The organism is Streptosporangium sp. OZ121 (genome assembly GCF_051918885.1).
Taxonomy (GTDB): Bacteria; Actinomycetota; Actinomycetes; order Streptosporangiales; family Streptosporangiaceae; genus Streptosporangium.
The window spans coordinates 113802-170726 of the sequence record NZ_JBPXMC010000014.1; the positions used below are offsets into that span (position 1 = coordinate 113802).

At 69.9% G+C, this 56925-nt stretch carries 50 protein-coding genes, 3 pseudogenes and 1 riboswitch (1 of these 54 cut by a window edge); of the genes and pseudogenes, 29 read left to right on the plus strand and 24 right to left on the minus strand.

Features of this window, described 5'->3' with window-relative positions:
- The 6 genes and pseudogenes from ACTOQ1_RS24195 to ACTOQ1_RS24220 form a co-directional block, all read left to right on the plus strand.
- Positions 1–1330, plus strand: partial view of an amino acid adenylation domain-containing protein gene (locus tag ACTOQ1_RS24195; protein WP_440070306.1) — the 3' portion only. 1805 nt of this gene lie to the left of the window's left edge; only the last 1330 of its 3135 coding nucleotides appear in the window; its start codon lies beyond the left edge, outside the window; its stop codon occupies positions 1328–1330.
- A gap of 13 nt (positions 1331–1343) precedes the next feature.
- A complete protein-coding gene (panD, locus tag ACTOQ1_RS24200; RefSeq protein WP_440070382.1) occupies positions 1344–1772 on the plus strand; it encodes an aspartate 1-decarboxylase in 429 nt (142 codons plus the stop codon).
- On the plus strand, positions 1769–2077 hold the full coding sequence (locus ACTOQ1_RS24205) for an acyl carrier protein (RefSeq protein ID WP_440070307.1): 309 nt from the start codon (positions 1769–1771) through the stop codon (positions 2075–2077). Before panD ends, ACTOQ1_RS24205 begins: the two co-directional genes overlap by 4 nt.
- Positions 2058–6308, plus strand: coding sequence for a non-ribosomal peptide synthetase (locus ACTOQ1_RS24210; RefSeq protein ID WP_440070308.1), 4251 nt, complete (start codon positions 2058–2060; stop codon positions 6306–6308). The genes ACTOQ1_RS24205 and ACTOQ1_RS24210 overlap by 20 nt, the downstream gene beginning before the upstream one ends.
- Positions 6309–6455: 147 nt before the next feature.
- Positions 6456–7757, plus strand: a pseudogene (gene tnpB, locus ACTOQ1_RS24215) (IS607 family element RNA-guided endonuclease TnpB); the annotation flags it as partial.
- A 182-nt stretch (positions 7758–7939) separates the two neighbouring features.
- Positions 7940–8791, plus strand: coding sequence for an alpha/beta fold hydrolase (locus ACTOQ1_RS24220; protein ID WP_440070309.1), 852 nt, complete (start codon positions 7940–7942; stop codon positions 8789–8791).
- 244 nt (positions 8792–9035) lie between these two features.
- Here ACTOQ1_RS24220 and ACTOQ1_RS24225 read toward each other — a convergent pair whose 3' ends face one another.
- The gene (locus ACTOQ1_RS24225) at positions 9036–10421 is read right to left on the minus strand and encodes a WD40 repeat domain-containing protein (protein ID WP_440070310.1); all 1386 of its coding nucleotides are present in this window, start codon (positions 10419–10421) and stop codon (positions 9036–9038) included.
- A 154-nt stretch (positions 10422–10575) separates the two neighbouring features.
- Positions 10576–11274, minus strand: coding sequence for a cytidine deaminase (locus ACTOQ1_RS24230; protein WP_440070311.1), 699 nt, complete (start codon positions 11272–11274; stop codon positions 10576–10578).
- Positions 11275–12057: 783 nt separating this feature from the next.
- Between ACTOQ1_RS24230 and ACTOQ1_RS24235 the strand changes: the two genes are divergently transcribed.
- From ACTOQ1_RS24235 to ACTOQ1_RS24255, 5 genes are all read left to right on the plus strand, one after another.
- Complete coding sequence (locus ACTOQ1_RS24235; protein WP_440070312.1) at positions 12058–14079, plus strand: nucleic acid/nucleotide deaminase domain-containing protein; 2022 nt, start codon at positions 12058–12060, stop codon at positions 14077–14079.
- Positions 14080–14284: 205 nt separating this feature from the next.
- A riboswitch (S-adenosyl-L-homocysteine riboswitch) is annotated at positions 14285–14360 on the plus strand.
- Positions 14361–14464: 104 nt separating this feature from the next.
- Positions 14465–18061, plus strand: a complete 3597-nt coding sequence (metH, locus tag ACTOQ1_RS24240) for a methionine synthase (protein ID WP_440070313.1) — start codon at positions 14465–14467, stop codon at positions 18059–18061.
- Positions 18062–18368: 307 nt separating this feature from the next.
- Positions 18369–18593: a FitA-like ribbon-helix-helix domain-containing protein gene (locus tag ACTOQ1_RS24245; RefSeq protein WP_440070314.1), complete on the plus strand. Its 225-nt coding sequence runs from the start codon at positions 18369–18371 to the stop codon at positions 18591–18593.
- On the plus strand, positions 18590–19003 hold the full coding sequence (locus tag ACTOQ1_RS24250; protein WP_440070315.1) for a type II toxin-antitoxin system VapC family toxin: 414 nt from the start codon (positions 18590–18592) through the stop codon (positions 19001–19003). Before ACTOQ1_RS24245 ends, ACTOQ1_RS24250 begins: the two co-directional genes overlap by 4 nt.
- Positions 19004–19211: 208 nt before the next feature.
- Positions 19212–19433 (plus strand): vitamin B12 dependent-methionine synthase activation domain-containing protein, encoded by a 222-nt coding sequence (locus ACTOQ1_RS24255; protein WP_440070383.1) that lies wholly within the window; start codon positions 19212–19214, stop codon positions 19431–19433.
- A 485-nt stretch (positions 19434–19918) separates the two neighbouring features.
- Here the strand turns inward: ACTOQ1_RS24255 and ACTOQ1_RS24260 are convergent, their stop codons facing one another.
- Together ACTOQ1_RS24260 and ACTOQ1_RS24265 are read right to left on the minus strand one after the other, a co-directional pair.
- A complete protein-coding gene (locus ACTOQ1_RS24260; protein ID WP_440070316.1) occupies positions 19919–20785 on the minus strand; it encodes a hypothetical protein in 867 nt (288 codons plus the stop codon).
- Positions 20786–20847: 62 nt separating this feature from the next.
- On the minus strand, positions 20848–22608 hold the full coding sequence (locus tag ACTOQ1_RS24265; protein WP_440070317.1) for a DUF262 domain-containing protein: 1761 nt from the start codon (positions 22606–22608) through the stop codon (positions 20848–20850).
- 287 nt (positions 22609–22895) lie between these two features.
- On the opposite strand from ACTOQ1_RS24265, the gene ACTOQ1_RS24270 reads away from it, so the two are divergent.
- Complete coding sequence (locus tag ACTOQ1_RS24270; RefSeq protein WP_440070387.1) at positions 22896–23036, plus strand: hypothetical protein; 141 nt, start codon at positions 22896–22898, stop codon at positions 23034–23036.
- Positions 23037–23194: 158 nt separating this feature from the next.
- Here ACTOQ1_RS24270 and ACTOQ1_RS24275 read toward each other — a convergent pair whose 3' ends face one another.
- Positions 23195–23611, minus strand: a complete 417-nt coding sequence (locus ACTOQ1_RS24275) for a transposase (protein WP_440070384.1) — start codon at positions 23609–23611, stop codon at positions 23195–23197.
- 79 nt (positions 23612–23690) lie between these two features.
- On the opposite strand from ACTOQ1_RS24275, the gene ACTOQ1_RS24280 reads away from it, so the two are divergent.
- Positions 23691–23936 carry a hypothetical protein gene (locus tag ACTOQ1_RS24280; RefSeq protein ID WP_440070388.1) on the plus strand — a complete coding sequence of 82 codons (246 nt, stop codon included), beginning with the start codon at positions 23691–23693 and terminating at the stop codon, positions 23934–23936.
- A 59-nt stretch (positions 23937–23995) separates the two neighbouring features.
- On the opposite strand, the pseudogene ACTOQ1_RS24285 reads toward ACTOQ1_RS24280, so the two are convergent.
- Positions 23996–24130: pseudogene (locus ACTOQ1_RS24285) on the minus strand (IS1380 family transposase); the annotation flags it as partial.
- Between ACTOQ1_RS24285 and ACTOQ1_RS24290 the strand changes: the two are divergent.
- Positions 24129–24623: a hypothetical protein gene (locus ACTOQ1_RS24290; protein WP_440070389.1), complete on the plus strand. Its 495-nt coding sequence runs from the start codon at positions 24129–24131 to the stop codon at positions 24621–24623. The pseudogene ACTOQ1_RS24285 and the gene ACTOQ1_RS24290 overlap by 2 nt on opposite strands.
- Positions 24624–25431: 808 nt before the next feature.
- Positions 25432–27423, plus strand: coding sequence for a DUF6571 family protein (locus ACTOQ1_RS24295; protein ID WP_440070318.1), 1992 nt, complete (start codon positions 25432–25434; stop codon positions 27421–27423).
- Between the two features lies 1 nt (position 27424).
- On the opposite strand, the gene ACTOQ1_RS24300 is transcribed toward ACTOQ1_RS24295, so the two are convergent.
- The 3 genes from ACTOQ1_RS24300 to ACTOQ1_RS24310 form a co-directional block, all read right to left on the minus strand.
- On the minus strand, positions 27425–27868 hold the full coding sequence (locus tag ACTOQ1_RS24300) for a hypothetical protein (RefSeq protein ID WP_440070319.1): 444 nt from the start codon (positions 27866–27868) through the stop codon (positions 27425–27427).
- Between the two features lie 321 nt (positions 27869–28189).
- Complete coding sequence (locus tag ACTOQ1_RS24305) at positions 28190–28597, minus strand: ATP-binding protein (protein WP_440070320.1); 408 nt, start codon at positions 28595–28597, stop codon at positions 28190–28192.
- Positions 28594–28872: a hypothetical protein gene (locus ACTOQ1_RS24310; protein WP_440070321.1), complete on the minus strand. Its 279-nt coding sequence runs from the start codon at positions 28870–28872 to the stop codon at positions 28594–28596. The genes ACTOQ1_RS24305 and ACTOQ1_RS24310 overlap by 4 nt, the downstream gene beginning before the upstream one ends.
- A 216-nt stretch (positions 28873–29088) precedes the next feature.
- Here ACTOQ1_RS24310 and ACTOQ1_RS24315 point away from each other — a divergent pair, with 216 nt between their 5' ends.
- From ACTOQ1_RS24315 to ACTOQ1_RS24335, 5 genes are read left to right on the plus strand one after another with little or no spacing between them, the layout of a single operon-like run.
- Complete coding sequence (locus ACTOQ1_RS24315; RefSeq protein WP_440070322.1) at positions 29089–29946, plus strand: helix-turn-helix domain-containing protein; 858 nt, start codon at positions 29089–29091, stop codon at positions 29944–29946.
- Positions 29947–29963: 17 nt separating this feature from the next.
- On the plus strand, positions 29964–30182 hold the full coding sequence (locus tag ACTOQ1_RS24320; RefSeq protein ID WP_440070323.1) for a DUF397 domain-containing protein: 219 nt from the start codon (positions 29964–29966) through the stop codon (positions 30180–30182).
- Entirely contained in the window at positions 30179–30400 is a 222-nt protein-coding gene (locus tag ACTOQ1_RS24325; protein ID WP_440070324.1) for a hypothetical protein, read from the plus strand. Before ACTOQ1_RS24320 ends, ACTOQ1_RS24325 begins: the two co-directional genes overlap by 4 nt.
- 9 nt (positions 30401–30409) lie before the next feature.
- On the plus strand, positions 30410–31141 hold the full coding sequence (locus tag ACTOQ1_RS24330; RefSeq protein ID WP_440070325.1) for a DUF433 domain-containing protein: 732 nt from the start codon (positions 30410–30412) through the stop codon (positions 31139–31141).
- Positions 31122–31574, plus strand: a complete 453-nt coding sequence (locus ACTOQ1_RS24335; RefSeq protein WP_440070326.1) for a hypothetical protein — start codon at positions 31122–31124, stop codon at positions 31572–31574. Before ACTOQ1_RS24330 ends, ACTOQ1_RS24335 begins: the two co-directional genes overlap by 20 nt.
- On the opposite strand, the pseudogene ACTOQ1_RS24340 reads toward ACTOQ1_RS24335, so the two are convergent.
- A pseudogene (locus ACTOQ1_RS24340) lies at positions 31482–32090 on the minus strand (type I restriction enzyme endonuclease domain-containing protein); the annotation flags it as partial. The gene ACTOQ1_RS24335 and the pseudogene ACTOQ1_RS24340 sit on opposite strands and share 93 nt — an antisense overlap.
- A 164-nt stretch (positions 32091–32254) precedes the next feature.
- Complete coding sequence (locus tag ACTOQ1_RS24345; RefSeq protein ID WP_440070327.1) at positions 32255–34447, minus strand: MMPL family transporter; 2193 nt, start codon at positions 34445–34447, stop codon at positions 32255–32257.
- A 96-nt stretch (positions 34448–34543) separates the two neighbouring features.
- Between ACTOQ1_RS24345 and ACTOQ1_RS24350 the strand changes: the two genes are divergently transcribed.
- Positions 34544–35158 (plus strand): TetR/AcrR family transcriptional regulator, encoded by a 615-nt coding sequence (locus ACTOQ1_RS24350; RefSeq protein ID WP_440070328.1) that lies wholly within the window; start codon positions 34544–34546, stop codon positions 35156–35158.
- 118 nt (positions 35159–35276) lie between these two features.
- Here the strand turns inward: ACTOQ1_RS24350 and ACTOQ1_RS24355 are convergent, their stop codons facing one another.
- On the minus strand, positions 35277–35582 hold the full coding sequence (locus tag ACTOQ1_RS24355) for a hypothetical protein (protein WP_440070329.1): 306 nt from the start codon (positions 35580–35582) through the stop codon (positions 35277–35279).
- Between the two features lie 517 nt (positions 35583–36099).
- Positions 36100–36225: a hypothetical protein gene (locus ACTOQ1_RS24360; protein WP_440070330.1), complete on the minus strand. Its 126-nt coding sequence runs from the start codon at positions 36223–36225 to the stop codon at positions 36100–36102.
- A gap of 104 nt (positions 36226–36329) precedes the next feature.
- Between ACTOQ1_RS24360 and ACTOQ1_RS24365 the strand changes: the two genes are divergently transcribed.
- From ACTOQ1_RS24365 to ACTOQ1_RS24375, 3 genes are all read left to right on the plus strand, one after another.
- Positions 36330–38633, plus strand: a complete 2304-nt coding sequence (locus ACTOQ1_RS24365; RefSeq protein WP_440070331.1) for a polysaccharide lyase 8 family protein — start codon at positions 36330–36332, stop codon at positions 38631–38633.
- Positions 38634–39109: 476 nt separating this feature from the next.
- Positions 39110–39583 (plus strand): hypothetical protein, encoded by a 474-nt coding sequence (locus tag ACTOQ1_RS24370; protein ID WP_440070332.1) that lies wholly within the window; start codon positions 39110–39112, stop codon positions 39581–39583.
- A gap of 327 nt (positions 39584–39910) precedes the next feature.
- Complete coding sequence (locus ACTOQ1_RS24375; RefSeq protein ID WP_440070333.1) at positions 39911–41014, plus strand: lytic polysaccharide monooxygenase auxiliary activity family 9 protein; 1104 nt, start codon at positions 39911–39913, stop codon at positions 41012–41014.
- 120 nt (positions 41015–41134) lie between these two features.
- Here the strand turns inward: ACTOQ1_RS24375 and ACTOQ1_RS24380 are convergent, their stop codons facing one another.
- The 6 genes from ACTOQ1_RS24380 to ACTOQ1_RS24405 form a co-directional block, all read right to left on the minus strand.
- Positions 41135–42562, minus strand: a complete 1428-nt coding sequence (locus ACTOQ1_RS24380; RefSeq protein WP_440070334.1) for an MFS transporter — start codon at positions 42560–42562, stop codon at positions 41135–41137.
- Positions 42563–42585: 23 nt separating this feature from the next.
- The gene (locus tag ACTOQ1_RS24385) at positions 42586–43680 is read right to left on the minus strand and encodes a GntG family PLP-dependent aldolase (protein ID WP_440070335.1); all 1095 of its coding nucleotides are present in this window, start codon (positions 43678–43680) and stop codon (positions 42586–42588) included.
- A gap of 139 nt (positions 43681–43819) precedes the next feature.
- A complete protein-coding gene (locus tag ACTOQ1_RS24390) occupies positions 43820–45127 on the minus strand; it encodes an ATP-grasp domain-containing protein (RefSeq protein ID WP_440070336.1) in 1308 nt (435 codons plus the stop codon).
- Positions 45128–45246: 119 nt separating this feature from the next.
- On the minus strand, positions 45247–46278 hold the full coding sequence (locus ACTOQ1_RS24395) for a PLP-dependent cysteine synthase family protein (protein ID WP_440070337.1): 1032 nt from the start codon (positions 46276–46278) through the stop codon (positions 45247–45249).
- The gene (locus ACTOQ1_RS24400) at positions 46275–47183 is read right to left on the minus strand and encodes a GHMP family kinase ATP-binding protein (RefSeq protein WP_440070338.1); all 909 of its coding nucleotides are present in this window, start codon (positions 47181–47183) and stop codon (positions 46275–46277) included. Before ACTOQ1_RS24400 ends, ACTOQ1_RS24395 begins: the two co-directional genes overlap by 4 nt.
- Positions 47180–48679 (minus strand): lyase family protein, encoded by a 1500-nt coding sequence (locus ACTOQ1_RS24405; protein WP_440070339.1) that lies wholly within the window; start codon positions 48677–48679, stop codon positions 47180–47182. The genes ACTOQ1_RS24400 and ACTOQ1_RS24405 overlap by 4 nt, the downstream gene beginning before the upstream one ends.
- A gap of 126 nt (positions 48680–48805) precedes the next feature.
- Here ACTOQ1_RS24405 and ACTOQ1_RS24410 point away from each other — a divergent pair, with 126 nt between their 5' ends.
- Together ACTOQ1_RS24410 and ACTOQ1_RS24415 are read left to right on the plus strand one after the other, a co-directional pair.
- Positions 48806–49546, plus strand: a complete 741-nt coding sequence (locus tag ACTOQ1_RS24410) for a helix-turn-helix domain-containing protein (protein WP_440070340.1) — start codon at positions 48806–48808, stop codon at positions 49544–49546.
- Between the two features lie 7 nt (positions 49547–49553).
- Positions 49554–50213 (plus strand): LuxR C-terminal-related transcriptional regulator, encoded by a 660-nt coding sequence (locus tag ACTOQ1_RS24415; RefSeq protein ID WP_440070341.1) that lies wholly within the window; start codon positions 49554–49556, stop codon positions 50211–50213.
- A 199-nt stretch (positions 50214–50412) separates the two neighbouring features.
- On the opposite strand, the gene ACTOQ1_RS24420 is transcribed toward ACTOQ1_RS24415, so the two are convergent.
- The 3 genes from ACTOQ1_RS24420 to ACTOQ1_RS24430 form a co-directional block, all read right to left on the minus strand.
- A complete protein-coding gene (locus ACTOQ1_RS24420; RefSeq protein ID WP_440070342.1) occupies positions 50413–50985 on the minus strand; it encodes a peroxiredoxin in 573 nt (190 codons plus the stop codon).
- A 161-nt stretch (positions 50986–51146) separates the two neighbouring features.
- Positions 51147–51797 carry a 4'-phosphopantetheinyl transferase family protein gene (locus ACTOQ1_RS24425; protein ID WP_440070343.1) on the minus strand — a complete coding sequence of 217 codons (651 nt, stop codon included), beginning with the start codon at positions 51795–51797 and terminating at the stop codon, positions 51147–51149.
- Positions 51794–52633 carry a metallophosphoesterase family protein gene (locus ACTOQ1_RS24430; protein WP_440070344.1) on the minus strand — a complete coding sequence of 280 codons (840 nt, stop codon included), beginning with the start codon at positions 52631–52633 and terminating at the stop codon, positions 51794–51796. The genes ACTOQ1_RS24425 and ACTOQ1_RS24430 overlap by 4 nt, the downstream gene beginning before the upstream one ends.
- A 273-nt stretch (positions 52634–52906) precedes the next feature.
- Here ACTOQ1_RS24430 and ACTOQ1_RS24435 point away from each other — a divergent pair, with 273 nt between their 5' ends.
- Positions 52907–53998 carry a M4 family metallopeptidase gene (locus ACTOQ1_RS24435; protein ID WP_440070345.1) on the plus strand — a complete coding sequence of 364 codons (1092 nt, stop codon included), beginning with the start codon at positions 52907–52909 and terminating at the stop codon, positions 53996–53998.
- A gap of 49 nt (positions 53999–54047) precedes the next feature.
- On the opposite strand, the gene ACTOQ1_RS24440 is transcribed toward ACTOQ1_RS24435, so the two are convergent.
- Positions 54048–54644, minus strand: coding sequence for a hypothetical protein (locus ACTOQ1_RS24440; RefSeq protein ID WP_440070346.1), 597 nt, complete (start codon positions 54642–54644; stop codon positions 54048–54050).
- Positions 54602–56248, minus strand: a complete 1647-nt coding sequence (locus ACTOQ1_RS24445; protein ID WP_440070347.1) for a PHP domain-containing protein — start codon at positions 56246–56248, stop codon at positions 54602–54604. Before ACTOQ1_RS24445 ends, ACTOQ1_RS24440 begins: the two co-directional genes overlap by 43 nt.
- 254 nt (positions 56249–56502) lie before the next feature.
- Here ACTOQ1_RS24445 and ACTOQ1_RS24450 point away from each other — a divergent pair, with 254 nt between their 5' ends.
- Together ACTOQ1_RS24450 and ACTOQ1_RS24455 are read left to right on the plus strand one after the other, a co-directional pair.
- The gene (locus ACTOQ1_RS24450) at positions 56503–56658 is read left to right on the plus strand and encodes a hypothetical protein (RefSeq protein ID WP_440070348.1); all 156 of its coding nucleotides are present in this window, start codon (positions 56503–56505) and stop codon (positions 56656–56658) included.
- Positions 56655–56789: a hypothetical protein gene (locus ACTOQ1_RS24455; protein ID WP_440070385.1), complete on the plus strand. Its 135-nt coding sequence runs from the start codon at positions 56655–56657 to the stop codon at positions 56787–56789. Before ACTOQ1_RS24450 ends, ACTOQ1_RS24455 begins: the two co-directional genes overlap by 4 nt.
- The last annotated feature ends 136 nt before the right edge of the window (positions 56790–56925 follow it).

Sequence of the window (56925 nt, forward strand, 5' to 3'; positions counted from 1 at the left end):
CCGCGAGGGGCCGCTGCCGCTCTCCTACGGCCAGGAACGCCTGTGGTTCCTGCACCGGCTGGCGCCCGGCTCGACCGCGTACAACGTGCCGACCGCCTGCCGCCTGCACGGCCGCCTCGACGTGGCGGCGTTCCGCCAGGCGTTCGACGAGCTGGTCGCACGGCACGAGATCCTGCGCACCCGCTACGTCGAGAGCCCCGAGGGGATCCCCGAGGTGCGCATCGACGCCAGGGGACCCCGGCTGGCGGTGGGCAGCGCGCCCGGCGAGACCCGCATCGCCCGTGAGAGCGCCGCCTCCGACGCCCTGCAGGCCGACTGGGACGAGCCGTTCGACCTCGCCGCCGCCGCGCCGGTGCGGGCCAGGCTGACCAGGCTGGACGACTACGAGCACGTCTTCTCCATGGTCGTCCACCACATCGGCTACGACGCGGGCTCCGAGCAGCTGTTCTGGCAGGAACTGGCCACCCTGTACGAGGCCGCGCTGTCCGGCCGGCCCGCCGTGCTGCCCGAGCCGGCCGCCCAGTACGCCGACTACGCCGCCTGGCAGCGCGGCCAGGCCGCCGACGGCGAGCAGCTCGACTACTGGCGCGGCCGGCTGGCCGGGCTCGTCCCGGCGGAGCTGCCCATAGACCGGCCCCGGCCGCCCGTGCAGACCTACGCGGGCGCCAGGACCTCCTTCATGATCGAGGAACGGGTCACCGAGGAGCTGCGCGGGCTCAGCCGGGAGGCGGGCACGACGCTCTTCGCCGCCCTGCTCGGCGCGTTCCAGGCCACGCTCTCCCAGGCCTGCGGCGGCGACGTCGCGGTGGGCTCCCCGGTGCCCGGCCGCACCCGCCCGGAGACCGAGCAGATGATCGGCTTCTTCGCCAACACGCTGGTGCTGCGCACCCCCTGCGGCGGCGACCCGACCTTCGCCGAGCTGCTGGAGCGTGTCCGCGAGGTCGTCCACGGCGCCTACGCCCACCAGGACGTCCCGTTCGAGCGGCTGGTCCAGGCGCTGCGCCCGCCGCGCCGCCCCGGCCGCACCCCGTTCTTCGACGTCATCTTCAACGGCGTCCCGCTCAGCGCGCTCACCGGCGCCGAGAGCGTGCGCCTGCCCCAGCTGACGGTGACCCCCATCGACCTGGCGACGCGTACCACGGTCGCCGACCTCGTCTGCTCGGTCGCGGAGACCCCGGACTCGATCATCGGCGAGGTCGCCTACAACACCGGCCTGTTCGACGGACCCACCGTCGAGGGCCTGGTGGATGCATGGCTGCATCTGCTGGGAGCGGCGGTGCGCGAACCGCACGCGCCGCTCTCGGCACTGTCACCGGTCCCCCATGCGTGAACGGAAGTCCGAGATGCTGCGCACGATGTTCAAATCCAAGATCCACCGAGCCACGGTCACCCACGCCGACCTGCACTACGTCGGCTCGGTGACGATCGACGAGAACCTGATGGACGCCGCCGACCTGCTGGAGGGCGAGCAGGTGGCGATCGTCGACATCACCAACGGCGCCCGCCTGGAGACGTATGTCATCACCGGCGAGCGCGGCAGCGGGGTGATCGGCATCAACGGCGCCGCCGCCCACCTGGTCTCGCCGGGGGACATGGTGATCCTGATCTCCTACGGCCAGTACTCGGGCGGCGAGCTGCCGGGCTACCGGCCCCGGGTCGTCCACGTGGACGGCACCAACCGGATCGTCGACGTCGACCACGACCCGTCCCGCCCGGTACCGGGCGCGGAGGACCAGCTCGTGCCCGCGGGCGCGGCGAGGAGATCACGATGAGCACGCCCACGCACACCTCCGTCCAGTCCGTCCAGCGGGCCCTGGCCGACGACTGGGCGCTGCTGCTCGGCCTGGACGACGTCGGCCCCGACGACGACTTCTTCGAGGCCGGAGGGCACTCGCTGGTCGCCGTCCAGATCGTCGCCAGGATCCGGGCGCGGCACGGCGTCGAGGTCCCGGTCGCCGACGTGTTCACCTACCCGACGGTGGGCGAGCTCGCCCAGGTGGTCGTCGGGATGCTGGAGGCCGGGACGTCACCCTCGTTGTCGCCACTGGGGGTGGAAGGTGCCGGTCGCAGCGCCTGAGACGCCCCTGACCGGGGCGCCGCTGTCGTACGCCCAGGAACGCATGTGGCTCGGCCACCAGCTCGACCCGGCGGGCACGGAGTACAACGTGTGCCTGGCACTGCGCCTGCGCGGCACGCCGGACGTCCCGGCGCTCGCCGGGGCGCTCGGCGACCTCGTCGCCCGCCACCAGGTCCTGCGCACCGTCTACGCGAGCGCAGGCGGGCTGCCGGTGGCGTCGGTGCTGCCACCGGCCCCCGTCGAGCTGCCCGTGTGCCCCGCGGAGTCGGAGGAGGCGGTCCGCGAGACGGCCGCCGCCGAGGCACGGCGGCCGTTCGACCTGACGGCGGGGCCGGTGCTGCGCGCCCGCCTCGCCCGCCTGGCCGGCGACGACCACGTCCTGGTGCTCACCGTGCACCACATCGCCTTCGACGAGTGGTCGATGGGCGTGTTCCTCCGCGAGCTCGACGCCCTCTACCGGGCCCGCGCCGAGGGCCTGCCGGACCCGCTGCCCCCGCTGCCCGCCTCCTACGACGAGGTCGTGGCGGCCGAGCGGGCGGCCGACCTCGCGCCCGCCCTGCGACACTGGCGGGCCGCCCTGGCCGGGCTCCCCGTGCTCGACCTGCCCGCCGACCACGTACCCGTCTCCGAAACCTCCGCGCGGGGCGCCGTCGTCACCTTCACCGTCCCCGCGGCGACGGCCGCCGCGCTCGGCGCCGTCGCCCGGCGCTGCCGGGCCACCCCCTACATGGCCGGGCTCGCCGCGTTCGCCGCCCTGCTGTCGCGCCACTGCGGCCAGGACGACGTCGCGATCGGCAGCACCGTCGCCAACCGCGCCACGCCGCACTCCGAGCACCTGGTCGGGGCCTTCTTCAACACCGTCGTGATGCGCGCCGACCTGTCGGGCGACCCGAGCCTCACCGAACTGCTGCGCCGCACCCGCGCCTACTGCCTGGACGCCCTCACCCACCAGCACCTGCCGTACCCGATGCAGGTCGAGGGCCGCACCCCGCCGTTCCGCGTCCTGTACGAGATGCACGCCGGCCTGGGAGGCGCCACGGCGCTCGGGGACCTGGCCGTGGAGCCGTTCGCGTTCCCCGACACCGCCGCCAAGTACGACCTCGCCCTGTCCCTGACGCCCGGGGACGGGGACGGGGGCCTGGTGGGGCACCTCACCTACCGCACCGACCTGTTCGAGCCGGGCACCGCGCGGCGGCTCGCCGAGTCCTTCGTCCACCTGCTCGCCCAGGCCGCGGCCTCGCCCGACGCGCCGCTCGCCACCCTGGAGATCCTCCCGCCCGGCCGGCGCGAGGCGCTGCTCGCGGCCTGCCGGGGGCCGGAACCGCTGGGCCCGCTCGACGCCCGCGCCCACGAGCTCTTCGAACGGCAGGCCCGGCTCACGCCCCAAGCCCTCGCGCTGACCTTCGGCGCCGTCCGGCTGAGCTACCGGGAGCTGAACGCCAGGGCCAACCGGATCGCGCACTGGCTGCGCGGCCGGGGCATGGGCACCGAGAGCGTCGTCGCCGTCCGCCTCGAACGCTCCGACTGGCTCGTCGCCGCCTTCCTCGGCGTGTGGAAGGCCGGGGCCGCCTACCTGCCGCTCGATCCCGGGCTGCCCGCCGAGCGGCTGGCCTCCATGGTCGCCGACTCCGGCGCCCGCCTGGTCCTGGACGACGCGGCGGCCCTGGAGGCCGAGACCGCCGGGTACCCCTCCGACGACCCCGGGACGACCGGCACGCCGGAGAGCATGGCGTACCTCATCTACACCTCGGGCTCCACGGGCAGGCCCAAGGGCGTCATGGTCCCGCACCGGGGCCTGGTGAACTTCCTGCGCTGGTGCGTGGCCGCCTACGCCGTCGGCGGGGTGGGGGGCGCCCCGCTGTTCTCCTCCGTCGCCTACGACATGGTCGTGCCCAACGTCTACACGCCGCTGGTGGTCGGCCAGTGCCTGCACGTCGCGGCCGAGGACACCGCGCTGGACGAGCTGGGCGCCGCCCTGTCTGAGCGGCCGTACGGGTTCGTCAAGCTCACCCCCGGACACCTGGAGGTCCTGGCGGGGCAGCTCTCCGCCGAGCAGGCCGCGGGCCTGGCCGGGGTCCTGGTGGTGGGCGCCGACGCCTTCCCCAGCCGGGCGCTGGCGTTCTGGCAGGCGCTGGACCCGGCGCCGGTGCTGCTCAACGAGTACGGCCCGACCGAGGCGTCCGTCGCCAACTGCGTGCACACCGTGACCGGCCCGATCGGCGGCGAGCTGGTCCCCATCGGCAGGCCCATCCCCGGCACCACGATGTACGTGCTGGACGACGCGATGCGGCCGCTCCCGATGGGGGTGCCCGGCGAGCTGTACATCGGCGGCGAGTGCGTGGTGCGCGGCTACCACGGCAGGCCCGCGCTGACCGCCGAGCGCTTCCTGCCCGACCCGTTCGGCGCGCCGGGCTCACGGCTCTACCGTACGGGCGACCTGGGCAGGCTCCGGGCCGACGGGGAGTTCGAGTTCCTCGGCAGGATCGACGACCAGGTGAAGATAAGGGGGTTCCGTGTCGAACCGGGAGAGGTCGAGGCCGCCCTGGACGAACTGCCGGGGGTCGAGCAGTCGGTGGTCGTCGCAGTTCCCTGGCCAGGGGCCGACTCCGGGCCTGGAACGGGATCCGGATCCGCGGGACCTGGAACCGGACCCGTACGGGAGGGCGGACCCGGCGGCGGGTTCGGTGAGGGATCCGGCGCCAGACCCGGTGGCGGACGCAGGCTCGTCGCCTACGTCGTCGGTACCGCCACGGCGGCCGAGATGCGCGCGGGCCTGGCCCGGAGCCTGCCCGAGTACATGGTGCCCTCGGTCTTCGTGCCGCTGCCCGCGATCCCGCTCAACCGCAACGGCAAGGTGGACCGATCCGCGCTGCCGGAGGTGAGCGCCGCCACCGCGCGGGACCCGTCGGGGAGCACGGCGGGGAGCACGGCGGGGAGCACGGCGGAGGCGCCCGTTCCGCCCCGGCCGCGCACCGCCGTCGAGGGGCAGATCGCCGACCTCATCGCGGGACTGCTCGGGATCGGCTCCGACGACGTCGGCGCGGACGAGGACCTGTTCGCCCGGGGCATCGACTCGCTCGGCGCGGTACGGCTGATGGCCGGGGTGGAGCAGCGGCTGGGCGTGAAGGTCAAGCTCCGCAAGTTCCTCGCCAACGCCACCGTCAGCGGCCTCGCCACCCTCGTGTCGGCCGCCGTTCCCGACCGGCTCTCCGGGCACCGCCCCGATCCCGGCCAGGATCCCGGCCGGGCCCCTGAACAGGATCGTGGCCCTGGCCCCGGCGACGACCCTGCTCACGACCGCGACCCTGACCGCGGTCCGGGTCACGGTTCCGGCTCCGGTCCCGCTCACGGCTTCGGTCCCGCTCACGGCTTCGGTCCCGGGTCCGCCTCCGGCGACGTTCGCGGACGGTCCGAGGGACGCACCGGCGAGCGGGAGGCCGACGCCTCTCCCGCCGCCCGGCTTCCCGCGATCACCCCGCTGGCCGTGTCCTCGCCCGCCGGCGACCCGCTCTACTGCTTCCACCCCCTCGGCGGCTCCGCGCTCTGCTACGCGGGGCTGGCGGCCAGGCTCGCCGCGCACCGGCCCGTCTACGCGCTGCAGGCGCTGGAGTCGGGGGTGAGCGCCGGTTCGCTGCCGGACATGGCCGCCACGTACGCGGGGGAGCTGGCCGGGTCCGGGCTGGACCTGGCGCGTCCGTACACGCTCGCGGGCTGGTCGGCGGGCGGGGTGCTGGCCTTCGAGACGGCCAGGAGGCTCCAGGCGCTCGGCCACCGCGTCGACCACGTGGTGCTGATCGACTCGGTGCTGCCCGAGGTGTTCGTGACCGACCTCCTGGGCGAGCTGGCGGAGCTGGAGGCGCTGATCGACCGGCTGGCCCCGCTGGGGGCGGCCGAGGCCGGGCAGGCCCTGCTCGACTCGCAGGTGGGATTCTTCGCGGGCCTGGGCATGACGCCCTCCCAGGTGGCCGCCTACCACGAGGCGTACGGGCCGGGGCTGCTGCGGCTGTGGCGCGACAGCCTGCGCGGGCTGGCCGACTACCGCGCCGGCTGGTTCCACGGGCGGGTGACGCTGCTGACCAGCGGGCTCCACCCGCCCAAGCTGCGGGCCGTCCAGGAGGCCGGATGGCGGCAGACCGTCTCCGACCTGACCGTCCACGAGATCCGAGGTGAGCACCACGAACTCCTGCGCGCCCCGCACGTCGACCAGATCAGCCGCTTCCTCATCCCCTGAGCCTCGCCTCCTGAGCGGAGCACGGTCCCCCCGGACGACCGGCGGCTTCGTCCCCCTACGCCGCCATGGGGCGGCGGGTTCTCAGCAGGCCGCGGGCGAGGGCTGCGCCGCGTCTCACGTCCGCGGTCGGGGCGGGTCTCCCGCTCCGTGCGGTGCCGCCGCACCGAGAGCACACGCCGGGGGACGTCACCGGGCGCCCGCACTCGTCGCACTCGGCGCGGGTCACCGGCCTCGGAACCGTCGGGACAACGGCGGGAGCGGGCATCTTGCTCCGCAGCCGGTGAACGATCAGCTTCGCGGGGGAGCGGACCTCGTCGGGCAGCCCGACGGTCAGGACCGTCCGGATCTGCGCCTCGGTGCCGCATCGCCGACGAGGCGCTGACCGAAGTGCCGTGGTCGCTGTATTCCTTGCGACGCGCCTGGAACGCCGCCAAGGACATCGCTGCCCCGTGGTGGGCCGACAACTCCAAAGAGGCCTACGATACCGGCCTGGACGGCGTTGCCCGTGCGTTGAAGAACTGGGCCGCCTCCCGCAGGGGTACGCGGGCAGGCAAGAAGATCGGGTTCCCCCGCTTCAAGTCCAAGCACCGCACCGTCCTCTCGTGCCGGTTCACCACCGGTGCGATCCGGGTGGAGGCCGATCGCCGTCATGTGACGCTGCCCCGGCTGGGCACCCTCCGCACCCACGAATCCACCCGTAAGCTCGCTCGCCACCTCCAGCGCCGGGCCGGGCGCATCCTGTCGGCCACCGTCCGCCATCAGGGGGGCCGCTGGTTCGTGGCGTTCACCTGCGAGATCGACCGCACCGACCGCACCCCGGCCACACCGGACACTGTCGTCGGCGTCGACCTCGGGGTCAAAAACCTCGCGGTGCTGTCCACCGGAGAGGTTATCGCCGACTCCCAACATCACCGCTCAGCGCTCAAACGGCTGCGCAGGCTGAACAAGCAACTCGCCCGCCGTATCGGCCCACGCACACCAGGCGGCGCCAGGCGTGAGGCCTCCGCCCGGTGGGCCAAAGCCAAGGCGGCGCTCGGCAAGGCACACGCGCGCGTCGCCAACCAGCACCGTGACGGTCTGCACAAGCTGACCACCCGGTTGGCGAGCACGTACGGCACGGTGGTGGTCGAGGACCTGAACGTCTCCGGGATGCTCGCCAACCGCACGCTTGCCCGCGCGGTCGCGGATGTCGGTATGGCCGAGGTACGGCGGCAGCCGTCCTACAAGACCGGGTGGAGCGGCGGGCGGCTTGTAGTGGCCGACCGCTGGTTTCCCTCCAGTAAGACGTGTTCGGGATGCGGCGCGGTGAAAGCCAAACTCGCCCTGCCTGAACGCGGCTACGTCTGCACCGAGTGTGGTCTGATCCTGGAGCGGGATCTCAACGCCGCGCTCAATCTGGCCGCGCTCGCGGCCGGCGTCGCCCAGAGTCGCGGGGAGACGGTAAACGTCCGTGGAGGAGCGGTAAGACCCGGCGTCCGCGCCAGGCACGCACCGGTGAAACGGGAACTCCACGTAGACCAGTCAACGGCCCGAGAACCCCGCTGTCCACCCGTCCTCGCCGGTTGGCTCTGGACCGGAGATCGGGATCGTGGCGTGACGGCTTTCGGGGGCTGCGATGCGAGGATGGAGGGATGGCCAGTTTTACGTCATATGACGGGACCTTGCTCGTCTGTCATGAGCGCGGAGAAGGGCCGGCGCTGGTCTGCCTGCCGGGCGGGCCGGGGCGGTCCTCGCGATATCTGGGAGATCTCGGCGGTCTGGCGGCTCGGCGCCGGCTCCTCCTGCTGGACAATCGAGGAACCGGCGAATCCGCGGCGCCACTGGATCCGGACACGTATGCGATGGACCGCATGGTCGCGGATGTCGAGGCGCTGCGGGTGCGTCTGGGGTTCGAGCGGATGGACCTGCTCGGGCATTCGGCGGCCGGAGGGCTGGCGTTGCTCTACGCGGCCCGGTATCCCGAACGGACAGGGCACCTGGTGCTGGTCACACCGAGCGTGCACCCGGTGGGGATCGAGATAACCGATGAGCAGTGGTACGCCCAGATCGAGCGCCGAGCCGATGAGAGCTGGTACGAGAGCAGGCTGCCGGACCTCAAGGCGTGGGACGCGGGCGATGAGAGCCGGCGCCTGAGGGCGCAGCCGTTCTTCTACAGTCCTTGGAACGAGACCGCAGAAGCGCACGCCACACGGTTCGCCGAACGCTCGGCCGAGGCGGCGAAACGCTTCCACACCGACCTGCCCGCCGCCGAGAAGACCCGGGCGAGCCTGGCGAAGGTCACCACGCCGGTCCTGGTGATCGCGGGAGAGCGGGATCCAGGACCGTTGCCCGCGCACGCGGCCGAGCTGGCCGGGATCTTCCCGCGCGGGACCAGCATCGTGCTGCCCGGGGCTCACTACCCCTGGGTCACCGCTCCGGAAACCTTCGCCGAGGCGATCGAGAAATTCCTCGGCAGCCGGCCGACCGGCAGCGGCCGTCCATGAGATCCGGACGAGGAAATGAATCTACATCGTAAAGGCGTGGGGGTCGCACAACCCTTGCACCCCTCGGGCCGCTGTGACCGGACGCGGTACGGGGCCGAGTGACAACGTCACGTCGCAGCAGGCCAGGGGCGGGTTCGTTGGATTCCGCTCCGTCGCCACCGGCCCCCCGGAGCGCGGACGTCATCGGTGATCGATACGGCACCGCGCCGAGCTCGCGGAGCCGGGCGACCGCTTTGGCCGGTGGTCACCAGGCTGCTCGCAGCGAGCCGCCCTTCCCCGGATGCTCGTCGACCGTGATCGGCACCGAGGTGATCGCGCCGTCGGTGAGGCCGGCCCGGTAGGCGCGCCACTTGTGCACGTACAGCAGGTGCTCGCCGGTCCCGTCGACGCTGAAGCGCAGGGTCAGCGAGGCGCCGGGCGGCAATTCCGGCCGGGCCAGGACCTGCGCGGGCCCGCCCGCCAGGGGGACGCGTTCGACGGTGTGCCCGGACGAGTAGATCAGCGCGCTGCCGTCAGGGGTGTGGGCGACCGACTCGAGTGCGGACGGCGGGGCGCCCGTGGCGTTCATGACGATCCGGGACACGGCGTCGTCCGGGTCGGTGCCCAGGCGGGCGAGGTCGAGCAGGGCGATGGACCGGTGCCCCAGCACGTAGGCGAGCGAGCGGCCGTCCGGAGCCCAGGACAGGCCACTCACCCCCGGGTGCGTCGACGTCTTCCAGTCCAGGCGCCGGCCGGTGGCGACGTCGAGCACGGAGATCTTGGCGCCGCCGCCGATGAGCGGCGTGGCGTAGGCCAGCCGGGTGCCGTCGGGGCTGAGGGCGAGGTCATGGACAAGATCCAGGTAGTCGGGGTCGGTCTGCGTGATGGCCACCGGCTTCCCCGGTCGCCCGTCCTCACCGAGGCGTACCACGAAGAAGCGAATGCCGGAGTTCGTCGGCTCGGTCCAGCCGGCGATGGCGAACGTGCGGTTGTCCGGGGCGGCGTCCACGAGGTGCCAGGAACTCTCGATGCCGGGCGGCAGCGGGATGTTCGCGATGAACGCCCCGGTCTCGGCGTTGTGCACGGCGGGCGGCACCGGGGTGAGGACAGCGGTCTTGGACCTGCCGGGGAAGCGGGCGAGCGGGGTGCGCGCGGAGACGAAGAACCGCGGCGGGCCCGTCGCGGTCAGGGGTGCTCCGGTCGCCATGGGCTCGGCCAAGGAGGTCGCCATCGGGAACGGGTGCTCTGGAGCCGAGGTCAGCATGGGTGAGGGCGGTGAGACCGCGGTGAGTGACGGCAGTGGCGAGGGCGGCGGGACCGCGGTGAGTGACGGCAGTGGCGAGGGCGGCGGGACCGCGGTGAGTGACGGCAGTGGCGAGGGCGGCGGGACCGCGGTGAGTGACGGCAGTGGCGAGGGCGGCGGGACCGCGGTGAGTGACGGCAGTGGCGAGGGCGGCGGGACCGCGGTGAGTGACGGCAGTGGCGAGGGCGGCGGGACCGCGGTGAGCGACGGCGGTGGCGAGGACGCCGGGGGCCGGGTCGCGCTGACAGGCGGCACCCGGTCGGCGGCCGGATCGGCGCATCCGGCGGCCAGGACGGCGAGGGCAGCCAGGGCCATGCCCGCCAGCGCGGCGGACGTACGGGGAGACATACAGAGATCATCATACGGAGCGGCCTTCACGACCAGCGCGAGACATGATCGGTTGAGAACCGTGAGGGGTGACGGGGTGATCAGGCGGGCGGCCGGCGATCGGGCGAGGTGGGCCCTGGTCGTGCCGCACACGGCGGTGGCGTGGGCGCGCCGGTCAGGAGAAGTGGACCTCGGGGGCCGGCCAGGTCCCGTCCTCGGTGAACTGCGATCCCCAGTAGAACGGGTTCACCTCGCGAAGCGTGCGAGCGCTCCATCCCGTCACGCTGGAGTCGTCGGGCACACCGACCTGGACATCAGGCCCCCACAGGGCCAGACGCTCCTGGCAGATGCCACACGGAGGAAGGACGAGGACGCGCCCACGTCCGGGGTCCCGATATACGCACACAGAGGCGGTGACCTTCTTGTCGAGCGTATAAGCCTGGCAGATGGCGCCGGTCTCATGGCACAGGGACACTCCGCCGTTGAGGTTGTCCAGGCCGACGCTGGTGAGAATCCGCCCGTCCTCCAAGAAGACGGCCGCGGCACCACCGTGCTCCCCGGGGGGCCATCGCCGATCCATTTGCGCGATGGCCGCGTCGACAAGGGTCTGATCAAGCTGCATGGAGGAATGGTGGCAGATCAACCCGGTTCCGCCCATTGCCATGCCGCTCCCGATGAAGGTGCGCCTGCCGTTGCTCAGTTGCACCTCCTTGGACAGGTCTGTGGAGAACTGACCGTAGAACTCGGTCGTCGCGCCGGCGCCGCGGGCGAGCAGCGAGCGCAGGACCGCCACCGGGTCGGGTTCGGCCGTTCGGGCGTGGGCGGTGGTGGGAGCGGCGGTGACGAGGGCCAAGGCGATGACGAGGGGGTGCACGCCGTACATCCTGGTGGTGAGTGAAGATCACGTTCGGGTGGAGTGAACTTAGCGTGTGATCACGCCAATGGGCGCAAAGAGGCCCTTGCCGCCCGGCGCGGTGACCAACTCGTCGATGGGGATGCGCCGACGCCTGCTGCGGCGCCGAGACGCCGCTGTCAGCGCCGGGAACCTTGACGTGTTGCTCTGGGCGGGGTCCTGGGTGCGGGCCTTCAGCGTGCGGAAGAATGACGGCGAATCCTGAGCGTCGCGCCCGCGTATGAGGCTACGGGGTCGTAGGCGCCATCTGGATCGCCGATTTCTACAACATCCAACGACGCCACAGCGCCGCCGACGGGCTACCCCCGGTCGTCTACGAGCAGCGGATCACCGCCGCCGGAGCGGTCAGCACGGAGAGGCGTCAGCAACTCATCGCCGCATAGAAAAGTCTCCACGCTTTCAGGGATTGCCCGGCGCCGCGTCTTTCGTGCGGCGCTTCGGCATGGAGCCCCCGACGGGGCGCCGTTGATTCCGCTTCGTGCTTTCATGCTTTTTGCGCAATGCCTGCTCCCAGCAGGCAGGTCGCCGCCCCCGCGGAAGGATCCCGTCGTAAGACGGCGGGTGGCACGAGAACGGTCCGATGGGAAAGGGTCACATCCGGAGCAGGCCGCTCCCGTTATCGGATTAATGGGGTTAATTTCCACAAAAGAGCCGCCGAGGCTCTCCTGGCCTCCCCGGGAATGCCTATGTAAAATATCGATCATGCGCCTGGCGAGGACACGTTTTCTGGCAGGGATCGCATTCTTGACGATTTCGCTCACCGGGGTGACGGGGCCCGCCGCGCCGGCGGCGTCGAAGACGCGGACGGCCGATCCGTGTCCGCCCGGATACGTGCCGCCCCGTCTCGCCCAGCCCGGCGCCCCGGCCGCGCACATCCCTTACAGCAACCCCATCGCCCAGGTCGGCTTCTCCTACCGCGACATCATGGACCGCGACCCGGATCTCGGCCGTGACGTCGAACCGGATCTCGGCGACCACCGCAACGGCGCGTTCAACCCCTACCTCAACGTCGCGGTGGGATTCGTCGACGTGACCGGATGCGTCACCGACGAGTTCGACCGGAGATTCCTCCGGACGGTCGACGAGCTGCGCCGGGAGAACCCCGCCCTGCTCAAGGCGCTGAGGTTACCGCCCGAGGTCAAGGCGCTCCTCGTGGTGCCCCGGTTCAACGCCAACAAGACGCGCAAGGGCAAGAAGGGGCAGGTCGAGTGGATCGCGACCGCGATCGAGCACTCCGAGCAGCGCATCCTCAAGAGCCTCGCCCAGCGGGGCATCGACGAGGAACGACTGCTGGCCCTCTACACCGACCTCGCCCCGTGCAGCCCGAGGAGCGCGGACTGCAGGGCACGCCTGCTCCGCACGAACGCCGCCGTCTACCATTCCTTCGCCTCCCCCTTCGGTGATCTGCTGCCCGCGTTGAGAGAGGCTCTGGCCAACATGACGCGGGCCGACGTGCTCGCCACCGACCCGGACGCCCTGGCCGATGAGATCGCGGCGGGCCGGCGGTCGGTCCCGTCGATCTTCCAGCCACGTGACGACGCCTTCGGCGCCCCGCCGACCGGCGACGCGGATGACGCCGGCCTCGCCCGGGCCGCCGCCGACCCGAACGGCGGCATCGATTTCTCCTCCCTGGAGCTGCGCTACCTCGCCGACGCGGGCACCGACCGTCCCGACGGCGTCCGGTACGGCTTCACCAGGAAGACCGCGAAGGAAGCGGGGGACGGCGACCCGGACGCCGATCCGGCGACCGCGCTGCGGGTCACCCGGCAGGCGTCCGACGCCTTCTTCGTCTGGCTCGCGCTGCGGCCGTCGACGTTCACGGTGAACCTCAACCCCTCCGAGCCCGACCGGATCATCGACGCGGACCTGGGCAGGACCGACGCCGGCCGGATCCTGCTGGAGGCCGACTTCCGGATGAAGAAGACCGTGGCCAGGCTCATCCACCCGGACAGCGCGACCGGTAGACGGTACTGGAGGGCCAGCGACGGCACATGCCTGGTGTTCCGGCAGTGGATCGTGCCGGGCCCGGCCACCGTGCACGAGCACGGCGACGAGCTGTACATCCTCGACGCGCCGCTGCGGGTCAAGCTGGAGAACGAGTATCTCGCGGGCCGCGACCCCGGCCTGACCCTCCCCGAGGGTTGCGCGGGGCAGTCCGAGCGGCAGAGCAGGCAGTCGGAGCGGGTCTTCCGCGAGATGATCCTGTCCCGGGTGGAGAAGGCGGTCAACACCGCTCCCGAGTACGCGGCGCTGCGGCGCGTCTACCTCAGCCGCGTGGCCGCCGAGTGGTACCGCAAGCGCAGCCGTACGGCGAGCACGACCTTCACGCCCCTGATCGACAGCGGCGACATCGGCCCCTGGACCTCCCGCCAGGCGTGGAAACCGGTCGACGTCTTCGACGCCTACGTGCGCTCGTACAAGAACGGCGAGTTCAAGGTGACCCGTGACGTCGGTAGCTTCCGCTACTCCTACTTCTACGGCGGCATCGACTTCACCACCGTCTCCTACGGCACCGCGACCGAGGCGGACCTGCGCCGGAGATGGAGCACGTTGCCCGGCGCCCAGGGCGCCCGGTCGACGTGGCTGACCGGGGCGTCCCGGAGCGCGGAGAACCCGGCACGGGAGACGACACCGTTACGCGCGATGACCGTCATCGCCATGTGGGTGGGCTCGTTCGGTCTGGCCGTGGTCGTGGTGCTGGCCTACCACCGGCGCCGCCACCGTCCGCGCCCGCCCGTGCCCTACGGCCCGCCGAGAGGCGGATGACGACGACCGACCGGCGCTCGGCGCGACCCCGCGAGCGCCGAACCGATGTACCCCGGGTCCGGTGGAACCGGGGCGGTTCAGCCCGGGACGGGGAAAACGGCGATCTTCGCGCGAGGAGGGTCTCATGACGGTATTTGGACAGGATCTTTCCGGATTGTGGACCGTTGTTTGGCGTCTCGTTCCAACCCTCGGTATTCTCGATCTCAAGGCCGAGAGGCGCTGCAACGGGCTCAGGCCCGCCACGCTCGGCCTGGATCTTCCGGTAAGGGCGCCTCCCACGACGGGAGGCTGACCGGTGAACGGATCTTTGAAGCACGACGGGCACGACCTCGTACCCGGCGGTGATACGCGTCCCGGAAACGGCGCGCGAGAGGCAAAGGTCCGCGTGGAAGCCCTACGGGAGCTGCTGGGGCAGCGGATCCTGGTGCTCGACGGAGCCTGGGGCACGATGCTGCAGGGAGCCTCGCTCACCCCGGCCGACTACCGCGGCGACCGGTTCCTCGACCACCCGCGCGACGTGACCGGCGACCCCGACCTGCTGAACCTGACGCGTCCCGACGTCATCCTGGACATCCATCGGCAGTACCTCGCGGCCGGCGCGGACATCACCACCACCAACACCTTCACCGCCACGAGCATCGGCCAGGCCGACTACGGGACGGAGTCCCTGGTTCGGGAGATGAACGTGCGGGCCGCGCAGCTCGCGCGCCAGGCCGCCGACGAGGCGGGCGGGCGTTTCGTGGCCGGTTCGATCGGCCCGCTGAACGTCACGCTGTCGCTGTCCCCGCGCGTCGAGGACCCCGCCTACCGGGCGGTGTCGTTCGACGAGGTCCGCGCCACGTACGCCGAGCAGATCAGCGCGCTGGCCGAGGGCGGGGTCGACCTGCTGCTGATCGAGACGATCTTCGACACGCTCAACGCGAAGGCCGCGATCGCCGCCGCGCGCGAGGTCGCCCCGCACCTGCCGCTGTGGATCTCGGTGACGATCGTCGACCTGAGCGGGCGCACGCTGTCGGGACAGACCGTCGAGGCGTTCTGGAGCGCGATCCGCCACGCCGAGCCGCTCGTGGTCGGCGTGAACTGCGCGCTGGGCGCCAAGGAGGCGCGCCCGCACGTCGCCGAGCTGTCGCGCCTGGCCGGCACCTACGTCGCCTGCCACCCCAACGCGGGCCTGCCCAACGCGTTCGGCGGCTACGACGAGACCCCCGAGGAGACGGCGGCGCTGCTCGACGAGTTCGCCAGGTCGGGGATGGTCAACGTCGTCGGCGGGTGCTGCGGGACCTCGCCGGCGCACATCGAGCGGATCGCGGCCGCCGTGTCCGGCCAGCCGCCCCGCCAGATCCCGGCACCGGCCGCCCGCACCCGATTCAGCGGCCTGGAGCCCTTCGAGATCGGCCCGGACACCGGCTTCGTCATGATCGGCGAGCGCACCAACGTCACCGGCTCGGCGCGCTTCCGCCGCCTGATCGAGGGCGGCGACCACCAGGCGGCCGTCGACGTCGCGCTGGAGCAGGTACGCGGCGGCGCCAACCTGCTCGACGTCAACATGGACGCCGACCTGCTCGACAGCGTGCAGGCGATGACCACCTTCCTGAACCTGATCGCGACCGAGCCCGAGGTCGCCCGCATCCCGGTCATGATCGACAGCTCGCGGTGGAGCGTGCTGGAGGCCGGGCTCAAGTGCGTGCAGGGCAAGGGCGTCGTCAACTCGATCAGCCTCAAGGAGGGCGAGGACGCCTTCCTGGAGCAGGCCCGGATCATCCGCGACTACGGCGCGGGCGTGGTGGTGATGGCCTTCGACGAGCAGGGCCAGGCCGACACCGTCGAGCGCAAGGTGTCGATCTGCGCCCGCGCCTACGACCTGCTGACCCAGCGGGCCGGGTTCGCCCCCGAGGACATCGTGTTCGACCCCAACGTGCTCGCGGTCGCCACCGGCATCAGCGAGCACAACGGCTACGCCAAGGCGTTCATCGAGGCGCTGCCGCTCATCAAGGAGCGCTGCCCGGGGGCGCTGACCAGCGGCGGCATCTCCAACCTGTCGTTCTCCTTCCGCGGCAACGACGTCGTGCGCGAGGCGATGCACTCGGCGTTCCTGCTGCACGCGGTGCGCGCCGGGCTGGACATGGGCATCGTCAACGCCGGGCAGCTCGCGGTCTACCAGGACATCCCCGCCGACCTGCTCGAACTCGTCGAGGACGTCATCTTCGACCGGCGCGACGACGCCACCGACCGGCTCGTCGCCTTCGCGGAGACGGTGAGCGGATCGGGCACGCGCCGTGTCGTGGACCTGGCCTGGCGCGACGCCCCGGTGGAGGAGCGCCTGTCGTACGCGCTCGTGCACGGCATCGTCGACTTCATCGAGGCCGACACCGAGGAGGCCCGGCAGCAGAAGGCGCGCCCCCTGGAGGTGATCGAGGGGCCGCTCATGGACGGGATGAAGGTCGTGGGCGACCTGTTCGGGTCGGGGAAGATGTTCCTGCCGCAGGTGGTCAAGAGCGCGCGGGTGATGAAGCGCTCGGTCGCCTACCTGGAGCCCTACATGGAGGCCGAGAAGGAGCAGGCGCGGCTGGAGGGGCGCGTCGACACCGGCCGCGGCCAGGGCAAGGTGGTGCTCGCCACCGTCAAGGGCGACGTGCACGACATCGGCAAGAACATCGTGGGCGTCGTTCTCGGCTGCAACAACTACGAGGTCGTCGACCTGGGGGTGATGGTCCCCGCCTCGGTCATCCTGGACACCGCGGTCGCCGAGGGCGCCGACGTCATCGGGCTCTCCGGGCTGATCACCCCGTCGCTGGACGAGATGGTCACCGTCGCCGCCGAGATGCAGCGCCGCGGGCTGAAGCTGCCCCTGCTGGTCGGCGGCGCCACCACGTCGCGCCAGCACACCGCGGTCCGCATCGCCCCCGCCTACGACAACCCCACGGTCCACGTGCTCGACGCCTCCCGCGTCGTCGGCGTGGTCTCCGACCTGCTGGACGCCGACCGGGCCGAGGCGCTGGCCGTGAGCAACAGCGCCGACCAGGAGCGGCTGCGCGAGCAGTACGCGAACAAGCAGCGCACCCCGCTGCTCACCGTCGACCAGGCCCGCGCCAACCCCGAGAAGGTCTCCTTCGAGGACCTGCCGGTCCCCGCCTTCACCGGCGTCCGCGTCGTGGAGCCGGACCTGGAGACCCTCCGGGCGATGATCGACTGGCAGTTCCTCTTCCTGGCCTGGGAGCTGAAGGGCAAGTATCCGGCCATCCTCGACCAGCCGGTGGCCCGCGAGCTCTTCGACGACGCCAACACCATGCTCGACCAGATCATCGCCGAGGGGAGCTTCCAGGCCAAGGGCGCCTACGCGTACTGGCCCGCCCACTCCGAGGGCGACGACATCGTGCTTGAGCACGGTCTTCGGCTGCCGATGCTGCGCCAGCAGACGGCCAAGCCCGACGGCCGGCCCAACCGGTGCCTGGCGGACTACATCGCCCCGGCCGGGGACCACCTGGGCGGGTTCGCCGTGGCCGTGCACGGTGCCGAGGAGCTCGCGGCCCGCTACGAGGCCCAGAACGACGACTACCGGTCGATCATGGTGAAGGCCCTCGCCGACCGCCTGGCCGAGGCGTTCGCCGAGCACATCCACCTACAGGCGCGGCGCGGCTGGTTCGAGCCGGACGCCGATCCCCTCATCGAGGACCTGCACGCCGAGCGCTTCCGCGGCATCCGTCCCGCGCTCGGCTACCCCGCGAGCCCGGACCACAGCGAGAAGCGGGAGCTGTTCGAGCTGCTCGGCGCCGACAAGCTCGGGATGGGCCTGACCGAGTCCTTCGCGATGACCCCGGCCGCGAGCGTCAGCGGGCTGATCTTCGCCCACGAGTCGTCGAGGTACTTCACGGTGGGACGCCTCGGCAGGGACCAGGTCGAGGACTACGCCGTGCGCCGGGGCATGGACCTCGCCGAGGTCGAGCGCTGGCTGCGGCCCAACCTCGCCTACGACCCCAGCTGACCCTCCTACGGTACGGGGCCGCCTCCCGCCGGTGGCCCGACCGGCGGGAACACGGTTCGAACCGTTGACCGGCGGCGAAGGCCGGGGAGGGAAGCGGAGCGGGCGGTTACGTCGAGCGTTTGTCCGGCCGAGGGGGTGGTGGCCTGGCCTGCGATCATCGCTAAAAGTAATGAATTGACTACCAGGGGAGCGTGGTTGCGGGAAGATGAGCGCCGGAAAGGGCGTCCGGATCTCTTGAGAAACACGTCAAGGGTGTGACGGTAGTCGGCGCCGAAGTTGCATGCAGGCTGCATGCTAGCGTGGAAGGGTGGGAATCATTCAGATTCGAGATGTCCCGGAAGCGACCGAGCGGACGCTGAAGGCGCGAGCCGAACGCGAAGGGAAATCACTGACGGCCTACCTACGTGATCTGCTGAACGAGGAGGCGGCCACCCCGTCGTTGGACGAGGTGATGGCCAAGATCGCCGCTGACGAGCCGGCGCCGTACGACCCTGATTTCGTACGCGAGACGCTGCGTGAGGGCCGCCGGTGAGCCTGGTCGTGGACGCCTCGATCGTTTTCCGCCTGCTGGCCAATGTGAAGGGCGATGCCCTTCTCCGCCGGAGGCTGGCGCGCAAGGTGCACGCCCCGGCGTTGATCGATGTGGAGATCGCCTCGGTGGTGCGCGGACATGTGATCACCAGTAAGCCGGAAGTGCGGATCTCCGAGGCGCGAGGTCGGATCATGCTGGAGCGTTACGCCGAGCTCAGGATCGTCCGGCACCCGATGCTGCCTCTGCAGTCGCGGGTGCTGGAACTGCGCAACAATCTCACCGCCTACGACGGTATGTACGTGGCCCTCGCCGAACTGCTGGGAATACCGCTGCTGACCGACGACGCCAAGTTCGCCGGTGCCACGGGGCATCGGGCGGAGATCCACTGCTACGTGCCCCCGCTGCCGTGACCACGAAACGCCGTGACCACGAAACGCCGTGACCACGACCGGAGAAACTGCGAACGCGGGGCTTCCGATTGGAGGTTCTTGGCGCCACTCGCTCCTGCACCAGAGGACTCGCTCATCGCACTATGAAGCGATCCGGGTTCGGTGGAGGCTCTAGTCTGCCCTGGGCACCACCGGACAACTGCTTCCTGTATCGCTCAAGCTGTTCGGGCTGCTGGACGCCGACCGGCTCGGGATGGGCCTGACCGAGTCCTTCGCGATGACCCCGGCCGCGAGCGTGAGCGGGCTGATCTTCGCCCACGAGTCGTCGCGCTACTTCACCGTGGGGCGCCTCGGCAGGGACCAGGTCGAGGACTACGCCCTGCGCCGGGGCCTCGACCTCGCGGAGGTCGAGCGCTGGCTGCGCCCCAATCCGGCTTACGACCCCAGCTGATCCGAACCGGCTCTCCCGCATCGTGCGTGGGCGATGCGGGAGAGACAGTCTTATCCGGCCAGCCTGGTCAACGAATCCGTCTGGGATGTCGTGATCTTCTCGTTCTTGATCGGTCGGCTTCGGCACTTCGGTGGCGGTTACGGCGAGGTCGGCCGGGCTGTTGCGGAGATACGAGATGGGTGCGTCCCGGCGTCACCTGCCGGCCTCGTCGCCGTTCGTGCCGTCGGTGCTGGGCGAGCACGGGAGGCGTGGGGACGGCCTTGCAGACCAGACCGGCTCATTGGCCGGCTCGGCCGCTCTGGTCGCGGGCTACCGGCTCAGGCGTGGGGTGACCATGCGCCGGTTCAACCGCGAGTACATCGCGCCGACACTGGCGGCCCTTGCGCCGACAATGGGTCTACGACCGGCCTGCCGAAGTAATCAACGTTCACCGGAAGTCACGTCCGATCCCGTCCGAGCTTCTTCGGGGCAGGGGTCTCATCGTCCTACTGCTGCTCGTAGTTCGGGGACGTGTGGTCGGGTGGCGGCGACGGTGAGGTGGCTGTCGGCTGAGTTTTCTGGGGGGCATCCCATGACTCGGGTGGCGGGCCGAGGATCTTCCTCGCCGCCTTGATCACGAACCGTCCGAACAGGTGGTTCCCGCCTGCACCGATGCCGACCCCAATGAACAGAGGGACCTGCTTGCCGAGGACGAGCATGCCTTGCTTCACACCGTACTTGGTCACGAATCGCGGGCCGAGGATCCTGTTGGCCGCGTTGATCGTCGACATGGGAATCGACTGCACGATCTTCTTCCCCCAATAGGGCGCTGTGCGACCGATCAACGGTTCCAAGGCGGTGGTCGCGGCGGTGTTCCCCACGAGGACCGAAGTCACCAGAAACCTGCGTCGCTCGATGTCTTCGATATCCAAACCGTGGATCTCGGCGACTGACAGCGTGTACAGGACCGAGGACTCCAGGAACGTGAGCAGGTCGGCGAAGGCGACGGGAATCTGAGCCCATCCGTTCGGAACAATCGCCGCCGCGCCTGCGCCTGCGCCTGTGGTCGTGACAGCACCGAGATAGACCTTGTTGAGATAAGAGATGAGCTCTTCGGGAGACTTGCCAGGATGGACGCGACGGAGACGCGCGACGTTCTCGGCCGCCAACGAGTACTGAGCCTCCAGCGCCTTGCCGAGGCCCGCTTTCACAACGGCTTGGGGATCGAACTTCTTCTCTCCTTCCACGAGTCGAGTATGGCAGCGGGCTCCTTCCCGGTCTTCTGGTTGCTCAACTTTCCGACGGTCGCATGGATCGACCGGCCCGACCGCGACGACGCCACCGATGTCGACCCTGACCGAGAGGAACAGCATTTACGTTCCGTAATGAGTCACCGGCTCGAACCTGGCGGATCTGGGCTGGATGGCGGCGGAGATCACGACACTTCCGCCCCCAGAAGGGAGCTCAAACGGTCAGCCAGGCGCTGTTTGCGCTGGTCGTAGAAGACGAGGAAACCTGACAGGTCAGGCGGGAGAAGATCGAGGTCGTTCTGCGTCTTGTACTGCTCGCGGAACGGCTCGGACGGGAAGTGAGGTCCCGCCAGCCACTCCCAGGGCCACATGGCGCCCTTCTCGGTGTTGGGCAGGCCGAGGAGGAGCTGGAGGTTGGGCAGAGCATTGACACGGGAACAGTAAGCGTCCACCTGGTTGATGGGGACACCATGCTTGATCAAGGAGGTCTTGGTGAAGCGGGACTTGGGGAAGATGTGGTCCTCATGTATTTGCTGGGCCAGGTCGAGGCCGGGATAGAGCAGGGCAAGGGTGGGAAAAGTGCGGGGCTTGCCGTACTGCTGTTCGAGCAATTCGTCGATTTCTTCAGGGCTGAACGTGAGTGCTTTTCCGCGGGCGGCCATTGCGGACTCGACAGCGGTGACGGGGAAGGAGCCCGTCGAATCGCGGAGCACGACCTGGATGCCGCGAAGGAGGGTGTCGAGGCCGGAGCCCCAAACACCACGCTTGAGGAGGCTGCGGAACACCCAGCTGTGGATCGCCTTACGGTCGGCGGCGTGGGCCGACGCCGTGAGGTACCCGTCGGAGTGGTCTCGGGTGTGCAGGTAGTAGGCGATCGGGATGACGACGCTGTCGGCGGTCAGGTTCCGGGCGGAAAGGCCGAACGAGGCGAGTAGCCGCGCGGCCAGGAGCAGGCTCGTGCGGATGTCCTCCCAGCTATTCTCCAGGCGGCTCATGTTCTCCTGGGTGAAATTGGAGATCTTGAACTGGAAGTCCGGTGCCTCGGTGAGAAGGAGACCAGTTTTTAGTACGAGGTCCTTGCTGAACCCGAACTGGCCGGGACTATCGGCGAGATCGGCGACGAGCTCCCGCACTTCTTCGCGGGCGTCGCGTTCCGCCCACTGGTTGGTCGCCATGGACAGCAGCAGGTCCGAGTTGGATAGCTTGGTCCCGCCGCTGTTTACCCGCACGAAGATGTCGAGGACCCTGTCGGCATCCTGGGAAACCTCCTGGTAGGCGCTGATGGGGGTCTTGACCCGAACCGCGTCGTAAAGCGTGTAGAGGCACTTGAATGCTTTGATCGCGGATGTGCCGATGAGTCCTCGCTCGGTGAGTAAATTCATGATGGCCGGTCCGCCGTCCTCGAGATCGAGCACTTTGGAGACCCTGAACCAGGGACGTGCGCCGTCCGTCTCTTGGTCGGCTTCTTCGTCGGTGAGGAACCGGAGATCAAAGCGCAGGCCGAGTTCCTCGTCTCTCGGCTCGTTCAGCAGATTCAGATAGAGCCGCTTCTTTGGGTAGGCGTTCGGGTTGTCGGCCCGCTTACGCGGCATGCGTTCCGCGTGGCTGCCGTACAGCCCAATGTTAAGCGCGGTCAACCGCTGCTGCCCGTCCAGGACGGCCACCGCCTCGCTGTCCTTTGGCAGGTTCGCCTTGGATGCGTACGGGTTGTTCTTCTCGTGGTAGTTGGTCAGGAAGTCGTAGAAGGTGAACTCGCTGGCCTTTTCCTTCTCCAACTTCCACAGCAAGAGGGAGCCCAGCGGGTACCCCCGCATGAGGCTGTCGAACAGCGCCCGGATCTGATCGGTGCCCCAGACGAACTCCCTCTGAATCGCAGGAAGCACCCAAGCCTTCTTGTGGATGTTCGTCAGCGCGTCAGCGACGGTGATCTCGGGCAAGAAACCCATCTGGGTGTCCTTTGCTTTTGGGAGGTGACACAGTAAGGGCAACTCTAGATCTGTCCACCGACAGAACTCAAAGAACCGTCAGCCGTCAGGTTGAGTTTAAATCTGGGGAAAGCCAGATGTCCGCTAGAGGACCACTGAAGATATTGACGTGATGTCCCCCGGCTGGGCGGGGGCATAGCCGGGGTGTTCCTATACCGGGTCGCGTCCGAGATGCGTTGCAAAAGAGGACAAACGTAGGTTGCCGCGCTGAACCGACCACAGTTCGCACTGCGCAAGGACCTGCGCTCGTGGCACGCACACTACTGCTCGTTCAGGCGCTCCGCGCCGAGATCGATGCCTTGTTCATCGCGGGCCGTGACCTGATCGAGGTCATCGAGGACGTCGCCCGTCTCGGCCTCGATGACTCACGAGATGGCCGTCCCTCCTGATCGGCTTTGGCTGACGGAGGTTTCCGCCTGATCGTCCTGTTCTCTGCTGGCGGTCGGTACGGCAAGCCATCCGAGACGCTCGGGCAGGCGGCGATTCCACGGGCCGCGACAGGACTGCGGTTACTCCTCTCAGGATCGGCGGGGCACGTTCATGCTGGTCAGGTAGGTTCCGATAGGGCACACAGCCGCGTCCAGCAGGTCAGGAACGCCTCTTTCCATGGCCAGGTGGCGCTGATCCTCAGGATGCGTCGGCGGGCGTGTGAGACGAGCCGGGCGGGCAGGTGCCACAGGCAGTACCGCATCGTCTGCGGCTCGGCCCGGGCCAGCTCGGCGTCGTCGTGCAACCCCAGCAGGCGTGTCCAGGCGTCCAGGTCGGCGGCGAGGTTGGCGGCCAAGACCCAGCCGACGTTGACATTCCAGGTCGCCGACGGCAGGTTGCGCAGGCCCATGGCCGTGTTGGTGCGTACCCGGTCTTCGACATCGGCGTGGTCGCGGTGGACGGCGTCGATGAAGGCGAGCTGGTGGCTGCCGGCAATGCCGCGCAGGCCGCGGGGGCCGAGGTTGGTGGCGATGATCGCGTATTTCTAGCCGGTCTGTTTCTCCAGCGCGGTGAGCCGGGCCGCGTCGCGGGCGCAGGGTGGCCCGCTCGTCCAGGTGCGTCAGTTCGGCGACCTGGGCGTGCGCGTGGATCTCGCCGTCCTGGCGCAGTGCCGCCTGCCAGGCCGTTTCGGGGAGCTTGGCGATGGCGGTCTCGTCGACCTCGGTGATCTTCCAGCCCACGGTGAAGCGGACGGTGCGCCGGGCGGTGTCCAGCCCTTGCATGTGGCCGACCAGGTCATGCGTGGCGCCCGCGCCGTCGAGACGGATCCACAGCTTGGACCGGAAGGCCGCGGAATCTGAGCGATCGCTTCGGTCAGGACCCGCACGTGGTCGCGGGTAGTGTTGGAGCCAGCCGATCCGGTGCGCAGCAGCATCGCCAGGCATTCGCCGGTGTTGGCGCACCAGGCGGCCAGCGGATGGAACCCGTAGCCCTTCTTGAACGTGGCCGAGGCGCCTTCTTTGTCCGAATGCGCGGTGATCAGCGTGGCGTCCATGTCGATCACGATCCAGCCGCACAGCGTCTTTTTGGCCACGCGCAGCCAGGGGAAACCGGTGGCGGTGGCGGTGATCAGGTCCCATACGTGCCGTCGGATCCGGGCGCGCGCCCGGGCGATCCAGATCTGCAGCGGTTCAAAGGCGCCGACCGGTTCCAGCGCGCCGGATGGCGGAGTCCGACGGCGGTTTGCCGAACAGGTGCTCGTGGTGGGGCAGCAGGGCGATCTGCCGCATGCTTCTCGCTCCCAGCGCGATCGCGACCGCGAGTTGGACGAGCGCCACGCCCCGGTCCCATACCGTGGAGGGCGTCTGTCGGGCGAACACTGCGCCCAGCGCCGTGGTCAGTCCCGTCTGATCAGCGCATTTACGCAGGAGTATGGCTCCGGCGTGTCCGATGAGCCCTTTGCCGTCCCCGCGGACAGACAAGCGGCGGTCCCATGGCGTAGCGTTCACCCGAAAGGTGCATCCGTTCTCTGCGATCTCGTGATCTAGGCAATCCGATCATCGCAGGTCGGAGGCATTTTTCTCTATTAACGATCTTCATGACGAAATTCCGGCTGAATAGCCGAGGGTCATTCTGGACAGCAGAATCTGCGGCTGCGAACTACGCGATCGACTGAAGCGCTGGGATGTGCTCGACAGAGACCGTGCGGTGTGAGACACCGGTGAAGACGCCGCTGTCGAGGATAGGCATGGCTCATGCTCTGGACGTTGGTGAACATACTGTTCAATCGAGATCTGGCGGGCGACCCAGAACACGTGCGGTGCGCTCGCTGCGGGTACACTGCCGATCAGTTCGAGGCGCCGATGCGGACCAGGTCCTACTTCACCGTGTCGCGGGAACAACCTCCGGATGGCTACCGGATGCCACCGGAGTGGACGTGCCCGTCCTGCGGCCGGGCCGGTCCGCTGGAGGCCGGAGAGCTGCTGAGCAACGACACCGCTGTGCACTGCCGCCGTGCGTTCCTGTGCCGGTACTCCTGGGCGGTGCCGAGCACGGCGACCGTCGTGACCTGCCCGCGCTGCTACACGCGCCAATCCGGCCCTGCCAGATGACACCTCCGTTGACAGCAGCGACCCGTCTGGAAACGGAAACGAACCATGCGGCCGTACTGAGGATGAAATCTCGTCGTAACGGTGTTCTTGGGGCCGATTTTGGAGGGAGAGGGAGGGTGTTGCGCTTACAGCCTTCCGGGTTGCGTCGAAGCTCGATCGAGAAATTTGGTCCTTGATGTCGGTAATTACTAATTGATGAGAATTGTATAAGATTACATTTGTCTATAGTTGGATAATAGGGGATGTGATCAGGGGGATCATGGAGTCCACACCGCCGGGCACGGGGCCGCTGTCGCCGGACTTCGCCGGGCTCGATCCGGACCTGATGCAGGATTTCGTCTCCTCGCTGGAACGCAGCCGTGACGTGATCGACGAACAGTCCGAGCGGATCCGCCAGTTGCTGGTGAGAGCCGAGGTGTCGATGTCGGGACTGCAGCCGATCAGGCAGATCGCGGGCTGGATCGATGACGAGTTGCCAGGGCTGAGACGGCGCATGGAGATCGCCCGAGCGACCAATGCGTTGCCCTCATGGGGGAGGGGATCCCCGCTGATCGCCTTCGACGAGAATGCCTATCGTCCCCCTGGGGAGTCGCGGAGGCAGGGCACGGAGTTGGCCGCGCGGTTGATGGACATCGGCCCCGTCGGCTTCTGGACCCATCACGCCGACTCCGACGACTACGCCAAGGTTCTCAGGGAGTTGGAGGGCAACAAGAACGACGCCGACTTCACCGCGGCCTTCTTCGCCGCCCTCGGAACGGAGGGAGCCCTGAAGCTTCCCACGCTGTTTCGGGAGAACCTGCACACGGCGGACCTTCGGGCGACCGCCGCTCCGCCCGACCCCGACGACCCGCTCACCCGCACGCTGAGTCAAGCCTTTGGCAGCGCGGTCACCGGCGGGTCGCAGGTCCCGGGGTTCGCGAAGATCAAGGCCGCGGTGCAGAGCCCGGAGCCGGCGGATCGGCTCGGCGCCGAGCTCCTGCTGTCGGCGGGGGAGTTCCCCGCCGAGTGGCTGGCGGGGGTGGCGTCGGCATGGGGGATGGCGAACCCGCGCAAGGTCTCCACCGGGCTGATGTATGCGCTGGGGAACAACCCGTCAGCCGCACGGCTGGCGGTCGAGAAGGTGACCGGGCCGTACACGAAGGACCAGCAGAAACTGAAGGAGTACCTGAAGAAGCTCAACGAGCACGCCGGTGGCCTCTATATGAGCGACGACGGCAGGAGTGACGCCTTCGGGCGCATGCTCGCCGCGGCCTCCGGCGCCTATGACGAGCAGGACGGTGAGCACAGCAAGGAGGCGGCGGCGTTCGCCTTCGCGGTGATGACGACGATGGGGGACATCAAGCTGGGGGAGAAGGCGCGGGTACACATGGCGGAGATCGCCGGCGCCTACACCACGGAGATCACCGAAGGTGCCACCCTCGGCGACGGCAACATGACCGAGGCCAGCATGCTGAAACCGACGACCTCGGCACTGGGCCTGACGTCGGCGTTCACCCTGAGCCCGAAGGACACCTACGAGTTCTTCAAGACCTTCGCCGACACGGATGAGAACCTCACCCCGTTCCAGGAGGCGATGGGACGGTTCTCCCAGCGTTTGATTAATGACACCCTGGCGACGACCAAGCGGACCGGGAACATCGAGCCGCTGGAGCAGGCACTCAACGCCCTGGGCAACGTCCGGGGCTTTGAGGTGGCCGCAGCCGAGAAGGTCCGGGGCACCATGGACGTGGCCGATACGCAGGCCCAGAAGCTCCAAAGCTTTGTCATCGGCTCGACGCTGGGGGTGACCGGTCTTGGCGTGCCGGGCATGGCCGGTCAACTGACATGGCTGGCACTGAGCACGGGTTTCTCCGGTAAGGATGCCTTCCTGCCGGAGGGCCAGAAGCGGGTGGACAAGCTCGACAAGGCCGACGGGAACGCGACGCTCGGCCGCCAGCACGCCCTCGCGCAGGCGCTCATCGCCAACGGCTTCGCACCGAAGGTGACTCCCGCCGAGTATCAGGCGATCTGTCCGCCGGGCGTTGCCATCGCCGACGCCGAGGGCAACCTCAGGCCGTTCCCCGACCTGCTCAAACAGGGTGACAAGGGCCTGGTGGCCTTTGAGAAGTGGGCCGACGCCAACGGCATGGGCGGTGAGGACAAACTCTCGGTGGGAAGACTGTCCAACAGGATGACGAACTGGTTCGAGGGTGGGAACGGGCGAGGAAGGGAGCGCGCCGCCGTGTTTGACAGTTGAGTTACGAGACTGAAAGACACTCGGTCTCGCCTCGAACTTTGAACTGTCCGCTACCCGGTGACTCCAGGTGGATCACTGTGCCGAATTCCTTGTTGGTGAGTCGGATGGGAGCGTTGCCGGGATCTTCGACAATCCGGTAAGGGGCGATCGAGGAGAGCGCCCCCACCAGAAGCGTGTTGAGCCCATCCCCATCGATCTCTGTCGCGGGATCCTCACCGGTAACCGCGAAGGTCTGTTTCGCCCTGCCCTCGCCGCAGGGAATATTCCGCCCGCCTGGATCGGTGACCTTCACGTCCAGGGCGTGACTCTTTTTCATCAACTCGGTGACGTGGAGCTTCAGGGTCTCTCCGGCTTCGGCTGCGGTGGGCTCCTTTTCGGCGCAACCGGAAATCGACAATAAAACCACCGCACAAATCATGACGCCCTGCCGTACGAGACGTGCCATGAAGTCCTCCAGAGGCTGATCGATTTCCTGCTGGTTTCATGATGTCCAACGGATCGGCCCGGCGCCTCCACCTGAGTAGATGGATGCTCGCCGGGACGGTTCCTGGCTGGAGCGGAATCCCCAGTGCACGGGGAGCGGACTTAGATGGGAATCAAGTGCTCCGGCTGCTGTTGGAGCACGTGGAGACCGGGCGAGAGGAGGGGAATCCTGGTCGTCCTTCCAGGTATGTCGCTCGCCGCCGAGAGCATCTGGGGCATCGTGGTCGCCTGCCCATGTTGGTTTCGAACCACCATGAACCGGGAGGTCTGACCTTCGCAGTGGTCAGGTCTCGGAGAGTTGGAACCAGACCACCCGGCCGGTCGGAGTCTCGTACCAACCCCAGGAGGTGGACAGTTCCTGGACCAGCCAGAGACCGCGTCCACCGCCGCTGTCGGGGTCGAGGTCGAGGCAGATTCGGGGCGCCTGTCCGGTTGATCCGGCGTCGATGACGTCGATATGGAGCGTTCCATCATGGTTGGCGACGGCGACGGAGATCCGGCCGTCGGGGTGGCGGCCGGAGTCGGAGTGGCGTACCGCGTTGGTGAAGAGTTCGGTGACCAGCAGTAGTGCGTCGTCGGTCTGCTTGTGGTCGATGCGATCGAGCAGGTCGCGGATATAGCGGCGGGCCAGTGGGACGGACTCGACCTCGGCAGGGAGATCGGCCCGGCCCAGCGGCTCCGGCATCCTCATCGCGCCACCTCCAGGAGTCGCTCCGCCGCCATCCGCATCTTGCTCTGGCCCTGCCGGTCGTGGTTCGCACGGGTGGAGGTCCGCTCCCAGGTGAACACCGAGGTACGGCCCCGCTGCGCGGTGACGACTCTCGACCGCCCCGACGGCACGAAGATCTCTACGCTCGGCCGACGGCCGGGCGAGAGCCGGACCACGGAGTCGAACCCAAGATCATTTAACTCCCAGGCCAACTCCAGCAACTCACCACCCCACCCTTGAAGGTCACGAATCTTCATCTTCCTGCCATCCCTCCGTCGGTCCTGAAGTTGCTCGGCGTTGGACGTGATGGGTTTGCGGCTTACGCGGATTGAGCTGCAAAGCCTGCGACTGCGACGTACCATCACTCTCGGTGAGCGAGCACGTGCTAAATCTGCACCTGCAAGCGCTTTCGCACAACCAGTTAAAGATTCATTACGATGTGTGATCGAACAGGTGTCTTGGGAGGGAGACGCATGGCCAGCTTCTCGCCGACCGTCCGCCATCGACGATTGCTGCAAGAGTTGCGACAGCTCCGCACCGCGGCCAGCCTCAAGCAGGAGGAAGTGGCTGATCATCTGAACTGGTCGACGTCGAGGATGACCAAAGTGGAAGGCGGGACGCTGCGGATCTCCGTCAACGACGTCCGAGTCATGTTGCAGCTCTACGGACTCCGTGAGGGCGCTGAATATGACGCGCTCGTCCAACTGGCGAAACAAGCGAAGGAGCGAGGGTGGTGGCATGCCTACAGCGATGTGATCCCGCAGTGGTTCCAGGTCTACGTAGGGCTGGAAGCGGAGGCGTCGTCACTTCGTAACTACGAACCCGAACTCGTTCACGGGCTCTTCCAGACCGAAGATTACGCTCGCGCGATCTACCGGGCGGCACGGGTGACCGACGCACCCGACGAGATAGAGCGGCACGTCAGTTTGCGTATGGCCCGACAGGATGTCATCACCCGATCCGAGCAGCCCATGAACTTCTGGGCGATCGTGAACGAGGCCGCTCTGCGTCGCCGCGTCGGTGGTACCCGTGTCATGAAAGAGCAGCTCCAGCACCTCGCGGACATTTCGGCTCAGCCGAATGTGACCATCCAGGTCTTGCCCTATGTCATCGGCGCTCATGCGGCAATGCTCGGATCGTTCGCCATCCTGTCCTTCTCCGATGGAGCGAGTGAAGTCACCTACCTGGAGTACGTGACCGGCAGTCTCTATCTGGAGAAGACCGAAGAGGTTCAGGCATATACGCTGGCATATGACCATCTGCGTGCTTCAGCTCTCGATCCTCGGGATTCAATCGATATGATCGCGAAGATCACAAAGGAAGATCTATAAGTGTTGAAAGGGGCAAAGTGTCCTACGAAGAGATATCTCGGGCGGTCTGGCGAAAGAGCAGCCTTAGTGGTGGGAACGGTGGTAGTTGCGTCGAAGTGGCCTCTTTGAACGGAAGACGTGTAGGTGTTCGTGACAGCAAGGATCGGAGCGGGCCGGCGCTGATTTTCACCTCCACTGAGTGGCAGACCTTCATCAGCGGCATCAAGGGCGGTTCCTTTGAGGATCCGGCCGCTTGACGGTCTATCCGAGGGCACTGGCCATGGTCGCGGCTTGGACTGTCGAAGTGCTGTTTGTCGGCCGCACCGCTGTGAAGAGTGCCGTTCTCGAGAGGGACGGCAACATGCCTGCGGCAGGCTTCGGGGCGTACGTTATCGACTGGCAGGCTCGGGCGAGCGTCGGTGTCTTCAGGATGACATCCGTATTCCCCTGGAAGTTTCTGAAACGGCCGAGGTGAAGCCGCATAGTGCCTGACCTGCTCGGCGAGATTTGCGATGATGTCCGGGCAGAGGCTTGGATCACGGAATGGGGGAGGGATGAGGTGATGGCGTTTGACCCGAAGCTGGCGGCGGCGCTGTCGGGTGCCACGCTCCGCCAGCTCGCTCACTGGCGCAAGGCCGGCGTCAACCGTGGCGCGGTGCTGATCCCGGAAATCTCCAGCACCCGGCCTGTTCTCTACTCCTTCCGCGATGTGGTGGCGTTGCGGACCTGCGTCAAGCTGCGCAACGACGCCTCGCTGCAGAAGATCAGGCGGGCGCTCGACACCCTTCGCGGTGATTTGCCGGAGTACGATCACCTTTCGTCATACACTCTGGTCGCCGACGGCAGCAGCATCTACCTGGCTGAATCCGACCAGGCGGTCGACCTGGTACGCAGGAAGGCCAACGTGGTCATCCACGAGATGGTTGACGTCCTGCAGCCGTTCTACCGTGACGGCAGGCACATCCCGCCGCTGCTAAGGCCTCGCGCGCATGTGACAGTGGATTCGGGGGTTCGCGGCGGGGTGCCGATGATCGAGGGCACCCGCGTCCCCTATGACGAGGTCGCCGCTCTCCTTCGAGACGGGCTCCCCCCGGAGCGGATCTCCGAGTACTACCCGAGCGTCACCCCTACGGCGGCCCTGGATGCCGCCGACTTCGCCGACTACGTCAACAGCTACGATCCCCCCACGGAATCACGTGAGGCTGCTGCTGGATGAGAACGTTTCCCGGCCGCTCCACCAGGCCATCATCGCCTTCGTTCTGGGGCATGAGATCATCCATCTGCTGGATCTCGACCGCTGGTCCGGGACCCGGGACGAAAACCTCTACCCCCGAGCGGTGGCCGAGGGATTCCACGTCATCCTGACCAACGACGCCCGGCAGATGCAGCGCCCCCGGGAGGTCGAGGCGATCGCCGCTTCCGGGCTGCACCGGATCGAGTACCCACACAAGCACCCCGGCATGATCGGAATCGGCCCGGCGATCGCCACCGTCGCCGCCGGACTGCCCGCTGCCTTGAATCTCCTCACCGAGGCGGACGGGCAGCGCCTGGTGACCTTACGCGGCATCGACCCGACCCCGGCCAGTCGCCTGCGCGTCGTCGATCCCGCTGCCACTCCGCCCAAGTATTGGCCGAAGTCGCAGGAATGACACTTTGATCGAATGGGCCGATCCGTGGCGGAACACGCATCCGTCATTGTTCATTGGGGTTGCCAGCTCACTTCTGGGGACAAGCTTGGCGTCGCTCCGGCGGGGCAGCCAGAGCGATTTTCGTGGATCCGGTGAAGAGCGGATCATGAGGTCTTCGAGCTTCTCGGCGAAGCTCTCCCGACGGATGATGTTGTGCCGGGTCGCCTCACGCATCTTTTGCTCGATCAACCGGCGTAGCGCCTCGGCCGTCAGGTGCGGGGTCTCGGTGTTCTGGAGTTCGCGTAAATGTTCACCGTTGAGGTTGGTGATGTCGAGGTTTCCCAGGCCGGCCTCGGCGTACAGGTCGGTGATCGTGTCGGCGTCGACGACGGAGGCCGCGAGCTGGGAAAGGTAGACGTTGACCTCCGAGGCCAACGGCTTGCCACTGGCCTCGCGGTCTGCGGCGTCCAGCTTCACCATCCAGGCGCGTACCTCTCGGAAGAAGGCGATGTCGTTGCGCCAAGAGGTGAGATTGAGACGCGGCCCGCACCCCGGACAGGCCCGCGCTCACCCGCTCCAGGATCTGGTCGCGTGCGGCGTCGCCGAGTAGCGCGAGCCCGTCGTGGAGCAGATCTGGGCCCGCGACCTCACCTGAACCCCGGGCGCGTCCGGGCGGACGCGAACAACCGGGCGCGCACGGATCACTCGCTCGGCCCGATCCGCGCGTGCAGCCGCCGCAGGGGGCCGGGCGCCCACCAGTTGGCCCGGCCCGCGAGCCGCATGAAGGCCGGCACCATGATCGCCCGGATGATCGTGGCATCCACCAGGATCGCCACCGCCATCCCGACGCCGAGCATCTGCACGAAGGAGACGCCCGCGGTGACATAGGCCGCGAAGGAGATCGCCAGGATCGCACCGGCGGCGGTGATCAGCGGAGCACTGCGCTGGAGCCCTGCCGTGACGGCGGCGACGGTGTCGCCCGTGCGGTCGTACTCTTCCTTGATCCGCGACAGCAGGAACACCTCATAGTCCATCGAGAGCCCGTACCCGATGCAGAACATCAGGATGGGAATGCTCGGATCGAGGGTGCCCGTCGCGGTGAAGCCGAGCAGGCCCGACAGGTTCCCATCCTGGTAGATCCACACGAGCGCGCCCAGCATCACCGACAGGCTCAGCAGGTTGAGCACCGTGGCCTTCAACGGGATCAGCAGGCTTCCCGTCATCAGGAACAGGATGACGAACGTCACCACGAGGATCAGCCCGAGCAGCAGCGGGAGCCGGTCCACCACCGCCTGCCGGTAGTCGCCGAGCTCTGCTGGGTAGCCGCCGACCAGCACCTCGAACGGCGCCGCCTGCGCCCGCACGTCCCGCACCAGGCCCACCGGATCGCGCTCCATCAGCTCCGCGGTCGGCACCACGGACAGCCAGGTCCCCTCGTCGCCCTGGAACCGCCCGGGATCGCCGTCGCCGACCCGCTGCCCCTCGGCATAGGATCCCGCCGCCGAGTCCACCTGGGCGACCCCGGGCAGCCGCGACAGCGCGGCCGCGTAGCCGGGCACCCCCGCCGCGTCGGCGGCCCCGGCGGAGACGACCTGCAGCGCGTCGCTCTCCTCCGCGGGGAACTCCGCCCGGATCACCTCGGAGGTCTGCCGCGCCGGCGCCGAGGTGGGCAGGATGCGATCGTCCGCGACGCCGAAGTTCAGCCCGAGGAAGGGCGAGCCGAGCAGCAGGAGCACCGCCGTCGCCACTCCGCCGAAGATCAGCGGCTTGCGCATGACGCGCGTGGCCAGGCCGCGCCAGAACGTGCCGTTCTCCTCCTTCGTACGGCGGGGCAGCACCCGGTCACCGATCGCGGCGAGCACCGCGGGCAGGACGATCATGGCACCGACCACCCCCCCGATGACCACCGCGATCCCCGCGTAGCCGAAGGACCGGAAGAAGTCGAAGGGCATCAGCAGCAGCACCGCGAGCGAGGCCGCCACGGTCACCCCACTGAAGATCACCGTACGGCCTGCCTTCTCGACGCTTCTGGCGACCGCCTCGTGCCGGTCATGGCCCAGCCGTACCTCCTCGCGGAACCGCGAGACTATGAACAGCGCGTAGTCGATGCCGAGGCCGAGGCCGAGCGCCAGCGTCAGGTTGAGCGCGAAGGTGGAGACATCGGAGTAGAGCAGCGGCAGGCGGATCAGAGCCAGCGAGACCACCATCACGAAGACGCCCAGCACGATGGGCACCACGGCCGCCACCAGGCGGCGCAGGAAGATCCAGAGCAGTATGAACACCAGGGGAAAGATCACCATCTCGGCCCGCACGAAGTCCTGCCTGGCCAGCGGGACGGTCTGGCGGTAGACCTCCTCCCCGCCGCCCGCCTGAACGGTGATCGTGTCGTCGCCTCGGGTCACCTCGGGGATGATTCGCGGCAGGATCTGTCCCCTGACCAGGTCGGCGTCCCCCGGGATGCGCGCGAGCACGAGCGCGTGCGCGCGGTTCTCGCTGCGCAGCGTCGCGGGGGTGCCCCGCGACCAGTAGGAGGCGGCCTCGGCCACGCCGTCGAAGGCGGCCAGCCGGCTCGTCAGCTCCCGGCCGGCGGCGGCCACGGCGGGGTCGTCCACGTTCCCGCCCCTGGCGGTGACGAGCAGGACGAGGTCGGCACTACCCGTGCCGAACCGCTCGGCCAGCTCGTTCTGCGCCTGGTCGGACTCCGAGCCCGGCGCGTCGTAGCGGGCGAGGGACAGCCCGCTCACGGTACCGGCCGCCAGCGTGCCCATGACGACCGTGCCGAGCAGGGCCAGGATCATCACCAGGCGGCGGCGCCGTACCAGCAGGTAGCCGAGGCGGCGCAGCGGGGGCACCGGCGGCGCGGCCGGCGGAGGGGCATGGGTGCGGACGGTCATCTTGATCAACCCCGAAGTCGGTAAACTACTCGTATTTCAGCGTTGGAATCAGAAATACAAGTAAAAGCTCGCATTTGTCAACGTGGACGGTGATCCGTGGTCGAGACACGCAAGCCTGTACGCCGCCAGGCGCGCGGCCTCAAACGCATGGAGGAGATCCTCGACGCGGCGGAGGAGGTGATCGCCGACATCGGCTACGCCGAGGCGACCACCAACGCGATCGCCGCGCGAGCCGGGATGTCGCCGGGCTCGCTGTACCAGTTCTTCCATAACAAGGAAGAGATCCTGGAAGCCCTGCTCGCCCGGTTCACCGACGGCAGGCGGCAGCACTGGAACGAGCGGCTGACCGGCGACGTGACGCGGATACCGCTGCCCGAGCTGGTCGACCAACTCGTCGATGAGATCGCCGACTTCAAGGGCGGCCGCCCCGCCTACTGGGCACTGCTGCACGGCTCGGCGACCGGCGACCGCCTGGCCTGGGCCTCCGAGCAGCTCCACACGGGCATCGCCACGCGCGTCGCGCAGGTCCTCTCGATACGCGCCCCGCACCTGGACCAGGAGCGCTGTCTCACGCTGGCCACCATGTCGCTGGCGACGGTGAAGGCGGTCATGCCGCTTGTCGCCTCGGCGCCGCCGCAGCGCTCCGCCGAGCTCATCGCCGAGCTGAAGACGATGCTGGTGGGCTACCTGACCCCCGCACTCGGCGAGTGAGGGGCGGGTCGGCGCTCGCCACGTGCTCGCCCACCCGCCCGTCCAGACCGCAGCGCTCGGCCTCCGCTGCGGACAGCGGGGCCACCCTGCCCCGCTGTCCGGCAGAGGCCGAGTTTGATCAGTCGACGCACATCGCCTGGTGAGTGGACTGGAAGACCCATGTACCGCCGCCCGGGGAGATATAGGTCGTTATGGTGCTATAGGTCCCAGGGGTGCAGTCGTGGCCGACCGCGAGGACGGCCGCCCGAGCCCGCTGCTCGGCCGCCGCCAACCCGGCCGCGTAGGTGTTGCCCGCCCCCACGGCGGTGGCGCTGCGGGGAGTGTCATAGCCGTCGGCGTGTGCGGCCACGGGCGTGGTCGCCAGGCCGGCCGCCACCACCGCTGAGACGAGGCCGAGCCGGCGGAGCCGAGTACCTTTTTGCATGCTTCTCCTACAGGGACGGATCTTTTGATCGACTGAGGATAATTTTCAAACGGACCGAGGTAAAGACGGTATTGAACACTCGGTTACCGGAATCCGGCCCATCATGTGTTTCTTCGTGGCGGGTCATGTAATTTACAGGCGGGCAAAGCTTCCGCCGAGGCGGCCCGCCATGCGGTCGAAACAGCGGACGCGGTGGTGGCGGATCTGTTAATTCCCGTTCCCCGGCGAGTTCGACCCCCCGCCGCCGGGTGTCCATCAGGATGTGGAAGGCGACCTTGGGATTCTTCGTCGGCATCCCAAGCCGATACTCCCGCCGCTCGACATGACGAGCAAGCCCCTGCAAGACAGCGAAGACACGCGGAAACAATTCCGGAGAGACGCGGATACGCGACGGATCCGCGGTCAGCACTTCGGCGATCGCCGCAGGATCGAAGATCTTGTGGGGTGCGGAAATCCGGGTGTGGCCTCTGGTCTGCGGTTGTCCGCCTCGTCCATGCGGGCCGCCGGTACTGGTCGATCAGGCCGTCGAGTATCTGTCGGCGTTGCGGGCGGACCTGATCGAGATCTCCGGGTGGAGCAGGGGCACGTGGTGGTTGAGGTGGTCGACGGTCTCGTGAGCGATGGGGACGGTGCCGGTTGTCATGCCGTTCGTACGCCCGCTCACCGTCACCGGGGTTGAACAGCCCACTCACCTGTCCACCTATGATCTTTTCATCTGATATCTGCCCTACCGCCGGAAGAGCCTTCATGATCCACCCCCTCAGCCGGCGGTCCGCCCTGCTGGGCGCCGCGACAGTGGCCGGTCTCGCCCTGTGGGACAGACCGGCCGAGGCGGCCGGCGCCGCGGCGTTCGACGCCGCGCGTGAGCGGTGGGTGAGCCTACTGGCCGGTGGGTCGCACGACTCCGCTCATACCGACAGTTCTTATACCGACAGGACGCGGGCGCTCGAGGGCTCGGCCAACGCGGTGCTGCGCAAGCTGAAGCCCGCTGCCGGTCGCCCGAGCCTGTGGCCCGACCTGCCGCTGTCGGACCCCCGGACGGGTAACTTCAACCGCTCCTACAACCGTATGCGCACGCTGGCGCTGGCCTGGGCCACGCCGGGCACCGCCATGCACCGGGACGGCCAGGTCGCCGAGACCGCTGTCAGGGCGCTGGACTTCCTCTACGAGCACGCCTACCACGAGGGGCTCGACCGGCGGGGCAGCAACTGGTTCTGGTGGGAGATCGGCGTCCCCCGCGCGCTGACCGACACCTGCGCCCTGTTGTACGACGGCCTGCCCTCAGGCCACATCGAGCGCTGGCTGCGCCCCCTGCGCCGCTGGTGCCCCGACCCGGAGCGCCGCGTCAGCCACCCCGGTGTCGTCGAGACCGGCGCCAACCGCGCGGGCAAGGCCATGGCGGTGGCGATGCGCGGACTGCTCACCCACGACGCACGCCTCGTCAGGCGGGCCGGAAACGCGGTCTCCGACCTGCTGCGGCCGACCAGGGGCCCGGGCGACGGCTTCTACCGTGACGGATCGTTCATCCAGCACGACGTGTACCCCTACACCGGCAGCTACGGCGTGGACTACCTGGAGAGCGTGGCCAAGCTGATCGCCATGCTCTCCGGGTCACCGTGGGAGATCACCGGCATCGGCAACGTCTACGACCTCGTGGACCGCTCGTTCGTGCCGTTCGTCTTCGACGGGCTGATGATGGACTGCGTACGCGGCCGGCAGATCTCGGTGCAGGGCCACCGTGACCACCACTCGGGACACAAGGCGGTCGAGGCCGTCCTCACCCTGCTGGAGACGGCGCCCGAGCGCCATGCCCGGCGGTGGCGACCGCTGGTCAAAGGCTGGCTCACCCGCAACCAGGCCACCCCCTACGGCGCGTTCGCACCGCCGGCGAGCATCGCCAGGGCCACGGCCCTGCTGGCCGACCCGGCGGTGCCGGTCGGCCCGCGCACGACGGGCACGTACGTCTTCGCCGACATGGACCGGGTCGTGCACCGCCGTCCCACCTGGGCGTACGCGATCGCGATGAGCTCGCAGCGCACCGGCGCGGCCGAGGCCATGAACCGGGAGAATCTGCACGGCTGGTACACCGGCGACGGCATGACCTACCTCTACACCGGCGACCTCACCCACTGGAACGACGACCTGTGGCCCACGATCGACCCGTACCGGCTGCCGGGCACGACGGTCGACACCCGCAGACGCGCCGATCTCCCGCACGACCACCGTCGCCTGCCCCCCACCCCGTGGGCGGGCGGCGTGGCGCTCGACGGCGAGTGCGGCGTGGCCGCCATGAGGCTGATCGCCGGTGGCTCCTCACTGCGGGCCAGGAAGGCGTGGTTCCTGCTCGACGACGCGGTGATCGCCCTCGGCGCCGGCATCACCGCCTCCGACGGCCGCCGTGTCGAGACCATCGTGGAGAACCGCAACACCCATGACCGGCATCCACCGCTGACCCGGGGTGAGGGCTGGATCCACCTGTCCGGGGTGGCCGGCTACGCGTTGCTCGACGGCGCCGAGGCGAAGGTGATCCGCAAGAAGCGCACCGGCCGCTGGCGCGACATCGACAAGGGTGCCACCACCGGTGGCGACACCTCCCCTGTCACCAGGCACTACACGACGATCCTCATCGACCACGGCGTCGATCCCCGCAGGGCCCGCTACGCCTACGCCGTGCTGCCCGATGCCTCCATCACGCAGATGGAGGCCTATGAGGGGCGGATCGAGATCCTCGCCAATTCCGCGACGGTGCAGGCCATCTCGCGCGACGGTGTGATCGCCGCCGTCTTCTGGCGCGAGGGGACCGTCGAGACCCAGGATGGGCCGCTCACCGTCGACGGCCCCTGCGCGCTGCTGGTCCACCGCGCAGGCAAGCGGGTACGGCTCGCGGTGTCCGACCCGTCCAGGACCGTCGACGAGGTGAAGATCACATTGCCCTGGCCGGTGAGATCGGTCAGGGAAAGCGACCGTAGCGTGCGCAGGGCCAGGACCGCGCTCAAGGTGGAAGTGGGTGGCAGCCGCGGGTACGCCCACACCGCGGAGGTGTGCGTCTGACTCAGAAAACCGCTCGCCCAGACCTGCGATCTGGTGTTCCGGCGTGAGTTCTGTCCGGTCAACGCCATTTCGGAGGCTTCGGCGAAATCGGACGTGCCTTAACCGTCGCGTCCGGTGGCGACGACGAGGCCGTTGCCCTGGGGGAGGGGGATCGTTCAGGGCGCGGTGCTCGGGACGCCGGCCCGATGAATCTTTCAAGGGTGCCGCATGCGGCGCGCGACCGGCAGACCGAAACATCAGGCATATGCCTTCCGGTCCGGCGTCCGTAGGAATTGCGTCAACGCCGCTGGTTGTAAGTTCTACCCGGCGGTCGTCCCCCTGAAAAACACCGAATTGACCGGCGATGGATTCGGTCTTCGGAATCTCGCCGCCGTGATGGTTGTGGCTCTGTTGAAATCGCTCGACCGTTGACCGTGCCGTGCGAAGGATGCTGAATTCGCGGTGGCCGATGTCAGAGGCATTGAGGAGGAACGGCGATGTTCGCTGCGACACTGGTTCGTCGAGGGCTGGCGCTCGGATCCGCGCTGGTCGTCACCGGCACGTTGGGCATCGTGGGCCTCGCGCAGCCCGCCGCCGCGACCACCGCCGTGCTGCATGCCACGGTGGACTGCGTCAGTTCCAACCACTTCGGAGACACCCGCGACTGGTATCCCTCGAACGTGCGGCTCTCCACCTCACCGCCCTCGGCGACCCCCGGCCTGGTCGCGGTCCCCGCCACGCACGCGTTCCAGTTCACCCAGACGCTGCCCGACGGGGCCACGTCCATGGGGGTCACGGCCCTGTGCAGCAGCGGCCACTACCCGTACGGCGACTTCAGCGGGTCGGCCAACCTCACCGGCATTCCCGCCGGAACGACCGGCATCACCGCGAGCTGGGCCTGCTCCGCGGCACCGGTCTCCCCCGGGCCGTGGCTCACCAACTGCAGCCTGCGGTCGGTGTCGTTCAGCTAGATCTCGTCACGTCCCACGAGAGACCGCACGTCTCCGGTCAGGCCTGACCCGGGCGGTGTGACGCCCCCGGGAGGACGGCCATGCGGCGGGTCGCACATCAGTTCCGCCGAAGGCTGCCCCCGGGGAAAATCATTCGGAAATGAACCTTTCATACGTTTTGTGGCGTATGGCCAGCTCCAGACCGGTCTCCCTTCGGGAGCCGGGGACCACTGTTGCCCCCCGCATGCGGATTGGGCGACGGTGGGGACCCTCTGGCGTGAGGACTCCGCCCTCACTTGGCGCGCCAGGACTCGTCCCCCCCGGCACTCGAAAAGGAGACCTGCACCGATGAGGTCACGTACGCTCCGACTCCTGCGCGACCAGTCCCACGCGCCCGGCGTCGCCTCCCTCCACCGGATCCCGATCTGGCGGATGGTCGTCGCGGCGGCGGTCGCGGTCGCGACCGCGCTCGCACTCACCACCGTGACGGCGGGCCCCGCCGCCGCGCACGGCTCGATCAGCGATCCGCCCTCGCGCAACTACGGCTGCTGGGAGCGCTGGGGGGGTGACTTCCAGAACCCGGCCATGGCCCAGCAGGACCCCATGTGCTGGCAGGCCTGGCAGAGCAACCCCAACGCGATGTGGAACTGGAACGGGCTGTTCCGCGAGGGCGTCGGCGGCAACCACCAGGCCGCGATCCCCGACGGGCAGCTGTGCAGCGGCGGCCGGACCGAGGGCGGCCGCTACAACTCCATGGACACGGTGGGCGCGTGGAAGACCGTGGACCGTCCCGCCTCGTTCACGATGAACCTGCTGGACCAGGCCTCGCACGGCGCGGACTACATCCGCGTCTACGTCACCAAACAGGGCTTCAACCCCAAGACCCAGCAGCTGAGGTGGAGTGACCTGGAACTCGTCAACCAGCTGGGCAGCAGGCCCACCGGCACCAGCACGGCCATCCCGGTGAACGCGCCCGGCCGTAGCGGCCACCACATCGTCTACACGGTCTGGCAGGCCAGCCACCTCGACCAGTCGTACTACTTCTGCAGCGACGTCAACTTCACCGGCGGCTCGAACCCCGACCCGACCCCCACGCCGACGCCGACCCCCACGCCGACTCCCACCCCGACCCCCACGCCCACCCCGACCCCGGGCCCGGGCGGCTGCTCGGCCACCTACCGCGTCACCTCCCAGTGGTCCGGCGGCTTCCAGGCCGACGTGAGCGTGACCGCCGGCTCCAGGGCGATCACCGGCTGGACGGTGAACTGGACCTTCGCCAACGGTGAGAGGGTCAACTCGGCGTGGAGCGCGACCGTGACCACCAGCGGGTCCGCGGTCACCGCCCGCAACGTCGCCTACAACGGTTCACTGGGCGCCGGCGCCTCCGCCTCCTTCGGATTCACCGCCTCCGGCACCGGCGGCACCCCCACCCTCACCTGCACGGCGACCTGACCCCCACCCTCACCTGCACGGCGACCTGACCCCCACCCTCACCTGCACGGTGACCTGACCCCCTCCGGGCACGCACGCGCCGGCCCGCCACCTCCCGGTGGCGGGCCGGTCTCGGTGTTCTCACCCGCCGTTCGCGGCTCCGAGACGGTCCCGTACCGGACTCCCCGCCTCCCCGCCGCGCGGGACCAGGGCGGCGCCGAGGAGGGAGAGCGCGCAGGCGGCCCAGAAGACCGCGGGCAGGCCCGCAAGGGCGGCGACCAGGCCGCCGGCCGCGGCGCCCAGCGGCATGGCGCCCATGCCGATCAGGCGGCAGGTGGCGTTCACCCGCCCGAGCAGGCCGTCGGGGATGAGCCGCTGGCGCAGCGAGACGGAGACGACGTTGGTGACGGCGTTGGCCGCGCCGATGCCCGCGGCGGCGGGGAAGACCGCGAGCGGGGAGGGCACGAGCAGGGGCACCAGCAGCAGGAGCCCGTTGAGCAGCGTGACGCCCGCCAGGGCGCCGTTCTCACCGGCCAGCCGGGTGAGCCGCCCGGCGAGCACCGACCCGGCCACCGCCCCCGCCGCCAGCGTGGCCGCCAGGAAGCCGTACTGGCCCGGGGTGAGCCCCACCCGGGAGCCGCCGCCGACCACCCACAGCACGAAGACGGCGAAGTACGCGCCGTAGGCCAGGTTGAGCACGCCGGAGTACGCGGCCAGGCCGCGCAGGGCGCGGTGTCCCCACAGGTGGCGCATGCCGTCGGCGATGTCGGCGCGCAGCGCCTGCGCCGGTGCGTTCTCCGGGCGGAACCGGCCGCGCATGCCGATCAGCAGGAGCGCGGCGCCCGCATACAGCAGGGCGGCCGTCCCGAAGACGGCGGTGGAGGCCATGCCGGCCAGGCCGACCAGCAGGCCCGCGAGCGGGGCTCCGAGGAAGTGGTTGCCGAGCGTCTGGGTGGCGACGAGCCGCCCGTTGGCCGCCTCCAGCCGGTCGCCGGCCACGGTCGTCGGCAGCGCCGACTGGGCGGAGGTGTCGGCGAACACCTCCGCGGCCCCGGCGAGCAGCACCGCGGCCACCAGCACCGGCAGGGTCAGCACGCCGGACCACGCGGCGGCGGCCGTCGCCGCCAGTACGGCCGCACGCGACCAGCCCGCCAGGATCATGATCCGGCGCCGGTCGTGGCGGTCGGCGATCGCGCCCGCGTGCAGGGCCAGCAGCAGCCACGGCAGCGTCGTGGCGGCGCTGACCAGCGACACCAGCAGCGGCGAGCGGGTGAGGGAGATCGCCAGCAGGGGAACGCCGACGAGCAGCACGCCGTCGGCGAGGTTCGACAGGCCGGACGCCGCCCACAGGTGGTGGAACGGGCGCCCCAGCCCGGCAGGGACGGCGCTCCCTCCCGTCTCGGGCTCCGGGCTCCGGGCGGTGTTCCCTCCCGTCTTCCGTTCCGGGCTTCCGGCTGCGCTCGCCGTCCCCGCCCTCTCCGGTTTCTCCCCGGCCTCCGGCCTTTCCGCCGGTGCGTTCCCGGCACTGTGCGAGGTGCGCACCGCCGCGTCGCTCCCGCTCGTTCTCATGGTTCCTCCGCCCCGGCGGGTTCTCATCGGCCGCTGGGGGCGAGCAGCTCGGCGAAGACCTTGATCGCCCGGTCGACGGCGTCGGTGCCGACCCCCGCGTGGGTCACCGCGCGGATCCGCCCGTGGCCCAGCTCCTCCACCCGGACACCCCGGCGCCGGGCCGCCGCGATGAACGACCGGGTGGTGTAGCGCTCGTCGCGCACACGGAAGAACACCATGTTCGTGATCGGCGGGCCGGGGCTCAGCCGGACGCCCGGCAGCCGCGACAGCCCGCGGGCGAGGCGGGCGGCCTTCTCGTGGTCCTCGGCGAGCCTCCCGGTCATCTCGGTGAGGGCGATGATGCCGCAGGCGGCGATCATGCCGGCCTGCCGCATGCCGCCGCCGAGCATCTTCCGCATCCGCCTGGCCTGGGCGATGATCGCCCGATCGCCCACCAGGACCGACCCGATCGGCGCGCACAGGCCCTTCGACAGGCAGATCTGCACCGTGTCGGCGTAGAAGGCGATCTCCGCGGGGGTGACGCCCAGCGCGACCGAGGCGTTGAAGATGCGCGCCCCGTCCAGGTGCAGCGCCACCCCGTGCGAGCGCGTCAGCTGGGCCACCTCGGCGAGGTAGTCCAGCTGGAGCGGCAGGCCGCCGCACCGGTTCTGCGGCGTCTCCAGGCTGACCAGCGCCGGAGGCGCGATCTGCGGGTCGGTGCGGTCGACCGTGCACGCCTCGGCGATGTCCTCCAGGCTGATCGTCCCGTCCGACAGGTTGGCGAGCGGCTCGTAGACGATGCCGCCGCACATCGACGCGCCCCCGGCCTCGTAGACGTACAGGTCGGACTCGTGGCCGACGATCGCCTTGCCGCCGCGCGGGCAGTGCGCCAGCAGCGCCGCGAGGTTGGCCATGGTGCCGCTCGGCATCAGGCAGCCCGCGGCCTTGCCCAGCAGGTTGGCGGCGAGCCGTTCCAGCTTGGCCACCGTCGGGTCCTCGCCGTAGACGTCGTCGCCCAGCGGCGCGTTCGCGGCGGCCTCCAGCATCTCGGGGGTCGGCAGCGTGAAGGTGTCGCTGCGCAGCTCGATCTCGCCGCCGTCGTCGTTCTCTCCGGCGACCAGGTGGGGTGTGTCCAGCACGCTCGTCATGGGATTCCAATCGGGGTTCCGGGAGGGGTGGTGACGGTGAGGGGGGACGGGGTGACGGTAGGAGGGGGTGGGTGCCCCGGGGCGGGGGAGGGGCGTCGAAGGGTGGTGACGGCAGGGGGGAGGGGGACGGTCAGGAGGGTGAGATGCGATACCCCTGCCGGGGGATCTCGATCGACGGCAGCTCGCGGAGCAGGACGGGCCGCAGGTGCCCGAGCGCGGTGTCCAGCGCGTCGTACAGCTCGCTGTGGCCGGGAGCGTGCGCGATCACGTAGCCGAGCCGGTCGTAGCTGCTGCGGGCCGGCCGCACCTCCGAGCCCGGCGGCGCGGTGACCGTCACCGCGTCGACCCCCGGCACGGAGCCGGCGTCCTTGACCCCGGCCACCTCCCGCAGCGTGACCTTCCCCCGCCCGCCCCCGGCGCCGTCCGGCGCCAGCAGGAAGGCGATGCCGGCGGGGGTGAAGCGGTCGGGCAGCGGCAGCTGGTCCAGGTCGGCCGCGGCCCGCAGGTGCGCGTCGAGCAGGTCGAAGCCGCACGCCCGCGCGATGACCTCGGGGATCATGCCGCCCGCGGGCCGGGCGTTGATCTCCACGACGTACGCGTGACCGTCGATGAGCTTCATCTCGATGTGGGTGGCGCCGTGGGTGATCCCGACGGCGGCCAGCGCCCGCAGCGCGGTTCCGGTGAGCACTCGGACCTCCTCCGCGGGCAGCGGCGCGGGGAAGACGTGCCCGCGCTCCACGAAGTGCGGCGGCGACGTCACCCGCTTGGCGGTGATGCCGACGCACCGGTGGAACCCGCCGGAGCTGACCGTCTCGACGCTGAACTCCGGGCCCGCCAGGTATCCCTCGATCAGCGCGGTCCTCGCGGTGGCCTGCCCCCGCACGTTGACGCCGGCCGAGATGATCCGCCGGCAGTGGGCGGCCACCTCCCCGGGCGTGGAGCAGAGCACCACGCTCAGCGAGCCGGTGTCGTCGACGGGCTTGACGACGCACGGCAGGGCGATCCGCGACAGCGCGACCACGATCCGCGCGTCGAAGTCGTCGCCGGGGCCGACCAGCTCGAAGGCGGGGGAGGGCAGCCTGGCCGCCGCCAGGGTACGGCGCATCCGCCCCTTGTCCCTGCAGGCGGCGACGGCCTCCGGCGGGTTGCCGGGAAGCCCGAGGTCGGCGGCGACCCTGGCGACCGCGGCGGTGTAGAACTCGCTGGTCGTGGTCACCCCGGCGATCTCGGCGATCTCCCCCAGGGCGTGGCACAGCTCCGCGGCCAGGGTGTCGGGGGAGCCGGTGGCGCACGTGACGACCCGCACACCGGTGGCCGCGAGCCCGCTGTAGCGCGAGGGGGTGTCGGTGGCCAGCACCGGGGTGAAGCCCAGCGCCGCCGCCCTGGCGAAGGCGAGCATCCCCGAGCCGGTGGTGTTGGACTCGACGAAGACGAGCACCGGGGCCGGAGACGGGGCCGAGGTCGGAGGCGGGGGCGAGGCCGGGGTCGGGGTCGGGGACGAGGTTGGGGTCAGGGCCGGGGTCAGGGGCGGGGTCGGAGACGGAGGCGGGGCCGGGTTCATACATACTCCAGGGCCCGGCCCAGCGTCGCGTAGGACCAGGTCACGGCGGTGTCGGTGAGCTGGATCGGATCGGGGGCGAGCGGCGGGCGCAGGTCGGTCAGGCCGTGCGCGGCCCGGTACTCGGCGCTGTAGATCGTGTTCACGTACCGGTCGCCCCGGTCCGGGAAGATCACCACCACCGAGACGTCCGGGTCGAGCCGCGAGGCGAGCCAGCGCGCCACCTGGTAGGCCGAGCCCGAGCTGTTGCCCGCGAACACCTTCTCGTACGAGGCCAGTTCCAGCGTCGCGGCGAACGCCTCCCGGTCCGACAGCCAGTGCACCTCGTCGATGACCGAGAAGTCCACGTTGGCCGGGACCAGGCTGTTTCCCAGCCCGCTCTGCAGCCGCCTGGGCACGTCGGGCTGGCCGAAGATGGCGCTGCCGACCGCGTCGACGGCGACCACGCGCAGCGCGGGGTTGGTCCGCCGCAGGGCCCGCGCCGTCCCGCACAGCGAGCCGCCGCTGCCCACCGCGCCCACCAGCACGTCGACCCGGCCGATCTCCGAGACGACCTCCTCGGCGAGGCGGTCGTAGGCGGCGGGGTTGGCCGGGTTGTCGTACTGCCGGGGCCAGAACGCGCCCGGGTTGGCGGCCATCACGGCCTGCAGCCGCTCCAGCCTGGCGCTCTGCCAGCCGTTGCCGGTCATGGCGGGCACGATGTCCAGGGTGGCGCCCAGCGCCTCCAGCTTGGCCATGGTGATCGGGTCGATCCGCGGGTCGGTGACGATGTGCACCTCGTGGCCGAGGTACGTGCCGACCAGGGCGACCCCCATGGCCAGGGTGCCGGAGGAGCTCTCCACGATCAGGCCGCCGTCGGCCAGGACCCCCTCGGCCCTCGCGGTCAGGATCGCCTGCCGGGCGACGCGGTCCTTCATCCCGTACGGGTTGGCCAGCTCCAGCTTCGCGTGGACGGTCGCCCCGCCGGTCGCCCGCAGGCGCATCAGCGGGGTCCGGCCGATGGCGTCGATCGCGTCGGTTCTCAGTGTCATGTCCGGCTCGTGCTCCTACAGACGATGAGGGGCCGCCCCAGCCGCTCCAGTTCCGTGAGGGCGCGGGCCAGCCGGGGACCGTGCTCGGGGTCGTGCCGGGCCAGCAGGATCCCCAGGCACGTACCGCTGTGCCCGACGACCGTGCCGAGCCCGCCCACGTCGCGGCAGATCTCCTCCACCGCCGCCAGGTGGGGTTTGGGGTTGAAGGTCTGGAACAACCGCGCGCTGGCGGAGGCGACCCTGCCGACCGCCGCCAGGTCGTGGTCGCGCACGGCGCGCGTGAGGTCGTCCAGGAGCTCGCCGTAGCGCACCGCCCAGTGGGCGGGGATCGGCTTCCTCGACCGGTTGAAGGCGACGGTGTCGACGCTCTCCCCGTCGTCGATCCCGGCGATGGTCAGCTGGGGGAGCGCGCCCATGCGCCGGTGCAGCCGCACCTGCCGGTGGAAGAACGCGGTGATCCCCGGGTGCATCACCCCGTCGGACGGCTCGATCTCGGCCATCATCTGTTTCAGCAGCCGGTTGGGGAGCTTCAGGCGGAAGGCAGAGTCCACCGCCCGCGCGGTGGCGACCAGGTCGGCGGTGGAGCTGGCCATGCCCTTGCCCTCCGGCAACGCGCTGTTGAGCATCAGCCAGCCGCCGGTGTGCACTCCGTACCGCGACAGGATCCCGGTGGCCAGGCGCCGCGCCTTGTTCTTGTGCGGCGGCGAGACGATCACCTGGTCCAGCTGCGGGTCGGGTTCGAAGACGGCCTCCACGTACAGGTCGACGGGGAAGGTCACCAGGAAGTCCGTACCGGGCCCCAGGATTCCCTGCAGGAGCTCGCCGAACGTGCCGGGGGCCCGCCCCCGGCCGACCCCGCCGGCCCGGCCGGCGACGGTCTCCTCGATCGGCATCTGGATGGTCATGACAGATCGCCCGCCTTCGTGCCGGTGGTGTGCTCCCAGGCCTCCCGCAGCCACCCGGACCGCTCCGCGGCCCCTCGCTCGGCGGCGGCCAGCCGGTCGCCGGTCTGCTCCAGGAGGAGACGGACCTGCTCGGGGCCGGTCGAGCCGCCGGTCCGCTTGCGCCACACGCTCGCCTCGGCGTCCAGCAGCCCGCGCACCTCGGTCTCCCCGACGGCCAGGGTGAAGCCGAACCGCTCGCCCGCGGCGACGAGATCCGGTGCCGAGAGCAGGTCGGGGGTGAGGGCGGCGGCCGGGTCGAGCCGGTCCATGGCGGCCGAGATCCAGGAGCCGACGACGACCTGCGCGCTCCTGGCCGGCACACCGTGTTCGAGGGTGAGGTGGTTGGCGACGGTCGAGGCGGCCGTCAGCTCGTCGCGCGCCACCCGGCCCGCCCGCTCGGGGTGGAACCGCACGTTCGCGACCACCCGCTCGAACAGCGCCAGCATCGTGCCGCAGGTCGAGAAGAGGTCCTCCAGGAAGCGGGTGCTCTCCTTGGAGACCTCCACCAGGTTGGTGTAGCCGGTGTTGCGCTGCCCGATCATGATGTCGTACGAGAGCCCGACCAGGTGGCCGGTCATCCCGCGGGCCCGCTCCAGGATCGGGAAGTTCCGCTTGTGCGGCATCGCCGAGGAGATCCCGGCGAGCTCGTCCGGCAGGTCGACGAACCGGCAGCTCGACCCGCTCCACCAGATCAGGTCGGTCAGGAACCGGCTCAGCGTGGTGCCGAGCACCGACAGCTCCCCGGCCGAGCGCAGCACCCAGGCGCGGGAGGCGACCGAGGTGAGCGCGTGCGGCTGCGGGCCGTCGAAGCCCAGCGCGACGGCGATCCGCTCCCGGTCCCACGGCAGCTCCAGCCCGGCCATCGCCCCGGCGCCCAGCGGGCAGAGGTTGACCGCGTCGAACAGCGCGAGAAGCGACTCCGCGGCGCCGGTCGCCGCCTCGGCGAGCGCGGCCAGGTAGAAGCCGAAGGTCATGGTCTGCGCGGTCTGATGCTGGGTGTAGCCCGGCATGACCGACTCGGTGTGCCCGGCCGCGGTCCCCAGCGTGGCGCGGGCCAGCCCGCTCACCGCCGTCACCGTCTCCAGCAGCCGTTCCCTGCCGAGCATCAGCTGCGCGCACGCCTGGACGTCGTTGCGGCTGCGGTCGACGTGCCAGGCGTGCGCGCCCTCGGGGACGCGTGCCTGGACGCACCTCTCCAGGGCGAACAGCGGGTCCGACATGGCCGCGGCGCGCTCGGCGCCGACCTGCTCGGGCGTCAGGTCCAGCACCGTCCGGCGGATCCGCTCCGCCGCGTCGTGGCCGAGCAGGCCCATCCGGGCGTACTCGCCGGTCTGGGTCAGCTCGATCCACCGGTAGTGCCGGAGCAGGGTGCGCATCTCCCAGTCGAACCGCTGGGTCAGGACCGCGTCGTCGAGTAACCGCGCCGGGGGCCGCCGTATCCGTCCTGTCGGAAGCATGGACCTCACGCTGCCAGCGCCCGTACGGGGTGACCAGGCAGAATGACCGGCGATATCGCGACGATATCCGGCGATAATCGGCTTTTCCTACGTTGACGGCATCTGATCGTCACCGGGAGGGCTCACGTGAGGTCTGCACTTCTGTCCGACAGCCTGGGATTCGCCCAGCTGTTGCGTACCCATCGGGACAAGGCGCGGCTGACGCAGGAGGAACTGGCGGAGCGCGCCCGCCTGAGCGTGCGCACGCTGCGCGACCTGGAGCGGGGCCGTACCCGCTACCCGCACCGCACCTCGGTGCGCCGCCTGGCCGCCGCCCTGGAGCTGACCGGAGAGGACCGCCTCACCTTCGAGGCCACCCCGCCCCGCTCGCTCGGCGCCCCCGCCGTGGCGCCGCCCGCGGAGTGGGCGCTGCCCTCGGTGAGCGGCACCGTCGCGCTGAGCCGGCTCCCGCTGCTGCGCGAGGTCGAGGACACGCTGTCGGTCGCCTCCGGTGGCGGGGAGCCCGCGCTGGTGACCGTCACCGGCCCCGCGGGGGTCGGCAAGACCACCCTCGCCACCCAGTGCGCCCTGGTGCTGCGCCAGCGGATGGGGCTCGACGTCCTCTTCCTCGACCTGGGCCGCGACCGGCGCGACCCCCGCGAGCTGCGCGACGCCGTGCGGCCGGCCCGCATCGCCCGCATGACGTCCCCGGTCTCGGGCGGGCGCTGCCTGCTCCTGCTCGACGACGCCCGCGCCGACGACGGGCTGACGGCGGGCCGCGTGCCGCCGCTGCTGGCCCTCGGCTTCACCGGTGTCGTCGTCACCGGCAGGGAACCGCTCACCGACCTCGTCCCGTCACGGCACATCGCGCTCGCGCGCCTGAGATGAGACACCGATGAACAACGGGGTTGGAACGGACATCCGGGTGCTGATCTGCTACTCGGAGAGACTGCTGCGCACGGCACTGTGCTCGATCCTCGCCGCCGAACCGGGGCTGCGCGTCGTGGGGGACGCCGGAGACGGGTTCGAGGCGGTGTCCAAGGCCAGGGGCCTGCGGCCGGACGTGGCCCTCGTCGACGAGCGGCTCACCGGCCTCGACGGCGTCCAGGTCACCGAACGGCTCCGCGCCGACCCGCTGGCGGGCTCGGTGCGCAGCGTCATCCTGACCGAGCACCCGGAGGCCATGTTCGACGCCGTGCGCGCCGGGGCCCGCGGCTTCCTGCTGCGCTCCAGCGCCCAGGACGAGCTGGTCGGGGCGATCAGGGCGATCGCGCGGGGGGAGGCGTTCTTCGCGCCGCAGGTCGCCAGCAGCTTCCTGAGCCGCTTCGAGAACGGGCTCCCGTACCGGCCGCCCGAGGCCGTCAAGTCGCTCACCGAACGCGAGCACGAGGTGCTGGCCCTGGTCGCCGACGGGCTGAACAACACCGAGATCGCGAGCAAGCTGTACGTCAGCCAGGCGACCGTCAAGTTCCACGTGTCCAACCTCCTCAGCAAGCTCAACCTCCGCGACCGCCTGCAGATGGCCGTGTTCGCGCACAAGGCCGGCGTCGTGTGACGCCCGCCGGTCCGGCCCGCGCCCCCGCTGAGGACCGGCCGGGAAAGGGACGCGTCACTCGCCGGGGCTGTCGTACGGGTCGGTGGAGAAGCACGTCACGCACATCTTCACCAAGCTCGGGCTGCCGCCGTCGCAGAGCGGCCACCGCCGGGTGCTCGCCGTGCTGCGCTACCTGGAGTCCTGACGGCCCGCCGCGGCCTCACCGGTGGTCGCGCAGCCAGGCCAGCACCTGCGCGGCGTGCCCGTCGGGCGGGAAGACCGGGTAGAAGCAGTGCTCGATCACCCCGTCGCGGATCACCAGGGTGAGGCGCCGCAGCAGCGTCAGGCCCGCCACCCGTGTCGTGGGCAGGCCGAGAGCGCCGGTGAGCTCCAGTGACGCGTCGCTGAGCAGCGGGAACGGCAGGTGCAGCCGCTCGGCTGCCTCCCGCTGGTAGGCGGTGTCCTGGGTGGAGAGGCCGGCGACGGTGGCGCCCGCCGCGCGCAGCTCCCCGGCGTGGTCGCGGAAGGCGCACGACTCGGGCGTGCACCCGCGCGCGCCGGGGATGAGGTCCCAGTCGGGAACCAGCGGATCCTCCCCCGGGCGGCCGGTGCGCGGGTACGCGTACAGCACCAGCCGCTCGGCGCCGCCGGGAACGAGGTCCACGCGGAACGGCTCCCCGTCCGTCGAGGGGAGGGAGAGCGCCGGAACGACGGCGCCCGGCAGGTGGGCGCAGGCGCCGTCGTCCACGGGCACCGGCAGGCCGGTCGGCAGGACCGTCGGATCGTGAGGCATGGCCCCAGCCTAGGACGCGCCCGCGCCGGGAGCCCGAACCCCCCACGCCGGGCCCGCCGATACCTGCGGGCCCAAGCCCGCGGGGCCGGACCGGGACCGGACCGCGGACCGAGCCAAGGACCGGACCATCGGCCGGGCGGGGCGGCCGGGGCGATGCGTGGTCAGGACACGGATTTCCCCGGCACGGCGATGGCGGTCACGACCAGGCCGTCGGACACCAGCCAGCGGCCCGTGAAGCCGGTCAGCTCCCGGCCCTCCACCCGGGGGCCCGGGACGAGGAGGCCGGCGGTGAACGTACCGGAGGGGGAGAAGGTGAGGTGGGCCTCCTCGAAGCCGAGCCAGCGCCTGGCCAGCGGGAACCACGCCTTGTAGACGCTCTCCTTGGCGCTGAACAGCAGCCGGCCCCAGTGCACGCCGTCGTCGAGCTCCGCGATGGCGGCCCGCTCCTCGGGCAGCGAGACCGCGGGCAGGACGCCGTCGGGGAGCGGCTCGTGGGGCTCCGCGTCGATGCCGACGGCCAGCGCCTCGAGGGAGACGGCCGCCGCGCGGTATCCGGCGCAGTGGGTGATGGCGCCCACCACACCCGCAGGCCACCCGGGGGCGCCGCGCTCGCCGGGCAGGATCGGCGCCGGGGGCAGTCCCAGATCGGCCAGGGCCCGGCGGGCGCAGTGGCGCGCGGTGCCGAACTCGCGGCGCCGTTTGTCCACCGCGCGGGCGACGGCCGCCTCCTCCTCGGGGAACAGCACGACGTCCGGCGGGTCCTCGAAGCACTCCGAGCTCGCCACCCACGACGGCAGGATCTTCTCGATCATGCGACGGGCCTGGGGGCGGGCAGGATGCGCCGCAGCTGGCCGGGCGCGGTGGGCCTGGGACGCCACTCGCGGGGATAACCCAAGGAGACCTCCTCGAAGCGGACACCGTCGTGCCAGGTGGTCCGGGGGATGTGCAGGTGGCCGTAGACGACCGTGGCGGCGTCGAAGCGCAGGTGCCAGTCGGCGGTGCGCTCGGTGCCGCACCAGATCGCGAACTCCGGATGGTACAGGACCAGGGTGGGCTCGCGTACCAGAGGATAGTGGTTGACCAGCACCGTCGGAACCCCGGCCGGCCTGGCCTCCAGGCGCCGTTCGGTCTCGGCGATCCTGGCGTCGCACCAGGCGTCCCGGGTCGGGTACGGGTCGGGGTGGAGCAGCATCTCGTCGGTGCAGACCACACCCTTGTCGTACGCGATGGCGAGCGCCTCCTCCTTCGTCGCGACGCCGGGCATGCGGAAGGTGTAGTCGTACAGCACGAACAGCGGGGCGACGGTGACCGGGCCGCCGGGGCCGGTCCAGGTGAGATAGGGGTCCTCCGGTGTCGCCACCCCCAGGTTCCGGCACATCTCGACCAGGTGCCGGTAGCGCTCCTCGCCACGCAGCTGGACGGGGTCGCCGGGATGGGTCCACAGCTCGTGGTTGCCGGGCGCCCACACCACCTTCTCGAACCGTCCGGCGAGCAGCCCCAGGGCCCATTCGACGTCGGAGACCTTCTCGGAGACGTCCCCGGCGACCAGCAGCCAGTCGGAGGCGGAGGCGGGCCGCAGCTCCTCGACGATGCTCCGGTTCTCCTGGTAGCCGATGTGCAGGTCGCTGATGGCCAGCAGTGACGTCATGCGCGGCCCGTCCCCGCGGAACCGGTGGCCGGAGCGGGCCGCAGGCCGCGCGCCGGCGGTGTGAGGGCCCCCGCCGTCCCCTCGTTCGTTTCCACGTTCCCAAGCACCGCCGCCTCCGTCTCGCCCGCTTCCCGGGCGCGGTCACGAACTCGTGATCGCCGAGCAGAAGAACCCTCTCACGACCGCTCCCGGCGGCACACCCCACCCTGCCGCGAAGGCATCGAGTACGGCGATACTCATGCGGCCGGCGGAGGCGGCGGCGATTCTTGACGTATGACGACATTCGACAGCATGCCCCAGTGCTGCATCGCACCCCCCGACCTGCTCGAGGCGGTCGCCGACCAGGGAACCTCCGAGGAGCGGGAGGCCGCGCTCAGGACCCTGGCCACCTCGGAGACCGCCCGTGCGCAGCGCGCGTCGTTCGCCGGCGCGCTGCGCCAGCTCAACCTCACCGTCGCCGACGTGGTGCCCGCCCCCGGCATGGTGCGCACGGTCTACGACGTCGAGAACGGCGGAGACTTCGACCTGCCCGGCCGCAAGAGGCGAGGGGAGGGCGACGGGCCGTCCGGTGACGCGGCGGTCGACGACGCCTACGACGGGGCGGGCATCACCTACGACTTCTACCGGAAGGTCTTCGAGCGGGACAGCATCGACGGGCGGGGACTGGAGATCGTCTCCTCGGTCCACTACGGGACCGACTACGACAACGCCGCCTGGATCGGCTTCCAGATGATCTACGGTGACGGCAGCGGGCAGATCTTCACCAAGGGCTCCCTCACCAGGGCCGTCGACATCGTGGCGCACGAGCTGACCCACGGCGTCACCCAGTTCACCGCGAACCTGGTCTACAGCAAGCAGTCCGGCGCCCTCAACGAGTCGTTCTCCGACGTCCTCGGGTCGCTCGCCAAGCAGTACGGCCGCGGGCAGACCGCCGAGCGGGCCGACTGGCTCATCGGCGACGGCATCCTGGGCAGCGCCCTGCGGGGGACGGCCCTGCGGTCGATGAAGGCGCCGGGAACCGCCTGGTCGACCCCCTCGGGGGGACGCGACCGCCAGCCGGGGCACATGCGCGACTACGTGGACCTGCCCGACGACGGCAACCCCTCCAACGACCACGGAGGCGTCCACATCAACTCGGGCATCCCCAACCACGCCTTCTACCTCGCCGCCACCGCCATCGGCGGCAACGCCTGGGAGCGCGCCGGACGCATCTGGTACGTCACGCTCACCGAGCGGCTCCGGCCGCGCTCGGACTTCCGGGAGGCCGCGGAGGCGACCGTGGAGGTGGCCGGAGAGCTGTTCGGCGCGGACGGGGACGAGCAGAGGAAGGTGCGCGCCGCGTGGCGGCAGGTCGGGGTCCTTTAGGGAGGATCCCCCGTGGCGGGGAGCCGCGGACGGGTCCGGGCGCGCCCCGTCAGTCGTGGTCGGCGCAGCAGGGCGTCGGGTTCGGCACCTCGGCGGGCATGAGGCGCCCGCCCGAGGCCGGCATGGTCAGCAGGACCACGTGCCCGCCGCGCAGCTGCGGCCGTACGTGGTCGTTGGTCGTGACGAGCGTGTCCGGCGCCGGCTCCTCGGCCTGCGCCAGCACGACGACGCGGTCGATCGCCGAGCGGGCCAGCACCTCGGCCACGCTGAGCGTGCCGGTGAGCTCGGCCCGGCCGGGGAACACGACCAGGCGCCCGCCGGACCCGGCGGCGTGCTCGGCCGCGGCGAGCGCGGCCCCCTCCGCCAGATCCTCCGGGCCGGTACGGCTGTCGCCGAACGTGGCGCCCACTCCGGCGGGGAGCGCGGCCAGGTCGACGGTCTCCCGGACGGCGAGGGAGCAGGCGACGTGCGGCGGTCCGCCTGCGGTGCGGACGAAATGCGTGCAGCCCACGGTCCCGGCCGGGAGGCCGAGCGCCTTCTCCACGTCATGAAGAAGGTGCTCGGCCTCCGCGACCGTCCGCGAGCCTCCGTCGAGGCCGAGGATCATCCGCGCGGCACGACCCAGATCGGGTTGCTGTAGAACCACAGGTCCTTCCAGGGGTCGCCGTCGCCGAAGACGTCGATCTGGGGCCCGGCCGGGTCGATCGCCGCGCCGAGCAGCCCGGGCGCGCTGCGGTTGCCGTCGGTGCCGCGCAGCCGCACGTATACCGGCCGGTCGACGGCGCCGAGCTGGTAGGTGAACGTCACCGTCCCGGTGTTCCTGCCGACCTCGAAGGACTTCACGACCTTGGTGGCCGAGGTCGTGAAGACGTCCTTGTCGGCCGCGGGGCCGGTGACGTCGCCCTGGATGACGTCCACGCGGGCCAGGGTCGGGACGTACTGCGCCCAGTTCGGCTGGTTCGCCAGCGTGATCTCGATGACGAGCTCGACCTTGGCGCCCTTGCGGACATGCAGGGTGTCGCCGAGCGAGACCCCGCGCTGCCCCCTGCCGGCCTGCCGGGCGCGCACGACCAGGGCGCTGATCAGACCGCCGTGGTCCACCCACACGCGGCCCTCCCGGAGACCGTCCATGACCGCGGTGTAGGAGAAGTCCTTGGCCCCGACGTGGGTCCGGCTGTAGAAGCCCGGCCAGAAGTCGCCGGCCGCCAGGTTCTGAGAGCCCCGGTAGACGGGGTCGTCGTACTTGCCGTTGGCGTTGAAGTCGCTGCCCGGCCCGCGGTCGCTCGTGTCGGCGTAGACCGAGTGCGAGTCGGAGTTGGCGGTGATCCACCAGCTCTTGCCCTCGGCGAGCAGGCTGTCCCACAGCCCTCCGACGGTCGAGGTCATCCAGTCGAAGCCGCCGAAGGTCTTGTAGCTCTCTGCGGGGTACGCGGGGAACGAGTCAGCGCCCGGGTTGCTGTCGTAGAAGCCGCGCCCGCCGCCCGGACCGTGCGGCTTGGGGATGCCCGCCGCCTGGTGGCCCGGCGCGCCCTCCATGCCGACGGCGATGCCCGGCTGGGCGTCGCGCCAGGCCCGGATCTCGTGCGGGGAGTCGAGCCCCTTGCGCGAGGGGTGGTTGGCGAAGAACAGCGCGGCCTCGACGCGGCGCCGCCTGACGGCGTCCGCCAGGAAGTTCAGCCCGGCGATGGCGAGGGCCTCGTTCTGCGGGGTGGAGGCCCCGGCGTTCTTCACCCCGCCGTCGAAGGAGTTCTCGAACTCCTTGAGGGTGGCCACCTCGTTGCGGCCGGGGGCCACGAACACGGTGCCGTGCTCGGCGCCCGGGATGTTCCACTCCAGCCCCTGGAAGACCAGGGCGTCCTTGACCGCCTGCCGCGCGGCGACGATGTCGGGGTTGACCTTGTCCACGCCGATCTTGGCGTGGGTGGTGCCTCCGTGGTCGGTGATGACCATCCAGTCCAGCCCGTACGCGTTTCCGTGCTGGACCTGGTCGCTGACCTTGTAGATCCCGTCGGAGCTGTACTGGGTGTGGATGTGGTGGTCGCCCGCGAGCCAGAGGTAGCCGTCGCGCGGCTCGGGCCCGCGCGTGACCCGCGCGGGGGTGGCGGCCGCGGCCTGGCCCTGCGTGCCGAGAACGCCGGCCGCGCTCAGGCCGGCGCCCAGCAGCCCCGCGCGCCGGAACATCTGGCGCCGCGACAGCTGCCCGGGGGAGAGCTCGGCGTCGGGAACCGAGAAGTCCACGACCGGAGCCATGTCACCCTGGTCGAGGGCGTGCTCGGCACCGTGAGAGTGGTCGTGCGGGTGAGCATGAGTGTGATCGTGAGGGTGATCGTGCCCGTGGCCCATGTCGTGCCTTTCCATTCCCGCCGGAGAGATCTTGCTCCGGCTACGCATGGACCCTCGCAAAAGCATCTGAACCGCACGTTAACTGGTCATATCTATAGAGGGGTGAACTGCTGGCAGTCGGTCGATGCCCGGGCCGCGCGGGCCGGTCTAGGATCACTCCCATGAAGGTCTCGATCGTCCGGGGTGGCGGCATCGCCGGTCTCGTCACGGTCATCACGGTCGACTCCGCGTCGCTGGCGCCGGAGGCCGCCACCGGGTTGCGCGCCAGGGTGGAGCTGGCCGGACGGCCGGGCCCGACCGCTTCGACTACGAGCTGACCGTCGAGGACGGCGGCCGCGTGCTCACGACGCGCGCCCGCGAGGGCGACCTTCCCGGCCCGCTCCGCGCGCTCATCTCGTACGTGACCTCGCTGCCGGAACGGCAGGAACGGATCGGCCCGCCCGGGTGAGCCCCGTTCCGCCCCCTTTGACCCTTTTGTGTACCTCCTTGCTCGCCTAAAAGCGGGCCTGACCATGCGAAACTCCGCGCCGTCACCGGTTTTGGCGCGAGAATTTCCAGGTAACGGTTCCCCGATGACACGATTC

Coding starts and splice junctions, on each gene's coding strand:
- ACTOQ1_RS24430 (WP_440070344.1), bottom strand. CDS start 52,633: ATGACGTCACTGCTGGCCATCAGCGACCTGCACATCGGCTACCAGGAG.
- ACTOQ1_RS24400 (WP_440070338.1), bottom strand. CDS start 47,183: ATGACCATCCAGATGCCGATCGAGGAGACCGTCGCCGGCCGGGCCGGC.
- ACTOQ1_RS24355 (WP_440070329.1), bottom strand. CDS start 35,582: ATGCAAAAAGGTACTCGGCTCCGCCGGCTCGGCCTCGTCTCAGCGGTG.
- ACTOQ1_RS24445 (WP_440070347.1), bottom strand. CDS start 56,248: ATGGCTCCGGTCGTGGACTTCTCGGTTCCCGACGCCGAGCTCTCCCCC.
- ACTOQ1_RS24425 (WP_440070343.1), bottom strand. CDS start 51,797: ATGATCGAGAAGATCCTGCCGTCGTGGGTGGCGAGCTCGGAGTGCTTC.
- ACTOQ1_RS24265 (WP_440070317.1), bottom strand. CDS start 22,608: ATGGGTTTCTTGCCCGAGATCACCGTCGCTGACGCGCTGACGAACATC.
- ACTOQ1_RS24370 (WP_440070332.1), top strand. CDS start 39,110: ATGTTCGCTGCGACACTGGTTCGTCGAGGGCTGGCGCTCGGATCCGCG.
- ACTOQ1_RS24415 (WP_440070341.1), top strand. CDS start 49,554: ATGAACAACGGGGTTGGAACGGACATCCGGGTGCTGATCTGCTACTCG.
- ACTOQ1_RS24220 (WP_440070309.1), top strand. CDS start 7,940: ATGGCCAGTTTTACGTCATATGACGGGACCTTGCTCGTCTGTCATGAG.
- ACTOQ1_RS24395 (WP_440070337.1), bottom strand. CDS start 46,278: ATGACACTGAGAACCGACGCGATCGACGCCATCGGCCGGACCCCGCTG.
- ACTOQ1_RS24365 (WP_440070331.1), top strand. CDS start 36,330: ATGATCCACCCCCTCAGCCGGCGGTCCGCCCTGCTGGGCGCCGCGACA.
- ACTOQ1_RS24315 (WP_440070322.1), top strand. CDS start 29,089: ATGGCCAGCTTCTCGCCGACCGTCCGCCATCGACGATTGCTGCAAGAG.
- panD (WP_440070382.1), top strand. CDS start 1,344: ATGCTGCGCACGATGTTCAAATCCAAGATCCACCGAGCCACGGTCACC.
- ACTOQ1_RS24205 (WP_440070307.1), top strand. CDS start 1,769: ATGAGCACGCCCACGCACACCTCCGTCCAGTCCGTCCAGCGGGCCCTG.
- ACTOQ1_RS24420 (WP_440070342.1), bottom strand. CDS start 50,985: ATGCCTCACGATCCGACGGTCCTGCCGACCGGCCTGCCGGTGCCCGTG.
- ACTOQ1_RS24310 (WP_440070321.1), bottom strand. CDS start 28,872: ATGAAGATTCGTGACCTTCAAGGGTGGGGTGGTGAGTTGCTGGAGTTG.
- ACTOQ1_RS24380 (WP_440070334.1), bottom strand. CDS start 42,562: ATGAGAACGAGCGGGAGCGACGCGGCGGTGCGCACCTCGCACAGTGCC.
- ACTOQ1_RS24290 (WP_440070389.1), top strand. CDS start 24,129: ATGTCGATCACGATCCAGCCGCACAGCGTCTTTTTGGCCACGCGCAGC.
- ACTOQ1_RS24345 (WP_440070327.1), bottom strand. CDS start 34,447: ATGACCGTCCGCACCCATGCCCCTCCGCCGGCCGCGCCGCCGGTGCCC.
- ACTOQ1_RS24435 (WP_440070345.1), top strand. CDS start 52,907: ATGACGACATTCGACAGCATGCCCCAGTGCTGCATCGCACCCCCCGAC.
- ACTOQ1_RS24405 (WP_440070339.1), bottom strand. CDS start 48,679: ATGCTTCCGACAGGACGGATACGGCGGCCCCCGGCGCGGTTACTCGAC.
- ACTOQ1_RS24360 (WP_440070330.1), bottom strand. CDS start 36,225: ATGACAACCGGCACCGTCCCCATCGCTCACGAGACCGTCGACCACCTC.
- ACTOQ1_RS24305 (WP_440070320.1), bottom strand. CDS start 28,597: ATGAGGATGCCGGAGCCGCTGGGCCGGGCCGATCTCCCTGCCGAGGTC.
- ACTOQ1_RS24375 (WP_440070333.1), top strand. CDS start 39,911: ATGAGGTCACGTACGCTCCGACTCCTGCGCGACCAGTCCCACGCGCCC.
- ACTOQ1_RS24260 (WP_440070316.1), bottom strand. CDS start 20,785: ATGCTGTTCCTCTCGGTCAGGGTCGACATCGGTGGCGTCGTCGCGGTC.
- ACTOQ1_RS24300 (WP_440070319.1), bottom strand. CDS start 27,868: ATGGCACGTCTCGTACGGCAGGGCGTCATGATTTGTGCGGTGGTTTTA.
- ACTOQ1_RS24450 (WP_440070348.1), top strand. CDS start 56,503: ATGAAGGTCTCGATCGTCCGGGGTGGCGGCATCGCCGGTCTCGTCACG.
- ACTOQ1_RS24225 (WP_440070310.1), bottom strand. CDS start 10,421: ATGTCTCCCCGTACGTCCGCCGCGCTGGCGGGCATGGCCCTGGCTGCC.